We start from the raw sequence: 57,671 nt of genomic DNA, 5'->3' as shown, positions 1-57,671 counted from the left end.
CAAAGTCATTTAAGGGGGACACATAGATGAAAGCTTTAGTACTCGCAGAAGCGCGTGAAGGCGCGTTACGGAACGTATCATTTGAAGCAATCGCCGCAGCGAAGCAACTGACGGACGACGTGACGGCAGTCGTCATAGGGGATGACGTCAAAGCACTCGCGACGGAACTCGGGGAGTACGGCGCGGGTCGCGTCCTCGTCATCGAAGACGAGCGTCTCAAGCACTACACGCCGGACGGTTATGGGCAAGTGCTCCGCCAAGTCATCGACCAAGAGTCACCGGACATGATCGTGCTCGGTCATACAGCACTCGGAAAAGACATCGCCCCGAAACTCGCGGCGCGTCTCGACGCAGGTCTCATCAGTGACGTCGTCTCAATCGAAGGAACAGGCAAAGACGCCGAGTTCGTCCGCCCGATCTATTCAGGGAAGGCGTTCGAGAAAGTGAAATTCAAAGACTCGGTCATGTTCTTCACAATCCGCCCAAACAACATCGACGCACTCTCGCGCACAGCCGGAGCGAGCGCAACGGTCGAGACACCGAGCGTTGAACTGAAAGATCTTGCTATGATCGTCAAAGAAGTGGTCCGTAAGGCGACAGGGAAAGTCGATTTGACGGAAGCGAAAGTCATCGTCGCCGGTGGCCGTGGCGTCAAGAGCGAAGAGGGCTTCAAGCCGCTCGAAGAACTCGCTGAACTGCTCGGCGGTGCCGTCGGTGCTTCACGTGGAGCATGTGACGCCGACTACTGCGACTATGCGCTTCAAATCGGTCAGACCGGGAAAGTCGTCACGCCGGACCTGTATATCGCCTGTGGCATCTCGGGCGCGATTCAACACTTGGCCGGGATGAGCAACGCCAAAGTCATCGTCGCCATCAACAAAGACCCGGAAGCGAACATCTTCAGCGTTGCCGATTACGGCATCGTCGGCGACTTGTTCGACGTCGTCCCACTCTTGACGGAAGAGTTCCGCAAACACCTCGTCAATAGCTGATATGCAGAACGTTTGGGGAAACGTACCCTCCGTGGTATACTCTGAACATGAAATGCATGAGAGTGATTCATTCGGCTCTCACATCTTACTGGGGAGGTATTTACCAAATGGCTATTAAACACGCAACGACTCAAACATTTGAACAAGAAGTAAAAGAGGGCGTCGTCCTCGTCGATTTCTGGGCAGCTTGGTGTGGACCGTGCCGCATGATCGCACCGGTACTCGAAGAGCTTGACCAAGAGATGGGCGACCAAGTCCAAATCGTTAAACTCGACGTTGACGAAAACCCAGAAGTAGCGGGCGCTTTCCAAATCCAAAGTATCCCGACACTTATGATGTTCAAAGACGGACAACCTGTTTCGAAAACAATGGGCTTCCAACCAAAAGAAGCACTCAAAGAGTTTATCGCGACAGCACAATAATCACGTACAGCCGACCGGGCAACTGGTCGGCTGTTTTTTGTTGGGCGTGTTAGGGAAGAAGGAGTTTAGTCGTGTCGCATGGAATAACAACGGTTAAGGTTCGGTACGGATTAAGAGCGAGAATTCGGAAAAATCACCCGCTGAAAACGCATACATATAGAGTGCGATTCTAATTTTTTTTCGTCGCTTTTTGTCGACTCCCTTCATATTTAACAGTTCGGGAATTTTTGAGGAGACCGGAAAACGCGGCAAGGTTTTATCATGGAAACAGACTGAAAATTTACGCTATACTCATGAAGAAGACGTGATGGCGTCAAATGACCTTAATAATTAAGCCATCGTTCGTAAGACTCTGTTCGAAGGAGGAATTTTCTTGTCGGTGTTACATTTAGCTATCTTATTGCCGCTTCTCGCGGCACCGTTCATCCCGTTCTTGTTCCGGGCGCTGAAGCGAATCCACACGGGTTGGTTCGTCTTAATCGTTCCGGTCGTCCTATTCGTGTACTTCTTCCGCTTCATCGGAATCACGAGCGCGGGAGACGTCGTGACGGAAACGGTCGAATGGATGCCATCGCTCGGCATCAACTTCACGGCCTACGTGGACGGGCTCGGACTATTGTTTGCCCTCCTAATTACAGGGATTGGGGCGCTCGTCGTCCTGTATTCGATTTATTACTTGAATAAAGACAAAGAGTCGCTCGGTCACTTTTATGTGTATCTGCTCTTGTTCATGGGCGCGATGCTCGGTGTCGTCCTCTCGGACAACATGGTCGTCATGTACATGTTCTGGGAACTCACGTCGATTTCGTCGTTCCTGTTGATCGGGTACTGGTACGAGAAAGAGCGCTCGCGTTACGGCGCGCGTAAATCGATGCTGATCACCGTGTTCGGTGGGCTGTCGATGCTCGGGGGGATTGTGATTCTCGAGTCGATCGTCGGTTCGTTCAGCATCCGCGAGATGGTCGCCAATCAGGCGGTGATTGCAGACAGCCCGTTCTTTATCGCGGCGATGATTCTCATCTTGCTCGGCGCCTTCACGAAGTCGGCGCAATTCCCGTTCCACATCTGGTTGCCGGACGCGATGGAAGCACCGACCCCGGTCAGTGCGTACCTCCACTCGGCGACGATGGTCAAGGCCGGTCTCTATCTCGTCGCACGGATGAGTCCGGTATTCCAAGAGTCACCGATTTGGCTCTGGACAATCGCCGCGGTCGGGACGTTCACCTTGTTCTGGGGATCGTTCAACGCGGTCAAACAGACCGATTTGAAAGGGATTCTCGCCTTCTCGACGGTCAGTCAGCTCGGTCTGATTATGTCGCTCCTCGGGCTCGGTGCTGCGGCGCTACATTATGACGGGATGGATGACAACATCTATATGGTCGCGACAATCGCGGCAATCTTCCACTTGATTAACCATGCGACGTTCAAAGGTTCGCTGTTCATGATGGTCGGAATCGTCGACCACGAGACGGGGACGCGTGACATTCGCAAACTCGGCGGTCTCATGACCGTCATGCCAATCACGTTCACGATCGCCGTCATCGGTTCATTGTCGATGGCAGGGTTACCGCCGTTCAACGGCTTCCTCAGTAAAGAGATGTTCTTGAAGGCGACGACGAAAGTGTTCTCGATGGACTTCTTCGCGCTCGATACAATCGGCATCTTGATTCCAGTCGTCGCGTTCATCGCAAGTGTGTTCACGTTCATCTACAGCTTGATCATCTTCACACGGACGTTCATGGGCAAAGCCCAGTTCGACAAGTTGCCGAAACAGCCGCACGAGGCACCGATCGGGATGCTCATCCCGCCAATGATTCTCGCCATCCTCGTCGTCGTGCTCGGTTTCGTGCCGAACGTCTTATCGAACTCGCTCATCAAACCGGCCGTCGAATCGATTTATCCGACGCTCGTCGCGAGCGGACAAGAGGTCAAAGTCGACATCTACTTCTGGCACGGATTGACGCCTGAACTGTTCATGACGATCGGTGTCATCTTGCTTGGGACGCTCATGTTCTACACGATTAACAAGTGGATGGGCATCTATAACCGGATCCCACACCGCTTGACGCTCAACGGCATGTATGACGGGACGCTCGTCTGGTCGAACAAGGCGGCGTACCGCTTCAAAGATAACTATATGACGGGCTTCATCCGCTCGTACTTGGTTTACATCTTCTTGTTCTTGTCAGGCATGATGTTGTTCTCGATGTATTGGTTCGATTTATTCAACTTCTCGTTCGGCGAGATGGAACCGGTCGCGCCGTATGAATACGTCCTCGGGGCCGTCATCATCTTGGCGGCGCTCGCGATCACGTTCATGCGCTCGCGTCTCCCGTCAATCATCTTGCTCGGTGTCGTCGGGTATTCGGTCGCGTTGTTCTTCGTCTTTTTCAATGCACCGGACCTCGCGTTGACGCAGCTCGTCATCGAGACGGTATCGGTCGCGTTGTTCTTGCTCGTCTTCTACCATATGCCGGAAATCAGCAAGAAAGAAGTGCGCGTCAAATTCAAAATCGAGAATGCAATCGTCTCGATAGTCGTCGGGGTGACGGTCATGCTCCTCAGCTTCATGGCGCTATCGAACCGTTCCCTGTCGTCGATCTCCGAGTATTATAAAGAAAACGTCTATGATTTGGCAGCCGGGAAAAACATGGTCAACGTCGTCCTTGTTGACTTCCGTGGCTTTGATACGTTGTTCGAGATCGTCGTCCTTGCCATCGCGGCCATCGGGATTTACACGATGATCAAATTCAGAACGACAGAACGTACGAAAGGAGCACGTGAACATGAACCGAAAAAATGATCAAGTCAATGACGTCATCTTACAGACGGCCGCGGTGATCATCTTCTTCATCATCATCGTGTTCTCGGTTAACCTCTTCTTCGCCGGGCACTACTCGCCGGGCGGAGGGTTCATCGGTGGTTTGATGACGGCCGCGGCGCTCGTGTTGCTGTTGCTCGCCTTCGATTCGAAGACGCTCGCCAACGTGCTCCCGTTCGATTATCGCAAGATGACGGCGCTCGGTCTCGCCATCGCGTTACTGACGTCGCTGCACAGCATCTTCTGGGACCGTCCGTTCCTGACGCATGCGTACGATAAGTTCGACTTGCCGCTTCTAGGCGAACAGACGCTTCACACGGCGATCGCCTTCGACCTCGGCGTCTATCTTGTGGTCATCGGTGTGACGATGACGATCATTCAAACGATTGGAGAGAGTGAATAATGGAAATTTTCGTTAGCATCATCATCGGTGTCTTGACGATGAGCGCTGTCTATATGATTCTCTCAAAGAGTTTGTTGCGCATCATCATCGGCACCGGCCTGCTCAGTCACGCCGCCCACTTGCTCGTCTTGACGATGGGTGGGTTGAAGACCGGAGCGCCACCAGTCCTCGTCGACGGGGTGACGGAATATACCGATCCGCTCCCGCAAGCGCTCGTCTTGACGGCTATCGTCATCAGCTTCGGGGTGACCGCGTTCTTCCTAGTGCTCGCGTATCGGGCCTATCAAGAACTGAATACGGATAATATTGAGGAAATGAAAGGAACGGAATCGAATGATTAACTTACCGATCTTTCCGATTGTCATCCCGGCGCTTGCGGCCATCATTCTCCTCTTCGCGCCGAAGCAGATTCGTCTGCAACGCGGAGTGGCACTCGGGGCTTTACTTGTAACGTTTGCAGTGACGGTGCTGCTGATCTTCACCGTGTCACAGGACGGCATCTTGACCGTCAACTTAGGAAACTGGCCAGCACCGTTCGGGATCACGCTCGTCTCGGACATGCTGTCGGCATTGCTCGTCGCCACGTCGACGTTGATCGTCTTCTTCATCGTCTGGTTCGCGACCCATTACTTCTCGGACGCGTATGAGTCGAACTACGTCTACGTCGCGATGCTGTTCCTCCTCGTCGGGGTGAACGGTGCCTTCACGACAGGCGATATCTTCAACTTGTTCGTCTTCTTCGAAGTGTTCCTCATCTCGTCATACGTGTTGATCGTCCTCGGCGGGAAAGGGGTCCAACTTCGCGAGTCAATTAAGTACTTGCTCGTGAACGTCATCGCCTCGGCGTTGTTCGTCATGGCGGTCGCGCTACTTTACGGAACGGTCGGCACGCTCAGCTTGGCTGACCTCGCGCAAAAGATTCCGCTCGTCGAGAATCAATCCGTTCTCGTCGTGATCGGGGTATTGTTCATGATTGTCTTCGGTTTAAAGGGTGCACTCGTACCGTTACACTACTGGCTCCCGGGCTCGTATGTCGTGGCACCGACGCCAATCCTCGCTATGTTCGGGGCACTTCTGACGAAAGTCGGGGTATACTCGATTTTGCGGACATACACGCTCCTGTTTGATGTCGGGTCGTTCACGCAGAACTTCTTGATTATTCTCGCCGTGTTGACGATTGTCATCGGGATGATCGGCGCCATCGCCTATAATGACGTCAAATTGATCATCATCTACAACATCATGATCGCGGTCGGCGTGATTCTCTATGGGATTGCGCTCAACACGCAGACTTCGCTCGAAGGGGCGCTTTACTACTTGATTCATGACATGTTGATCAAGGCAGCCCTGTTCATGCTCGTCGGCATGATGATCGGCATCACCAAGTCTGGTCAGTTACGCGACATGGGTGGCTTGATTACCCGGTTCCCGCTGTTCGGCTGGACGTTCTTCATTGCCGCCTTGTCGCTCGCCGGGATTCCGCCGCTTAGCGGATTCTTCGGGAAACTGTTAATCGTTCAAGGTGGGGTCGCCGAGGGCAGCCTGTTCGGACCGCTCCTCATCTTGCTGTCGAGTTTGTTCGTCCTCTTCTCCGTCATCAAAATCTTCTTGTACGGATTCTGGGGAGAAGAGAAGCGTGCCTACGACGGTCCGCTCGTTCCGCACATGAAGAAACTCATCGTGCCGACGTTCTTGCTCGTCGCCGTCGCCGTGGCTTACGGCTTTGGCGCCGAGGCGATGCATCCGTTCATTACCCAGGCAATTGAACCGCTCGTGCAACCCGAAATCTATATCGATGCCGTGATTAAGGAGTGATTTAGAGATGGCTTACCAACTACTCATCAACTTTTTCCTGGCGTTCATTTGGATGTTCTTCACGGGTACGTTCACGACGAGCGGATTCATCATCGGCTGTTTGCTCGGATTACTCGTCATCTTCATGATGCGCCGCTTCTTCAAGAATACGGATTTCTATTTCATCCGCGTCTTGAAACTGCTTAAACTGTTCTTGATTTTCTGTCGGGAGCTCATCCTCGCCAACGTCGAGGTGCTCCGGCTCGTCCTCAGCCCGAAACTGAAAATTAAACCAGGCATCTTCCGGTACCATACCGAGCTCGATGCCGGGTGGAAGGTCAGTTGCCTGTCGATGCTCATCACGCTGACACCAGGTACGCTCGTCGTTCAAGTGTCGGACGACAATAAGACGCTCTATATCCACGCGCTCCATATGCCGGATAAAGAGTCACTCAGACGCGATATTTACGACAACTTTGAGACGAAGATTAAGGAGGCGACCAGCTAATGTTAGATATCATCATTTACGTGGCGCTCGCCATCCTCGTGCTCGCCATGCTCGGAATGTTGTATCGGGTCATCAAAGGACCGACGACGGCTGACCGTGTCATCGCGCTCGATTCGATCGGAATCGGCTTGATCTCCGTCGTCTCGCTGTTGTCGATTCTGCTCGACACGACGATGTTCTTCGAAGTCATCCTCTTGCTCGGGATTTTAGCCTTTATCGGAACGGTGGCGTTCTCGAAATTCCTCGAGAAAGGAGAGATTATCCAACATGACCGCAACAATGATTTATGACATTTTAACCGGTGTCTTCGCGATCATCGGAGTATTCTTCACCGTCGTCGCGGCCATCGGTCTCATCCGGCTGCCGGACATCTACTCGCGGGCCCATGCGGCCTCGAAGAGCGCGACGCTCGGCGTCATGTTCGTCTTGTTCGCGGCGCTCCTGCACGTCTGGGTCGACCAGCGCATCTTTGACGCACGACTCCTGCTCGGTTTGTTCTTCGTCTTGTTGACGGCTCCGGTCGGTGGACACTTGATCGCTCGGGCGGCTCACGCTCAAGGGGTAAAGCTCTGGGACAAATCGCTCCAGGACGCCTTGCAAGAAGATAAGGATAAAGGAATCGAATGACGAAAGGCTCTTCCATCGCACGATGGAAGAGCCTTTTTAGATGATGTACGAGATATCGGACGCGGACGTCGGATACGCGAACTCCAAGTGTTTGACGTGTTGATGGGTCATATTGTTTTGTATAATGAATGAGAACAGGTTGATCAGTTCCGGCGCGTGTTGCCCAATCAAGTGGGCGCCGAGCACATGACCGTCCTTGCTTAACAAGATGCGGGAGAACGCCGTCGTGTCGTTGATCCGCTCATACGTGAGGAAATGGGACAAGTCGTTGTCTTTACATTCATAGTCGATGCCTTGCGCCTTGGCCTCATCGACCGTCAGCCCGACCTTGGCAATCGGTGGTGTCGTGAAGACGACCGTCGGGGCGGGACGCTCGGGGAGCGGACGCGTGTTGTTGCGGAGCAGGTTGAGCGCGGCGATGCGACCTTCCTGTCCGGCGAACGGGGTGAGGGCCGGGTTGCGGCTCTTGGCGACGTCTCCGGCCGCATAGACGTTCGGATTCGTCGTCTGGAGAAACTCGTTAACCAAGACGCCGCCGTGGTCGGACTCGATGCCGGCCGCATCCAAGCGAAGTCGCTCGATGCTCGGAATCCGCCCGGTGGCGTTAAGCACTAGCCCTTCAAGGGTAGAGTCATCTGATAGCGTCACGACGTCGCCATTGATGTCGACCGGCTCGATTCCGTAACGGACATCGATCCCGATTTGCATCGTCTCATCGACGAGCCGTTTGACGACTTTACGGTCGAACGACTTCAACGCCCGCGACCGGACGAGGAGCGTCACGTCAAATCCGAACCGGCGCAGAATATGGGCGAATTCGAAGGCGATATAACCGGCTCCGGCGATGATGACGTGATGCGGTAATACCTCAAGGTCGAAGACGTCGTTGCTCGTGATGGCAGTGTCTCCGCCGGAGATGTCGAGTGGACGCGGGATTTGCCCCGATGCAATCAAGAATTGATGCGCCGAGATTTCATGTCCTTCGATGACGATTGAGTCTTCGTCGATGAAATGTGGTTCACCTTCGAACAAATCGATGCCGTGTTCTTGCCAATGATGCATCTTCGTCGTCGGGACGGCAAAGCGGTATTCGTCGACACGATGTTTGAAGGCGTGCCAGTCGAGCTTCAGTTCGCCGGTCACACCGAGCGGTTTCATCCGTTCGGCCCGGGCAATCAGCTCGGCTCCTTCCGCGAGCATTTTTTTCGGGTCACACCCGCGCTGCGGGCACGTCCCGCCGAACGTCCAATTCTCGACAATCGCAATTTGTTTACCGGCGTCACGTAACACGCTGGCGGCTTGGCTCGCTGCCGAGCCGCTGCCGATGATGATGACATCGTACCGTTTCATTCCAAAACCCTCCCTCTGAGACTTCATCAATTTTTTCCCGTCTGGAAGGAACCTAAACTGAGGTGATTGAATTTGAGTCATTCTGACCACATTAAACATAAATTGGCGCTCCTCCCGGACGAGCCCGGCTGTTACTTGCATAAGAACGAGTACGGGGAAATCATTTACGTTGGGAAAGCGAAAAATCTGAAGAACCGGGTCCGGTCGTATTTCACCGGGGCGCACGACATCAAGACGATGCGCCTTGTGGCCGAGATTCGCGATTTCGAATATATCGTCACGGCGAGCGAGCTCGAGGCGCTCCTGCTCGAGATGACGCTCATCAAAAAGCACGACCCGAAATACAACATCCGTCTCAAAGACGACAAGTCGTACCCGTACATCAAAATCACGAACGAGCCGTACCCGCGGTTGCTCACGACGCGGAAGCTGAAGCGGGACGGCGGCTTCTATTTCGGCCCGTATCCGAACGCCTATGCCGCCAACGAGACGAAGCGGTTGCTCGACAAGTTGTATCCGCTCCGGAAATGCCAACCGATGCCGCGCAAGCTCTGTCTGTATTACCACATCGGCCAGTGCCTCGGACCGTGTGAGCTTGCCATCGACACGGACGAGCAAAAAGAGATCGTCCAAGAGATTCGACGCTTCTTGAACGGGGAGACGAGCGAGACGCTCGCCAAACTTCAAGTCGACATGGGACAGGCTGCCGAAGACATGCAGTTCGAACGCGCGGCCGAGCTCCGTGACCAAATCCGGGCCGTCGAATCGATTATGAACAAACAGAACATGATCACGGCCGACCCGACAGCACGCGACGTCTTTGGCTACACACTCGACCGCGGCTGGATGTGCGTCCAAGTGTTCTATATGCGAGGCGGCAAGATGATCGAGCGCGACGTGTCCCTGTTCCCGCTCCATGGGGAACCGTCCGAGGAGCTCGAGAGTTTCATCGTCCAGTTCTACGAGCAGAACGTATTGCCGAAGGAAGTGCTCGTTCCCGAGATCGTCCGCATCGAGCTGTTGAACGAGGCGATCGGCACGAAAGTGATGCAGCCGAAACGGGGGGCGAAGCGACAGTTGCTCGACCTGGCGACGAAAAATGCAGGCATCGCCTTGAACGAGAAGTTCGAGTTGCTCGCCCGCGACGAAGAGCGGACGCTCCTCGCGATGCGTGAACTCGGTGAGGCGATTGGTATCCCGAACTTGTCGCGCGTCGACATCATCGACAACGCCAACATCCAAGGGGCGGACGCCGTCTCGGCGCTCGTCGTCTTCGAGGATGGCAAGCCGCTCAAGAAGGAATATCGCAAGTACAAGATTCGTACCGTCCAAGGACCGGACGACTATGAGACGATGCGAGAGGTCGTGCGCCGTCGGTTCCGCCGTCTGTTGACGGAAGAGAAACGTCTGCCGGACCTGCTGTTGATTGACGGGGGCATCGGGCAATTGAACGCCGCCCTCGACGTGCTACAAAACGAGTTCGGGCTCGACTTGCCCGTCGGCTCGTTGAAGAAAGATGACCGTCACCGGACGAGCCAGCTCTTGTTCGGGGAAGGCGGCGGGGTCGTCGAATTGAACTCACGTTCGAGCGCGTTCTACTTGCTCCAACGTATGCAAGACGAGGTCCACCGCTTCGCCATCACGTTCCACCGCAGCCTGCGGACGAAGAAGATGACGAAGTCGGTGCTCGACGATATACCGGGCGTCGGACCGAAGCGGCGTCAGCAGTTGATCCGTCATTTCGGGTCGATGAAGCAGATCCGTCTCGCCTCGCTCGAACAGTTGAAAGAAGCGGGTCTGCCGGAGAAGTTGGCCGAGACCGTAATCCAATACGTCCATGAGGAGACCGATGAATGAACCGAGACGCGTTAGCCGATTTTCCAGACGAGACATCCCCTTTTATTGAACAGTTCGTGCGTGACCTTGCGGACGTGACCGACGCGATTCAACATGCGTACGTGCACGGATCTGTGACGATGGGAGGCTTTCATCCGAGACAGAGTGACGTCGATTTACTGTTCGTGAGCGACCGAGACCTGTCGGACGAGGAGCGGATCGGTTTGATGCGACTGTGCCTGGCGACATCGGCGCAGCCTTATCCGCTCGAGTTGACCGTGATGACGGAACGAGCGTTACAAGAATGGGTCCATCCGAGTCCGTTCGAGTTTCATTATAGTGAGCAGTGGCGCTCGCGGTTGGAGGAAGCGACAATCGACGAGTTGCTCCGTGAGCAACAAGGTATGACGGATCCGGATGTGGCCGCCCATCTTAAAATCATCATGGAGCGGGGCTGTGTCTTGTTCGGGACTCCGATGCATGAGTTGTTGGTCGGGTTTGAGGATGGACATTACCGAGAAGCAATCAAGGACGACGCATTGGATTGCCTGAGCTCGCTTGATAACCATCCCGTGTACAGCGTATTGAACCTCGTGCGGGTGATGGCCTACGAGACGGATAGACGTGTGCTCGCCAAACGAGAAGTGCTCGAGTGGGCGAAGCGACAATCGATTCCGACTGATCTCCTGCATGTCATTCAAAAAGCGGCAGCGGCGTATGCGGGTGAAGACAGTACGTTCTCAAGGTCGGAACTCATCGACTTTTATATCTTCGCCAATGAGCGCCTCTTCCCGTATGAAGGTATGAATGAGTCGGAATACTAAAGCAAACAAAAAGAGCCGATGCGATCAAAATTCGCATCAGCTCTTTTTCATTCGTACGTATCTTTTCGGTCTAGTTGGACGGTGATGTGGACGGCCTTGCGCGTCACGTCGGCGTAGCCTTCGGCGACACATTGGAAACGACCCGCAATCTGTTCGGCTAAAAAACCAGCCTCGAGCTGGAAGTAGCCAGTTGCCTTTTCTTGGGTCGCGGGTGGGGGCGTGAGCTCGAACAAGAATTTATTTCCTTTTTCTTTCAACAGCGTCAAATCTCCCCAGCCGGCCTCACTAAAGAAGGCGCTCAGTTCCTCATTGGGCATGACCGGGAACTTGCGTGCGACCCGTTTACCCGACCAATAGATGACTTGGGCGTAATCGTCCCCAAGCAAATCCGTCAACACATAATCGCGCAACAGTTCGATCGCGAAAGTGGGTTGGCTCATCGTTTCCATCTTCTTCCATCACTCCAATCTCTCTATACCATTATAACGACGAATCGGCTTTTGGTCACCGGGTATTTTGCAAAAGAATGTGTCACAAATCGGTCAGGTTGTCTTGTCATACAAAATTCACAAGAGTAGAATAGGAGACAGAAAGCTATATTTACATTTGAAAACGCTTTTATTTACAAAACGAGCCAAGGGCTCGTACAAAGGGGGAACTAGAATGGCTTCGCAGCGTGACTATTTCAGTCGTAAAGTCCATTCGCTACTTGGGGTCATCCCAATCGGCCTGTTTTTGATCGTCCACTTGTCGGTCAACTACTATATCGTCGATGGGGTGGAGTCGTTTAACAAGGCAGCAAAATTCATGGAGAGCTTACCGTACTTGTACTTCCTTGAAGTCACCATCATCGCTTTGCCGATGATTTTCCACGGCGTGTATGGCGTGTATTATGCGTTTCTCGGTTCGATTAACACGAACCGTTACTCATACGCCCGTAACTGGATGTACATGCTCCAACGCTTCACGGGCGTCTTCCTCGTCATCTTCATCGCTTGGCACGTTTGGGAAACGCGCTTGGCGAAGTTACGTGGCGTTGAAGTGAATGCGGAGATGATGCAAAACATCGTCGACAATCCGCTCATGCTTATCTTCTACATAGTCGGGATCCTCTCGGCTACGTTCCACTTCGCGAACGGTCTCTGGTCGTTTGCCATCACGTGGGGGATCACACAGTCGCCTCGTTCACAGCGCTTCATGAGCTACGTCTCAGGCGCGGTCTTCTTGGCACTATCTTTTGTCGGCATCCGTTCAATCTTGACGTTCGCTGGCATCTTGTAATAGGGGGAAAAGTTCATGGCAAATCAAAGTTTGATCGTCATCGGTGGCGGTCTAGCTGGACTCATGGCGACAATCAAGTCGGCTGAGATGGGTGTTCCGGTAAAACTATTCTCGCTTGTACCGGTCAAGCGTTCACATTCAGTTTGTGCACAAGGCGGCATCAACGGTGCCGTCAACACGAAAGGGGAAGGGGATTCTCCTTGGCAACACTTTGATGATACGGTCTATGGGGGCGACTTCCTCGCCAACCAACCGCCAGTCCAAAAGATGGCGGAAGCGGCACCGAAAATCATCCACATGTTCGACCGGATGGGCGTCATGTTCAACCGGACGCCAGAAGGTCTTCTCGACTTCCGACGTTTCGGCGGCACGCTCCATCACCGCACGGCTTACGCCGGTGCGACGACAGGGCAACAGCTACTTTACGCGCTAGACGAGCAGGTCCGTCGCTATGAGGCGCAAGGGCTCGTCGAGAAGTATGAAGGCTGGGAGTTCCTCCGGGCCATCATCGACGAATCAGGCGTCTGCCGTGGTGCGGTCTGTCAGGATTTACGCTCGATGGAAATTAAAGCGTTCCCATCGGATGCGGTCATTCTTGCGACAGGCGGCCCAGGCGTCATCTTCGGTAAATCGACGAACTCGGTCATCAACACCGGACAAGCGGCTGGAGCGGTTTACCGTCAAGGCGCGGTCTACGCGAACGGCGAGTTCATCCAAATCCACCCGACGGCGATCCCAGGGGACGATAAGCTTCGTCTCATGAGTGAGTCAGCACGTGGTGAAGGCGGACGTGTATGGACGTATAAAGACGGCAAGCCATGGTACTTCCTTGAAGAAAAGTATCCGGCCTACGGAAACCTCGTGCCGCGTGATATCGCGACGCGTGAGATCTTCGACGTCTGTGTCAACCAGAAGCTCGGCGTCAACGGCGAGAACATGGTGTACCTCGACTTGTCGCATAAAGACTCGAAAGAGCTCGACATCAAACTCGGCGGTATCCTCGAGATTTACGAGAAGTTCGTCGGCGACGACCCGCGGAAAGTCCCGATGAAGATTTTCCCGGCCGTTCACTATTCGATGGGCGGACTTTGGGTTGATTACGACCAGATGACGAACATCCCAGGGCTATTCGCTGCCGGTGAGTGCGATTACTCGATGCACGGTGCCAACCGTCTCGGTGCCAACTCGCTCCTCTCGGCCGTATACGGCGGGATGGAAGCCGGTCCTGCGGCCGTTCATTACATGCGCGGTCTCGACCAAGCGACAGAGAGCGTGCCAGAAGCACTCTTCAACTTCAACGAACGTGAAGAAATCGAGCGGTTCAACGACATCCTCGCGATGGACGGTACGGAAAACGCGTATCAAATCCACCGTGAGCTCGGCGAACTCATGACCGACAACGTCACGGTCGTTCGTTACAACGATAAACTCGAAGCGACGGACCTCAAACTCCGTGAACTTCGTGAACGCTATAACAACATCTCCGCGACCGATACGGCCCGCTGGAGCAACCAAGGGGCATCGTTCATCCGACAGCTCGACCACATGCTTGACCTCGCACGCGTCATCACACTTGGCGCCTTGAAACGCGACGAGAGCCGTGGAGCTCATTACAAACCGGACTTCCCGGAACGTGATGACGAGCGCTTCATGAAGACGACGATGGCACGTTACGACAATGGGGAAGTCGATATCTCGTTTGAAGAGATCGACGTTTCGTTAATCCCGCCACGTAAACGGGATTACTCGAAGAAAGGGGCGAAGACGAAATGACGACGCCGATGCAAGCAGATCAAAAAGACATTCGTTTTATCATTGAACGCCAGGACGGGCCGGATCAACCGACCTATACGGAAGAGTTTACCGTCCCGTACCGTCCGAATATGAACGTCATCTCGGCACTGATGGAAATCCGCCGAAACCCGGTCAACGCGAATGGGGATAAGACGACACCAATCAACTGGGACATGAACTGTCTCGAGGAAGTGTGTGGCGCCTGTTCGATGATCATCAACGGCAAGCCGCGCCAATCGTGTACGGCACTCGTCGATAAACTCGAGCAGCCAATCCATCTGTCACCGATGAAGACGTTCCCGGTCGTCCGTGACCTTCAAGTCGACCGTCAACGCATGTTCGACGCGTTGAAAAAAGTGAAGGCGTGGGTCCCAATCGATGGAACGTACGACCTCGGACCAGGACCACGGATGCCAGAGAACAAGCGTCAATGGGCGTATGAACTATCGAAATGTATGACGTGCGGTGTCTGCCTTGAGGCATGCCCGAACGTCAACGACAAATCGAACTTCATCGGACCGGCTGCCATCTCGCAAGTCCGTCTCTTCAACTCGCATCCAACTGGCGCCTTCCACGCGGAAGACCGTTTGGAAGCGCTTATGGAAGACGGTGGCCTCGCACAGTGCGGAAACGCACAAAACTGTGTCGAAGTTTGTCCGAAAGGCATTCCGCTCACGACGTCAATCGCTGCGATGAACCGTCAGACGACGCTTCACTCGTTCAAATCGTTCTTCGGTAGCGACAAAGGCCGCACCGGTTCTGCGGTCGAGGCGTAAGGGTTACGGATGACGAAGTACTTCCGGGAAGCCGATTGGGAAACACGTGTCAGAGCAGGGGTCGCGCTAGACGTCAAAGTCCGATTTTCGGAGTGCGACCCGTACGGCCACATGAATAACACGATTCCGTTCATCTATTTCGAGGATGCGCGAATTGAGTTGCTTGAAGCGACAGGGTTCTCGTTGAAAGATGGGTTCGTCGTCGTCGCGGATGCCCAGTGCGACTATGTCCGCCAGGTGATGCCGCGCCAATCGATCAAGGTGTATGCCAATGTCTTGACGGTCGGAAACACTTCATGTGATATTCATTACGGGGCATATGACGGAGAACAGCTCATGTTCGCGGGGCGCACGAGCCTCGTGCACTTGTCGAAATCGGGTCGTCCGACCGAATGGACTCCAGAATATAAAAACCGCTTGCAGAATTTTTGCGAATCCGCTATCATTTGATAATGAGTTCACAAACAATTATTTTGCAGGTCCGCCTGTAGAATTGAAATTTGAAGGGAGACTATCACGTCATGGAAAAAACGTTCACAGTCGTTGCAGATTCAGGAATTCACGCTCGTCCAGCTACACAGTTGGTTAACACAGCTTCTAAGTTCCAATCAGATATCAACCTTGAGTACAACGGTAAAACAGTAAACCTCAAGTCGATCATGGGTGTTCTTTCACTCGGAATCGCAAAAGATTCTACAATCAAAATCACTGCAGCTGGTGACGATGCAGAAGAAGCGGTTAACACGCTTTCTGACATGCTCACAAGCGAAGGTCTTGCTCAGTAATTGAGCGACGGACGAGGCGGCCAATCGGCTACCTCGTCTTTTTTGTTTGTCACGAGACCGTTTCTTTTTCAGAATCGGCTTTTTTGGTAAGATAGATGGGAATGGAAGTGATGATCATGAAACGAGCGATTGGAGTACTCGATTCAGGAGTTGGCGGCTTGACGGTGGTCAAAGAACTGATGCGCCAACTACCGAAAGAAGAAATTATCTATATCGGCGACACGGAACGGTGCCCGTATGGCCCGCGCCCGCACGATGAGATTGAAGCCTATACGTGGGAACTGATCGAGTTCCTATTAAGCAAGAACGTGAAGATGATCGTCATCGCCTGTAACACGGCGACAGCGGTCGTCTTGAAAGAAGCGCGCAAACGCCTCAACATCCCGGTCATCGGTGTCATCGACCCGGGAGCCCGCGCGGCCGTCAAAGGGACGCGCAATAAACATATCGGCGTCATCGGTACGAAGATGACGATTGAGAGCAACTCCTACGAGACGGCACTCCGGCACGTGGCCGGCGAGATTGATGTGTATTCGCTCGCCTGTCCGCCGTTCGTCCCGCTCGTCGAAGCCGGCGAACTCGACGGGGAACGCGTCCGTACGATCGTCGCCGAGACGATTCGGCCGCTCCAATCTTCCGAGATGGATACGCTCATCCTCGGCTGCACGCACTATCCGTTGCTCGCTCCGGTCATTCAAGACGTCGTCGGACCGGACGTCCATTTGATTTCGTCAGGTGACGAGACGGCGCTCGAAGTGGCGGCCATCCTTGATTTCAAAGAGCTCGAGAACGACCTCGACACGGTCCCGGCGCACCAGTTTTATGCGACGGGGGACGTCGTCATCTTTGACCGGCTCGCGACAGAGTGGCTCGGTCAGCCCGTGAGAGCGGAGAAAGTAGAGGTGTCCGGTGTCGATGCGTAACGAACGAAACCAGGACGAGCTCCGGCCCGTCGAAATCGTTCCTCATGTGAACAAGCATGCGGAAGGATCGGTCCTCATCTCGATCGGGGACACGAAAGTTATCTGTACGGCGACGGTCGAAGAACGCGTCCCGAACTTTTTGCGCGGCAAGAAGCAAGGCTGGATCAACGCCGAGTATTCCATGCTTCCGCGCGCGACCGGCAACCGCACCGTACGTGAATCGGTCCGCGGCAAACAGTCGGGCCGGACGATGGAGATTCAGCGTCTCATTTCCCGCTCGCTCCGTTCGGTCGTCGATTTGGAACGGCTCGGCGAACGGACGATTTGGATTGACTGTGACGTCATCCAAGCGGACGGGGGCACGCGCACGGCCTCGATCACTGGCGGTTTCTGTGCCCTCGTCCTCGCGGTCGACGCGCTCATCCGTCAAGGCAAGCTCGATGACACGCCGATTAAAGAAGGCGTCGCGGCTATCTCGGTCGGACGGACCGACGAATTGCTCCTTGACTTGAACTACGAAGAAGACGCCGCGGCCGAGGTCGACATGAACGTCGTCATGACGGCGAGCGGACGCTTCGTCGAAGTACAAGGGACGGGGGAAGAAGCAACGTTCACGTTGCTCGAGATGAACGAGATGCTCCAGATGGCCCAAAGCGGAATCGAGACCCTGTTCAAAGCGGCCGAAGACGCACTCGGCGCCTCATGGTGGTATGTCGGGGAACAATTGGAGGAGACAACATGAAGTTGATTATTGCGACACATAACGCAGGAAAAGTGAAAGAGTTGGAGGCGATGTTGACGCCGCTCGGCTTCGAGGTCGAATCATTGCTCGATTATCCGGACGCACCGGAGACGGACGAGACGGGCACGACGTTCGAAGCGAACGCCGAACTGAAGGCGACGGAGGCGGCGCGCTACTTCGGCCATGCCGTCCTCGCCGACGATTCGGGGCTTGAAGTCGACGCGCTCGACGGGGCACCGGGTGTCCATTCGGCCCGCTTCGCCGGACCGAAAAAATCGGACGAGGCGAACAACGCGCTCTTGCTCGAAAAGTTGAACGGCGCGACGGACCGGACGGCACGCTTTATCTGTGCCCTCTGCCTGGCCAAACCAACGGGAGAGACGTTGACGGTACGCGGTACGATCGAAGGGACGATCGGCTACGCACCGCACGGGGAGAACGGTTTCGGTTATGACCCGCTCTTCATCGTCCCGTCGCTCCATAAAACGGCAGCCGAACTCGAACGCGACGAAAAGGCGGCGGTCAGTCACCGCGGTCAAGCACTACGAAAGTTAGAGGCAGAAATCATTCCGTTCATGAAAGGGTGACCCGTATGCGTTTTCTCGTAGTCAGTGACAGTCACGGATTGACCGAAGAACTATCGATCATCTTCAATCGGCACGAACAAGAAATCGACGATGCGTATCATTGTGGCGACTCGCAACTCGCGCTCGTCGACGAGCATCTGCTCCCGTATCACACGGTGCGCGGCAATTGCGATTTCGGTGGCGACTTGCCGCTCGAGCGAATCGAGGAGACGGCCGAAGGCACGATTCTCATCGTCCATGGCCATCATCACGACGTGAAGTACGACTTGAACCGGTTGCGTTACCGGGCCGAAGAGGTCGGGGCGAACGTCGTCTTGTTCGGCCACTCGCACGTCGCCGGGGCGTTGATTGAGGACGGGGTGCTCTATGTGAACCCGGGTTCGATTCGGATGCCGCGCGGGCGGAGTGACAAGACGTATGTACTGATGGATCTCGAGAACGGACAGGCTAACGTCCGCTTTTATCGGTCTGAGGATGGTTCAGCCGTCGAGGATCTCGATGTGAGCGGAAAGCTGTGACGGAATGAAAAGAAGGAATTGACAGCAAACCATTTTTCTATTATAGTTTTCTTGTCAATGTCCCAATAGCTCAGCTGGATAGAGCAACGCCCTTCAAGACAAATAGGAGCCTTTATAGGGAAACAGAAACCTATAGAGTGGACGACACTATATCGGTGAAGCCTTAACAGATTATGCTGATGGTAATACCGAGGAAACTTATTTCCTTTCGGGGACAAGATGGTTCGAAGGACTAAAGGTCATTCTTTAGAGGTAGAGCCATTGAAGGAGCAGTTTGCTCGTGAGGTTCCGTAGAGACTACACGTGTCGCACCTGAAATGGTGAAGATATAGTCCAGACTACAAACAACACACGTTGGTGGCGAAAGCCATGGTGGTAAGCTAAGGCGTCGGTCGGGGGTTCGAATCCCTCTTGGGACACTTCCATTTAAAATAGAGATAGCCTCCACGGAGGTTGTCTCTTTTTTCGTTTTTCGGGGTATTGATTGACAACGAATCGATTCCTAACGGAAGATGGAGATGAATGGAAAGGGTGTGGAGAGATGGCAAAAGAGAAAGCGTACCCGTTTCCTGGGAACTGGTCGCGGCTTCAGAAGATGATTCAAGAGGCGGACACGGCCGGAGAACGGCAACGGGTCGAACCGATTCTGTGGGATTGGTATGAGGCAGTGCCCGGTGATCCCTTTGTTTTCATGGAACTATTCCAATGTCTGATGGAACGACCGGAAGAACCGGAGACGCTTGAGAAACTCGAAGAACTCGTCACGACTCAGATGACGGTCGCAGAAGAACCTGCAGCCGGCGGGCTTCAAATCGCCCAGTATTACATCATGCGTGACCAACCGTTCGAGGCGGCCCATTGGATCAATCGCTATCTCGAATGGCAAGAGAAGACCGATCACGTCAACACGCAAGCGCATCAAGTGTTGCAAGTGTTGAAGTTGACCGAGTTCCCGGCGGCAATCGCCAAAGTGAAGCGGATCCTGAATCGTGGCGGAATCGGTGAACAAATCGAGACGCTCGAACACGTCCATTTCAACATCGACGACGTCCTCGACAACGTCTTGAAAGAACTTCTCGTCGCCGACCGCCCAAAATTGATGAAGTTGATCGTGCTTCAAAAAGCGTTCGACGAGTTGCCGGTCATCGAATGGACCGATCTCGGGACACGGCACCGATTGACGCAAGACGAGGCGACCGTGCATACGCAAGCGTGGGAAGCGATGACCAATCAATTGCAGCGGGTCGTGTACGGTGACGAGATTGCGACACAACTGCTTATGAATTACATGTACACGCACTACCCGTTCACACCGCGAGAAGCGTCTGACGTGGAGGCGGCGCTCGGACAGGCGAAAACGGCCATCTTGCAACACGAGGAAACTGATGGCCTAGCAGCGGAAATCCTCGAGGCGGACATGCGTTTCACCGAGGCGTTTCTAGACTAAATCCTTGTGTGCAGTCGCCGGATTTATGCTATAATACGGATTGTTGTACATTCTTGTACGTATAAACGAATTGTTGGAGGGACTTAGCATGACAGCAAAATGGGAAAAAACATCAGGTAGCCAAGGCGTACTCACGTACGAAGCACCTGCAGAAGCTTTTGATAAAGCAGTCGACGCCGCATTCAAAGATGTCGTCAAAACTTTGAACGTGCCTGGCTTCCGTAAAGGGAAATTGCCACGCCCAATGTTCAACAAAATGTACGGAGAAGAAGCACTCTATCAAGATGCGCTCGATATCCTCTACCGTGACACAGTTCAAGGTGCGGTCGAAGAAGCTGGTTTCGAACCAATCGCTCTCGAAAACATCGATGTAGACGGCACGCTCGAAAAAGGCAAACCTGTAACTTTCAAAGTAACGTTCGTCGTTGAGCCAGAAGCTGAGCTTGGCGAATACAAAGGTCTCGAGTACGAAGCTGTGGAAACAACAGTCACTGACGAAGAAGTTGCAGCTGAACTTGACGCGCTTCAACAGCAAGGCGCAGAGCTTGCTGTTAAAGAAGGCGCAATCGAAAACGGCGATACAGCTGTCTTTGATTTCGCAGGTTTCGCTGACGGAGAGCAATTCGAAGGCGGCACGGCTGAAAACTACACGCTCGAAATCGGTTCAGGCCAATTCATCCCTGGATTCGAAGAGCAAATGGTCGGCTTGACGGCTGGCGAAGAAAAAGACGTTGAAGTAACATTCCCTGAAGAGTACCACGCTGACAACTTGGCGGGTAAACCAGCGACATTCAAAGTCAAACTTCACGAAGTCAAAGCGAAGCAAGTTCCTGAGCTCGACGACGAGTTCGCAAAAGACATCGACGAGTCAGTTTCATCACTCGACGAGTTGAAAGCGAAAATCCGTGAGCGTTTAGAAACTGCGAAGAAACAAGAAGCGGAAGGCACAATGCGCGACCAACTGGTCGAGCAAGCAACAGCTAACGCAACAATCGACGTACCTGCAGTACTCGTTGACCAAGAAGTAGATCGCATGGTTCAAGAGTTCGGCACACGTGTTTCTTCACAAGGAATCGACCTCGACATGTACTTCCAGCTTACTGGAACGACTGAAGAAGCGATGCGCGAAGAGATGAAAGAGCAAGCTGAAGAGCGCGTTAAAGCTCGTCTCGTCTTGAAAGCAATCGCTGAGAAAGAAGCGATCGAAGTGTCTGACGAAGATGCTGAGAAAGAACTCGAAGAAATGTCTAAACTTTACAACATCGCACCGGATCAACTCCGCACGATGCTCGCTCCACAAGGCGGAATCGAGACACTTAAAGGTGATCTCAAATTCCGCAAAGCGATCGACGTTCTCGTTGAAAACGGGAAAGCGAAGTAATCGGATGACAGAAGGACGGCTGCCTAGCAGTCGTCCTTTTTTTCGTCACGACACTTTGCATGTGTTTATCTTTGATGAAGTGATTTGTTCATGCTACAATTATTGCAACGCAGAGATGTAAATGTCTTTTCACGGTGCATGCGCACCTGGGAATACAAATAGGCGATTTATCGCACTTACATCCATTTTCATTTAGAAGGGGTGTACCGAATGTTCAAATTTAACGAGGAAAAGGGGCAACTCAAGTGCTCGTTTTGCGGAAAATCGCAAGAACAAGTCCGTAAATTAGTCGCCGGTCCTGGCGTATACATTTGTGATGAATGTATCGAACTTTGCAATGAAATCGTTGAGGAAGAGCTCGGTGTGGAGGAAGAAGTCGAATTTAAAGACATTCCAAAACCACAAGAGATTCGTAACATCCTAGACGATTATGTCATTGGTCAAGACCGCGCCAAACGTGCGCTTTCAGTAGCTGTCTATAACCACTATAAACGTATCAACGCCGGTGGCCGTTCTGATGATGTCGAACTTTCGAAGTCGAACATCGTCATGATTGGACCAACTGGTAGCGGTAAGACGCTTCTCGCTCAGACGATGGCTCGCGTCTTGAACGTCCCATTCGCAATCGCGGACGCGACGAGCTTGACGGAAGCCGGTTACGTCGGGGAAGACGTCGAGAACATCTTGCTCAAGTTGATTCAATCGGCTGACTATGATGTCGAGAAGGCTGAGAAAGGGATTATCTACATCGATGAAATCGATAAGATTGCCCGTAAGTCGGAAAACCCATCAATCACGCGTGACGTATCGGGTGAAGGCGTTCAGCAGGCACTTCTTAAAATCTTGGAAGGAACGGTCGCAAGCGTGCCGCCGCAAGGTGGACGTAAGCATCCGCATCAAGAGTTCATCCAAATCGATACGACGAACATCTTGTTCATCGTCGGCGGCGCGTTCGCTGGCATCGAAGCGGTCGTCAAACGCCGCATCGGGAAGAAAGTCATCGGATTTGGGAACGACCAAGAAAACCGCGAGTTGACGCAAGAAGACTTGCTCGCCCGCGCGCTTCCGGAAGACCTTCAGAAGTTCGGATTGATTCCGGAATTCATCGGTCGTTTACCGGTCATGGCGACGCTCACGACGCTTGACGAAGAAGCACTCGTCGAGATCTTGACGAAGCCGAAGAACGCCCTCGTTCGTCAGTACGAGAAAATGCTCGAACTCGACGATGTCGAACTCTCGTTCACAGACGAGGCGTTGGTTGAAATCGCCAAACTTGCGATCAAACGTAAGACAGGCGCACGCGGTCTCCGCTCGATTATCGAAGAAATGATGCTCGATGTGATGTTCACTGTTCCATCGCGCGACGATATCGAGAAAGTCATCATCACGGATGAAACGATTACGGGTCTTGCCGGTCCGAAATACGTCCTTCGCGATGGTACTGTCGAACAGACAGGCGACAATAAAGAGACAGCATAATTTTGAACGAAAAAGGCTCAAACACTCGGCACATCCGAGTTTTGGGCCTTTTTGCACAGGAGGCGTTGTAATGGAACAATTACCAATCCTTCCTTTGCGTGGAGTCGTGGTGTATCCGCTCATCGGAGTGACAATTGACGTGGGGCGTCCGCTCTCCCTACGAGCACTCCTTGCCGCAAAGGAACACGAGACAGATTTGATTGTTGTGACACAAAAAGAGACGGGGAAAGAATCACCCGAACCGGAAGACTTGTACGCGATTGGGACGCGAGTCCATATCGCCAAGATGAGCGAGCTGTCGAACGAGACGGTCCGGGTCCGCTTGGTCGGGAAAGAACGCGTCAAAATCAACTCGATCGAAGAAACGAAGGAAGGCTGGTTCGCAGACGTCGAGCCACTTGAACTCGTCGAAGGGGAAGAAGTCGAGCGGACGGCACTCGTGCGCTTATTGAAAGAACAGTTCGGCAAACTCGTCGGGTCCATCAAAGGATTGTCACCGGACGAGCGTCGTCGTTTCGAGATGTATGAACGGCTCGAGTCGTTGACCGACTATATCGCGTCGAAGCTCGACGTCGACGTCGATATCCGCCAAGCGATGCTCGAAGAACCGGACGCCGTCAAACGCGGCTTAGAGCTGCTCGAGATTATGACGCACGAGGTCGAGATCATCGAGCTCGAGCAAGAGTTGCGCGAACGGACGAAGAAGACGATTGAACAGGCACAGAAAGAGTATTATTTGCGCGAACAGATGAAGACGATTCAGCAAGAGCTCGGCGACCAGTCGCAAGAGTCTGAACCGAACCGTCTCCGAGAGAAACTCGAGGCGCTCGATTTGCCTGAGACGACACGGAAGAACGTTATGCGCGAAGCCGAGCGGTTGAACGTCGTCCCGGCGACGTCACCCGAGTATGCCGTCATCCGTAACTATCTCGACTGGATTGCCTCGCTGCCGTGGGGCATCGAGACGGAAGATAAACTCGACGTCAAACATGCGGCCGATGTGTTGGATGACGACCACTACGGGCTCGAGTCGGTGAAAGACCGAATCCTCGAGTACTTGGCCGTCCGTCAATTGACGAATTCGCTTCGTGGGCCGATTCTTTGTCTAGCCGGACCTCCAGGGGTCGGGAAGACGTCACTCGCCCGCTCGATCGCGTCGGCGCTCGAACGTCACTTCGTCCGTGTCTCGCTCGGTGGGGTACGTGACGAGGCTGAGATTCGGGGGCACCGTCGTACGTATATCGGGGCGATGCCAGGCCGCATCATCCGTGGCTTGAAGCAGGCCGAGAGCAAAAACCCGGTGTTCTTGCTCGACGAGATCGATAAGATGGCGTCCGATTTCCGGGGCGACCCAGCGTCGGCGATGCTCGAAGTGCTCGACCCGGAACAGAACGTCTCGTTCTCGGATCACTATATCGAGGAACCGTTCGACTTATCAAACGTGCTCTTCATCGCGACGGCGAACGACGTCTCGCAAATTCCGGCACCGCTCCTTGACCGGATGGAACTCATCCAAATCGGTGGCTACACGGAACTCGAGAAAGTCGAGATCGCTAAGCGTCACTTGGTACCGAAACAGTATAAAGAGCACGGCTTGAAGAAGAGCCAGCTCACGATTAAAGAGGACGCACTTTACGAAGTCGTTCGCCGTTACACGCGTGAGGCCGGTGTCCGGAACTTGGAACGGGTCATCGGTTCGCTTTGCCGGAAAGCGGCGAAGCAAATCGCCATCGGCGAGAAGAAACGCGTCACCGTCTCATTGAAGAGCCTCGGCGACTACCTCGGGAAACCGAAGTACCGCTACGGCAAAGGGGAGACGGAAGACTCGATCGGTGCTGTCACCGGACTCGCCTACACTGCGTTCGGGGGCGACACGCTCACGATTGAAGTCGCGCTCGCACCTGGTAAAGGCAAGCTCCAGTTGACGGGGAAACTCGGTGACGTCATGCAAGAGTCGGCGCAGACGGCGTATAGCTACGTCCGTTCAAACGCGGAACGGTTCGGGATTGACCCGACGTTCTACGAGCGCCAAGACGTGCATATCCACGTGCCGGAAGGTGCCGTCCCGAAAGACGGTCCGTCGGCGGGGATTACGATTGCGACGGCGCTCATCTCGGCGTTGACCGGGAAGAAAGTCCGCCGTGACATCGGTATGACCGGGGAAATTACGCTCCGCGGCCGCGTTCTGCCGATCGGTGGATTGAAAGAGAAAGCGCTCGCCGCACACCGAGCCGGCTTGACGACCATCGTCATTCCGAAAGACAATGAGCGTGACATCGATGACATTCAAGACACCGTCCGTGAGAAACTGACGTTCGTCCCGGTCACGACGCTTGATCAAGTATTAGAAGTAGCATTTGGAGGAAATTAAATAATGAAAATCACTAAAGCAGAATTTGTCACGAGTGCCGTCGCACCTGACCATTACCCGATTCACGAGTTGCCGGAAGTCGCACTCGCCGGACGTTCGAACGTCGGGAAGTCATCGTTCATCAACAAGATTTGTCAGCGCAAAGCACTCGCGCGGACGTCTTCGAAGCCAGGGAAGACGCAGACGCTGAACTTCTTCAACATCAACGATGAAATCATGTTCGTCGACGTCCCGGGCTACGGCTACGCGAAAGTTTCGAAGACGGAGCGGGAGAAGTGGGGCATCATGATGGAGCAATATTTGACGTCACAGAGCGCGCTTCGCGGCGTCGTCTTGTTGGTCGATATCCGTCATGAGCCGTCAAGCGACGATGTGACGATGTACAACTTCTTGAAGCATTACGAGATTCCGGTCATCGTCGTGGCCACGAAACTCGATAAAATCAAGAAGGCGCAGCGTCAAAAACATGAAGCGGCCGTCAAACGAAAGCTTCAGTTTGACCCGTCGGACCGATTCGTTGCGTTCTCGGCGGAGACGGCAGAAGGAAAAGACGAGGCATGGAAAGCGATTTACGATTTACTCACACGCGAAGAAGATTGACCGAAGACGAGGGCAACCCCTCGTCTTTTTTGTTTTCAGGGTTACGAGACCGGGTAAGTATCGTATAATTGTTCTAATTACATATGGACAAGAGAATAGTTAATGAGGTGGAAAGATGCAAATCATGTTTCAGAACAAATGGTACCGCTTTTTATTTTGGACGCTGACAATTTTCTTGGTCATCTGGGTCGGGACGGAAATTTCTTTCGTATTCCAACCAGTCCAAGTCATTTTGGCGCTCGTCACGGTACCGCTCATCATTGCCGGACTTTTTTATTATTTCTTAGTCGGGATTGTCGATTTCTTAGAGAAACGGATGGGTGGCAAGCGGCCGCTCGCTGTCGGCATCACGCTTGGAGGACTCGTCCTCGTGTTCACGCTCGTCTTCAGCATTCTCGGCCCGGTGCTCGCGGAGCAGATGACTTCACTCGTTAACGCGATGCCGAGCATTGCGAAGGAATTACAGGTACAGGCGTTCGCCGTCCGTGACTCGCTCATGCAAAATGAGTTTTTGTCACGCTTCATCGCCGAGAATGACGATATGTTCACCGACTTCACGAACAACGTGACGTCGTATCTCGGAGACGTCTTCGGGAATGTCGCGTCATCGGTCGGTCGTCTTGTCGGCTTCATCACGTCGGCCGTCATCACAATCGTCGTCATTCCGTTCATGCTTTTGTATATGTTACTTGACGGGAAACGTCTTCCGGACTCGATTGTGAAGTTGTTGCCGTCGAGCTATGAGCGTGAGACACGCAACATCTTACATGATATGCATACGACGGTTAAAAACTACGTCCATGCCCAGTTGATTGTGGCGTTCTTCGTCGGGATCACGTCGCTCATCGGATTATGGATTATCGGACTCGACTATGCCATCCTACTCGCGCTCTTCATGATGGTGACGAACATCATCCCGTACGTCGGCCCGTTCCTCGGTGCGGCACCGGCTGTCGTCGTCGCCTTCATCCAAGACCCGATTAAAGTACTATGGGTCATCGTCGTCATCATCATCGTCCAACAGATCGAATCGAACGTCATCTCGCCGCTCATCCAAGGCAAGTCGCTCAAGGTGCACCCGCTGACGATTATCATCGTCTTGCTCGTCGCCGGGAACTTGGCCGGGATTATCGGGATGCTCATCGCGGTCCCATTCTATGCGGTGGCGAAAGTCGTCGTTCAAAATATCGTCCGCATTTACAAGCTGAGAGAACGGAAACATTACCTCGAAGCGGAGGAAGAAGAAAAGACCCAAGAGAGTACAATCATCACCGATCCATCCTCTCTAAAATGAGGAATCAAGTAGAAATGGTCTCTATGTCCGTTTCTACTTTTTTTGTCACAAAAAGTTCTTAAATTATTTCACAAAAATCGAACAGAAGATTATAGTTACCAGATAAGAACTGTTATAATGTACGGTAGAGATTGAAAAAGAAAAGACAACCGTCGGTGGATTTTGGATGAGGGGAAGAGGTACATGCATATTGTCGTCGTTGGACTAAATAACAAGACAGCCCCTGTCGCGATTCGGGAGCAGTTCTCGTTTGGGGAGCAAGAAATCGTGGATGCGATGATTGCACTTCGCGAAGAGAAAAGCATATTTGAATCGGTTATTTTGTCGACTTGTAACCGAACAGAGCTATATGTCGTCACAGACCAGCTCCATACGGGTCGTTATTATACAAAACGGTTTTTAGCGAACTGGTTTGATTTAGAGATGGACCAATTCACCCCTTATTTATCGATTCGTGAAGGAGAAGAGGCGATTCGCCACTTGTTCCGCGTCACGTCTGGACTCGATTCGATGATCATTGGGGAAACACAGATTTTAGGACAAGTGAAATCGAGCTTCTTCCGCGCCCAAGAGAACGGGACGACGGGAACGGTATTCAACAAACTGTTCAAAGAAGCCGTGACGCTCGCCAAACGTGCCCATACTGACACGCAAATTGGGGAAATGTCGGTATCGGTCAGCGCGGCAGCAGTCACGCTCGCCCAAGAAATGTATTCGTCGCTCGATGACAAACAAGTCGTCGTCGTCGGCGCGGGTGAGACAGGCGAGTTGACGACGCTCAACTTGTTCGAAGCCGGTGCGAAACAGATTGCCGTCTTTAACCGGACCGAGAGCAAAGCGAAAGCGGTCGCCGACAAGTTCAAAGGCCGGGCCCACTCAATCCGTGAGATTGCTTGCGGCTTGCTTGACGCCGATATTTTAATCAGCTCGACCGGTGCGAAAGAAGCGGTCATCGCCTATGATGACGTCGCCGCAGCTCAATTGCTCCGCCGGGAACGTCCACTGTTATTAATCGACATTGCCGTGCCGCGAGATATCGATCCAGCGGTCCGGGCGCTTCCGGGCGTCCACTTGTTCGATGTGGATGACTTGAACGGCATCGTCAATAAAAACTTGGCGGCCCGTCTCATCGAAGCCGAAAAGATTGAAATCAAAATCGATGAGGCGATTCAAGAGTTCCAAACGTGGCTCATCACGCTCGGTGTCGTGCCGATCATGAATGAATTGCGCGCCCGTGCGCTCAACATTCAAGAAGAGACGATGGAAAGCCTCGAGCGTAAGCTCGATCATCTGTCGGACCGCGATAAAAAAGTCATCGGTAAGCATATGAAGTCAATCATCAACCAGATGCTTCGTGAACCGATTGATTACATCAAAGACGCCGCCGCGCAACCGGATGCGAACACACGCATCAATCAGTTCGTGGAGACGTTCGGTCTGGATGTCGACGTCCCTGACGCCGAACCGGAAACGGAAGAAGCCGAAGCGATGTCAGCGAAAGCACCACTTCGCGCCTTGATGCGCTAATACAAAACAAAAAAAGGCGGCGGATCTCGTCGCCTTTTTCTATGAAGGGGATAACCGATCATGCGTAAAATTATCGTCGGCTCACGCCGCTCACAACTTGCGATGACACAGACGAAATGGGTCATCGACCAATTGAAGAAAGCCGGAGCTCAAAACGAGTTCGAAATCAAAGAGATCGTGACGAAAGGGGATCAAATCGTCGACGTGCAACTATCGAAAGTCGGCGGCAAAGGATTGTTCGTCAAAGAGATTCAGCAACAGATGCTCGCTGGTGACATCGATTTCGCCGTCCACAGCATGAAAGACGTGCCGGCCGAGTTGCCGGAAGAACTCTATATCAGCTGCATGCCGAAACGCGTCGACGCCCGTGACGTGCTCATCTGCGAGAACGGCTATACGCTCGAGACGCTCCCAGAAGGTGCCGTCATCGGGACGAGCTCACTGCGCCGTGGTGCTCAAATGCTCGCCGCCCGCCCGGATTTCGACATTCAATGGATTCGCGGCAACATCGACACGCGCCTCAAAAAACTCGAGACAGAAAACTTCAACGCCATCTTGCTCGCCAAAGCCGGGCTCGAGCGCATGGGTTGGACGGACCGCGTCGACTTCGAAGCGCTTGACGCCGATATGATGGTCCCAGCCGTCGGACAAGGTGTGCTTGCCATCGAAAGCCGGAAGGACGACACTGAAGTGACGGCAATTCTACAATTGCTCCATGACGACGTGACGGCGAAAGCCGCAACGGCCGAGCGGACGTTCCTCAAGGCAATCGAAGGCAGCTGCCACGTACCGGTCGGCGGTTATGCGACGGTCGATGGCGACGACGTGACGCTCACAGGCCTCATCGCCTCGGTCGACGGCAAAGAAGTGCTCCGCGTGACGAAGACGTCGTCAGACGCGGTCGCACTCGGGAAAGACGTAGCAGACGATTTGCTCGGACGCGGCGGGCGCGAAATTCTCGCCTCGGTCAATGCGTGACGTCTGGTACACAGGGACAAAACGACTGACCGCTTCGCAGCGAGCCCGGCTCACCGCGAGCGGTCTTTCCGTTCATCACGTCCCGCTCATCGAGACGAGATTGACGCACAATCAGATGCCGATCAGTCAATTCGATTGGCTCGTCGTGACGAGCCAGACAGCGGTGCCGGCACTCAGTGACGTCCCGCGTGACGTCAAAGTCGCGGCCGTCGGCGAGAAAACGAAACAAGCACTCGAGACCGTAGGATTCACGGTCGCGCTCATGCCGGAGACGTTTACAGGCGAGGCGTTGTTCCGTGACCTTGCGACTGTCGTAAAAGCAGACGAGGTCGTCTTGTTCGCCCGGGGCGACTTGGCGAACACGGCGCATATGGCAAAGCTCGAAAACGTCCACGACTGGGTCGTCTATGAGACAATCGGCCGTGAACTGACAGAGACGGAAGTCGAGGCGCTCGAAGGAATCGAGGCGCTCCTCGTCCTCAGCCCGTCCGCCGTCCGTGCCCTCACGCCATACCTCGACCATTTCCACGGGACGTGGTACGCCATCGGTGAAGTGACCGAGCGCGCCGTCCGGGAAGTGTCGACGTTACCGGTCCGAGTGCCTGAGTGTTATACTATGGATGCATTAATACAGTGTATAGGGGAGGATTTTTCATGAACCAGTTTGACCGTCATCGTCGTCTTCGTTCATCGAAGTCAATGCGTGCACTCGTACGTGAAAACCATGTTCGGAAAGAAGATTTGATTTACCCGCTCTTCATCATCGAAGGGACAGACATTAAACGCGAAGTCAGCTCGATGCCGGGCGTCTTCAACTTCTCGCTCGACCGTCTCGAAGACGAGATCAACGAGATCGTCGACCTCGGTATTCAATCGGTGCTCTTGTTCGGCGTACCTGAACATAAAGACCCGGAAGGCACGGAAGCGTACCATGACCACGGCATCGTCCAAGAAGCGATCCGTAAAGTGAAAGAGTGGGCGCCACAGCTCACGGTCATCGCCGACACGTGCCTGTGCGAATATACATCGACAGGCCACTGCGGCATCGTGAAGAACGGTGACGTCGATAACGACGCGTCGCTACCGCTTCACGTCCAGACGGCCATCACGCAAGCGCAAGCAGGCGCTGACATCATCGCACCGAGCTCCATGATGGACGGCTTCGTCGCCGCCATCCGCGAAGGGCTCGACCAAAACGGATTCAACCATATCCCGATCATGAGTTACGGCGTCAAGTACGCATCGGCGTATTACGGACCGTTCCGTGACGCAGCGCAATCGGCACCTGGTGAAGGCGACCGCAAAGGCTATCAGATGGACCCGGCCAACCGCCGTGAAGCGTTCCGGGAATCACAATCGGACGTCGAGCAAGGCGCCGACTTCATGATTGTCAAACCGGCGCTCGCGTTCATGGACATCATCCGTGACATGCGCGACTCGCTCGATATGCCGATCGTGGCGTATAACGTGAGCGGAGAGTACGCCATGGTCAAAGCGGCTGCTTTGAACGACTGGGTCGATGAAGAGCGCATCGTCATGGAGACGATGGTCGGCTTCAAACGGGCCGGTGCGGATCTCATCGTCACGTATTTCGCAAAAGACGTCTGTCGCTATTTGGAAGGAGACTACGCGTCAACAACCCACCACTTAACGAACTGACGGTCCGTTTGAAGCGGGGGCTTGCGTCCGTCGAGGACTCGACGGCGCCTCTACCCTCGTAGAGTGCGGTTACGCTCGTTCCTGCCCGGTAGTGCGGACGGCGCTCGGCCTCCTACCTTCGCGTGGCGGAACATCGGGACGGCCGACCTCGCCCCTGCCACGGGAGTCATGCTCCCGTGGCACCTGCACCGATGTGTTCGATGCCTTTCTGATGCAGGTTCATCGCGCCGACCCGGTCGTCGTTCGACCGGTACCGGCAGTTCTTGCATTGGAAGAGGTGCAGCTTCTTGTCCCGGTTCGCCTTCTCGGTGTGCCCGCATGTCGGGCAGGTCTGGGAGGTGTGTCTCGGGTCGACGACGATCACCCTTTGCCCGTTCAAAGCGGCCTTGTACGCGAGCATCTGACGGAACTGGTAGAACGCCCACGACACGGAGACGTAGCGGTTTCTTGCGCGCACCTTCTCTGTGGCGGCACGGATGCCGGTCAAATCTTCTAGCACGAACAGCGTGCCCCTCGGGTGTCGGTCGACGAGTGCCTTCGTGACCTGATGGTTCACATCGGTCACATAACGGTTTTCTCTCGAGCCGAGCTGTCTCAGCCGCTTGCGGGCCGATGGGGTCTGCCGTCGTTGCAGCTGTTTGCGGGTGGCTTTGAACGTGCCTCGCTTGTGCTTCACCGTTCTTCCATCGTAGAAGGCGGTCTCGCCCTGGCTGTCGTACGTGACCGCCAGGAAGTTGATGCCGAGGTCCACGCCGACGACGTTGGTGACACGGGCGTCGTCGAATTCGGGGAGCGCCTTCGTCACGGGGATGTGCAGGAACCATTTCTCGTGTTTGTGCACGAGTTTGGCCGTTCCGAACCGCCACGTCCCGTTGAAGTACCGTCTCATGCCCTTGCGCGCATAGTCCACCTTGATCCGGCCGTCCAGCGTGTTCACGCTGAACCGGTCCCGGGTGAGCGAGTAGTCGCGGTTCCAGACGAGGTCGTACTCGAGACGCTTGAACTCGACCAGGGACCACGCGTGCCCGTTCGACTTCGCCGACTTGTACCTAGCGATCACCGTCTTCATGACCGACTGGGCCATCTGGCTCTTCAGGCCGAAACGTTGCCGGAGCTCGGCATAGTGCGAGTCGTTGAGACTCGCCTGGTTCAGGTCCCTCGTCTCGAAGACGTGTCCCGACAGCCAGTCACAGGCCGACCGGTACGCGTCCATCGTCGCCCTCAGAGTAGCGGCTTGAGAGTCTTGGATGTAGATTTGTATTTTTGCAGTGATTGTAGACATGGTGCTCACCACCTTTCGCTATATAAACGATACCCGTTTTTTTAGCGGAGAATGAATTGACTTAACCAATAGAAGGGAGGAGGCAAGGTAGGAGTTCAGGAACGGTTATCATGCACATGTTTAGCATTATTGTGTCCCATACCGAAAATGATGGAAATTCCTCCCCCCACTAATCGTCGGGCTGTGCCCGGGACACGATTGGAGTAGGGGTATCCTTGCCGATTAAAGATGACCTACAAACAAACACGCTCAGAAGCGGCGTTCGAACAAGCACGTCCGCTCATGCCGGGCGGGGTGAACAGCCCGGTCCGTGCCTATAAATCAGTCGGCATGACGCCAATCTTCGCTGAACGCGGTGAAGGTTCACACGTCTACGATATCGATGGCAACGAATATATCGATTACGTCCTCTCATGGGGACCACTCATCCTCGGCCACCGCGACCCTGTCGTCACGAAGGCGATTCAAGAGCAAGCTGAGAAAGGCTGGACGTTCGGGACACCGACCGAGCTCGAAACGAAAATGGCCGAGCTCGTCATCGAGCGCGTCCCATCGATCGAGATGGTGCGCATGGTCAACTCGGGTACGGAAGCGACGATGGCGGCACTCCGCCTCGCACGCGGTTACACGGGCAAGACGAAAATCTTGAAGTTCGAAGGCTGCTACCACGGTCACGGCGACTCGCTTCTCATCAAAGCCGGATCAGGCGTCGCGACGCTCGGTCTCCCGGACTCGCCGGGCGTGCCGAAAGACTTGGCGAGCCAGACACTCACGGTGCCATATAACGATTTGGATGCTCTCCGCATCGCCTTCGAGAAGTTTGGCGACGATATCGCTGGTGTCATCGTCGAACCGGCGGCTGGTAACATGGGCTTCGTGCCACCGCAACCTGGCTTCCTCGAAGGACTCCGCGAAATCACGGAACAGTACGGCTCGCTCCTCATCTTTGACGAGGTCATGACAGGATTCCGGGTCGGCTATAACTGTGCCCAAGGCTACTTCGGCGTGACGCCGGACTTGACGTGCCTCGGGAAAGTCATCGGCGGCGGCCTTCCGGTCGGTGCCTACGGTGGGAAACGCGAGATTATGGAACAAATCGCGCCGCAAGGACCGATTTATCAGGCTGGGACGCTCTCGGGTAACCCGCTCGCGATGATTGCCGGTTATACGACGTTGTCGCAACTCAAGCCTGAGCATTATGCCGAGTTCGAACGCAAAGCGGACCGTCTCGCCGAAGGCTATACGAAAGCGGCCGAGAAGTATAACATCCCGCACGACACGAACCGGGCCGGATCGATGTTCGGATTCTTCTTCACGAACGAGAAAGTGACGAACTTCGAGAAGGCGAAGACGGCGAACCTCGACTTGTTCCGCGCTTACTATCAGAAGATGGCGGCGCGCGGCGTGTTCTTGCCACCGTCACAGTTCGAAGGCTTGTTCCTCTCGACCGTGCATACGGACGAAGATATCGACTTGACGCTCGCAGCGGTCGAGGCGACATTCAAAGAGCTGCAACAAGAGTTTTCATTGTATTCTTGACGGAACCATCTTCTGTCGCTACAATTGTTTAACAGATACGATTAAAAGCTACGATGAGGAATAGTACGCATTCAACATCCTTTTTCAGAGACGCGGCCGCTTGGTGCGAGGCCGCGAAGGATGGTGCGGAAGTCGCCTCGGAGCTGACCTTTTGAACGAAGTAGGAAGGTCCGGTCCATCGACCGTTATTCGATTTTGAGGGCGCCACAAGTGGCGAACTAAGGTGGTACCGCGGAAGATACGGCTTCTTTCGTCCTTAGCGTTAAGGACGAGAGTAGCCGTTTTTTTGTCCACATTATTAGAGGAGGTTGGGCATATGGCCAACGAGACAAACGAAATCACCATGCCGACGAAGTACGATCCAAGTGCGACGGAAGCGAAATGGTATGACTACTGGTTAGAGAACGACGTATTCAAAGCAGACGAGGACGATTCAAAACAGCCGTACACGATCGTCATCCCGCCACCGAACGTAACGGGGAAACTTCACCTCGGACACGCATGGGACACGACGCTCCAAGATTTGCTGACGCGCCTCAAGCGCATGCAAGGCTATGACGTCCTCTGGCTCCCAGGGATGGACCACGCCGGGATCGCGACGCAAGCGAAAGTCGAACAGAAGCTCCGTGAGGACGGCATCATGCGCTATGACCTCGGACGCGAGAAGTTCCTCGAGAAGACGTGGGAATGGAAAGACGAGTACGCCGATACGATCCGTGCCCAATGGTCAAAACTTGGCCTCGGTCTCGACTACTCACGTGAGCGCTTCACGCTCGACGAAGGACTCTCGAAAGCGGTCCAGGAAGTGTTCGTCCGCCTCTATGAGAAAGGCTTGATTTACCGCGGCGAATATATCGTCAACTGGGACCCGGCGCAAAAGACGGCCGTTTCGGATATCGAGGTCATCTATCAAGAAGTCGAAGGCGCATTCTACCACATGAAGTATCCGCTTGCGGACGGCTCAGGCCACATCGAGATCGCGACGACGCGTCCGGAGACGATGCTCGGCGATACGGCCGTTGCCGTCAACCCGAAAGATGAGCGTTACGCGCACCTCGTCGGCATGACGATCATGCTTCCGGTTATGAACCGCGAGATTCCGATCGTCGCTGACGACTACGTCGACATGGAGTTCGGTACAGGTTGCGTCAAGATCACACCGGCGCACGACCCGAACGACTTTGAGATCGGGAACCGCCACGAACTCCCGCGCATCCTCGTCATGGACGAAGGCGGCAAGATGAACGAGAACGCCGGCAAGTACGAAGGGCTCGACCGCTTTGAATGCCGCAAACAACTCGTCAAAGATTTGGAAGCAGACGGCACGCTCGTCAAAATCGAGCCGCACACGCATTCGGTCGGCCACTCGGAACGTTCAGGCGCGGTCATCGAGCCGTATCTTTCGAAACAGTGGTTCGTCGACATGGAGCCGCTCGCGAAAGCTGCGCTCGAAGCACAAGGACATGATGATACGAAAGTCAACTTCATCCCAGAGCGGTTCGAAGGCACATACCTTCGCTGGATGGAGAACATCCGTGATTGGTGTATCAGCCGTCAACTCTGGTGGGGCCACCGCATCCCGGCGTGGTACCATAACGAGACAGGTGAGATTTATGTAGGCAAAGAAGCACCGGCGGACAGTGAGAACTGGCACCAAGACGAAGACGTGCTCGACACATGGTTCTCGTCAGCGCTCTGGCCGTTCTCGACGATGGGCTGGCCGGATACGGACTCAGCAGACTTCAAACGTTACTTCCCGACGAGCGCGCTCGTCACGGGTTACGACATCATCTTCTTCTGGGTATCGCGCATGATTTTCCAATCGCTCGAGTTCACTGGGAAGCAGCCGTTCAACGACGTGCTCATCCACGGTCTCATCCGCGACTCGGAAGGCCGCAAGATGTCGAAGTCGCTCGGTAACGGCGTCGACCCGATGGAAGTCATCGACCAATACGGTGCGGACTCACTCCGCTGGTTCCTCCTCACGGGATCGACACCAGGGAACGACCTTCGTTTCTACTGGGAGAAAATCGAATCGACATGGAACTTCGCGAACAAAATTTGGAACGCGAGCCGTTTCGCCCTTATGAACATGGACGGCATGAAGTATGAGGACATCGATTTGTCAGGTGAGAAGACGCTCGCTGACAAGTGGATTCTCACTCGCTTGAACGACACAATCGACCAAGTGACACGTCTCGTCGACAAGTATGAGTTTGGCGAAGCCGGCCGTTACTTGTACAACTTCATTTGGGAAGAGTTCTGTAACTGGTACATCGAGATGGCGAAACTCACGCTCTATGGTGAGGACGAGGCGGCGAAAGCGACGACACGTTCAGTGCTCGCGTACACGCTCGACTCGATCATGCGTCTCATGCACCCGTTCATGCCGTTCCTCACAGAGGAAATCTGGCAGCACTTGCCGCACGAAGGTGACTCAATCGTCCGTGCGAGCTACCCGACACGTCGCGACGAGCTCCACTTCGCGGACTCGGTACCAGCGTTTGAAGCGGTCATGAACGTCATCCGTTCGGTCCGTAACATCCGTTCGGAAGTGAACGCCCCGATGTCGAAACCGATTCAGCTCTTCATCTCGACGTCGGATGAGGCGACTCAAGATTACTTGAGCGCGAACGAAGCAACAATTGGCAAGTTCACGAACGCGACTGAGCTCGAAATCGGACGTGGCTTGACGGCTCCTGATAAGTCGATGTCGGCCATCATGACGGGTGCGGAACTGTTCATCCCGCTCGCCGACCTCATCAACTTTGAAGAAGAAATCGCCCGTCTTGAGAAAGAAGTGGCGAAGTACGAGAAGGAAGTCGAGCGCGTTCAGAAGAAACTCGGCAACCCAGGCTTCACTGGCAAGGCCCCGGCTCACGTCATCGACGAAGAGAAGGCGAAAGAAAAAGACTACCTCGATAAACGTGACGCGGTTCGCGCCCGTTTGGAAGAGTTGCGTAAGTAAGACATCAACCTTCTTTGGAGACCTGTTCTCCGAAGAAGGTTTTTTTGTCGTTTGGTGGAATTTAGGAGAGGAGACGATGCAAAGGTGGAGTGACATGAGACGAATCGGCATGATTTTAGGTTTGGCTGTGATGGGATTGGGTGGGTGTGTGGCGGAACGAGCTGAACCGATCGAACCGACGGAATTAGGAGTGACAATTAATGAAAGTGCAGAAGAGACGTCTTCCAAGGATATTCCTGTAATGACGGACAAAGAAGTGTTCGGCTCGATGATTGAGGACGTGCCGAAAGGGACCGTTCGACTAGTCGATGCGGTCACGTCCCAATACACGCTTCAATATACAGATGGCACGTCCGAGCGACCATCGAAAGACGGTGTGATTTATGAAACCGTCATTGATGACCTCGGACTCATCGCCATTAAGTTACCAAACCGCGACGATTCGTTCGGCGTATTCAACTATTCACGGGACGAGGAGTGGGGGTTGCACGGGATTCAAAACTTTACGACTCCCGAGGCGGCCGAAAAAGTCCGCCACGGGCTGGACTTGCCTGAAGAAGAGCTGTTTGTCGACAACTTCGAGATGAGTCAGCTCGAGCGGCCGGTGGAGATGTGGACTTTGTATGATGAGACGCAATGCATCACGATTTTAGTGACCGATGCGTTTAGTGTGGCCGATGGAGAATTGATTGAACAGCGCGAAGTTTCGAACGAGCGGTATCGCTTGAATCAGCCGGAAGGGAACGGTTTGTAGTATGTGGACCAAGGCAAGCTCATTGTCGTGACCGGGAATGTGTCGGAAGACGTGTTGCTCGACCTTTCGGACTCGCTACCGGAGGCGTGGTCGGCTGATTTTCCGATGAAGTAAGCAATCATTCAGGAGGAGGGAATATTATGTCGTACACTCACGAATTCGGTGTATTGGATTCAACAAATCGTCAATCATCATATGATACGTATACACCTGAACGTTTTGACTGTGTCTCGGTGGATGGAGAGTGGGTGGATGGGTTTATCGAGGAGCTGAACGAGATGCGCACGTATTTCCACTCCTATGACCGTCCTGGATTCGGATTAGACGAATGCGGGATCACGCTCATTCCACATGAGTCACTGGCACTGTTCTATCAAGTTGTCAAACAGGTAATGTACACGCATGAATCAGACGAACTGCATCGACTCATCTCGAAAATCGCTCAAGCCCAAGTCGAACAGAAGGACATGATTCATTTCGGACTATAAGTCTATATGAAAGAACAACCCCGAGCATCGTTATCGATGTTCGGGGTTGTGTTTGCGTCCGATATAAATGATGCCAAATACAGTGGTGGCAATCAAAACATGCAAGAAGAGCGGTTGAGGATGGCCAATGGGGAATAGATGAGTGGCATAGACGACATAAAGGATGCTTCCGAATCCTAGTAAGATGGAATAAAGAACCTTTATACGTCCTCTGCCTCTGGTTCTATCCAAAACGGGAGGCGACCGGTTGTCACGAAATAAGATGACGTGAGCAAGGCGCCGATTGCGAGTCCGTTTACTTGCGGCTGAATCGGCTGACCCGTCAACGATAAATAAAAACTGTAGACGAGATAGGACGTGGACACGACGATAATCGTCATGAGCAAGACAGTCATCTTCATTTCGATTCGTCCCAATCAAAATTATTCAAATATCTCATGAAAGTCGAAAACGAAACAGCTAAGAAAAAGGCGGGCATGAGCCATGCCCAGCCGTCTATGAAAGGTCCTTGCAATAGTTCGATTGACATCAAACAGGCAAAACCTAACGTGATGAGCGAAGTGAGTAGAAGCATGTTGGACCTCCTAAAAGTGATGTTATCCACTTTACGTTCGAACATAAAAAAGGTTCCAAAAAAACCATCCTGCCGAAGCAGAATGGTTCATGTGCCACAAAACGTCTGATAAGGATAGCTGCGAGGCGGTCCGGGAGAGACATATCGTCCATAGTCTGCTTCGTAGTCGTACGGCTTTCGCAATACGTCGAGCAGTGCATGGGTCGGACCGAAGTCACCGCGTTCGGCTGCCATGAGGGCGGCCTCGACATGATGATTACGCGGGATGACGGCCGGGTTATGCTGACGCATGAGCCGAATGACGTCTTCATCCGGGAGACCTTGCTCCCCGAGGCGTTTTTGCCAAGCGGACAGCCACGCCTTGCCGTCGTCCTGTTTAGCAAAAAAGAGCGCGTCCGTGTCGTCGAGTGTGAGCGCTCGGAACGTGTTCGTGAAGTCAGCCTCAGACTCCATCATGAGTCGGAGCAGTTCGTCCGTCAGTGCATCGTCCCCGTCTTTTCGGACATAGAGCCCGATTTTATGGGCGAGCCCAGTAAAGTACGCCTCTTTATACGTTTCCGTGTAGTCGTTCAACAGCTTGTTGGCGATATCGACGGCGGCTTCTTGCTTGTCAGCGAGGAGCGGCAACAGCGTCTCGGCGAGGCGGGCCAAGTTCCACGACCCGATATATGGTTGGTTCGCATAGGCGTAGCGTCCCTCGCGGTCGATGGAGCTGAAGACCGTGTTCGGGTGATACGTATCCATGAATGCACACGGGCCATAGTCGATCCCTTCACCGCTGATGAACGTGTTGTCCGTGTTCATGACACCGTGGATGAATCCGACGAGTTGCCAATCCGCGATGAGCTTCGCTTGGCGGGTGATGACGCGGCCGAGGAACTGTTCATAGCGATTCGGCTGTCCTTCAAGGTCAGGGTCATGACGACGAATCGCATAGTCGGCGAGAGCGATGACATCATCAATCGATCCGGCCGCAGCGGCATATTGGAACGTGCCGACGCGTAAGTGGCTCGACGCGACGCGCGTCAAGATGGCACCGTGCTTCGGCCCTTGGCGCATGATCGGCTCCCCGGTCGCGACGACGGCGAGTGCCCGGTTCGTCGGGATACCGAGGGCGTGCATCGCCTCACTGATGAGGAATTCGCGCACCATCGGCCCGATGGCGGCTCGTCCATCGCCGCCGCGTGAATACTCGGTCGGACCTGAGCCTTTCAATTGAACATCGAAACGCTTGCCGTTCGGGGTGACATGTTCCCCGAGCACGAGTGCTCGTCCGTCACCGAGCATTGTGAAATGGCCGAACTGGTGGCCGGCATACGCTTGCGAGAACGACGTGTCGGTCTGGCGATTCCCAGCGAAGAGCGAGATGTCTTGGCGTACCTCGGCGTCGAGGCCGAGTGTCTCGGCGAGTGGTTCGTTCCAAAGCACGATCTCGGGCTTGTCGACCGGATGGACCGGTCCCCGGTCGTAAAAGATGTCACGGAGATCGAGGTAGGTCGCCTCGAAGTTCCAGTTGGTTGTCATGGTGATTCCTCCTTCTTCGCCTCGAGTATAGCACAGCCGATTCCGTGCGTAGTGCTTCGCGAATTTTGGTAAGATGAGAGGGAAGTGTGAAAACGGGAGTGATGGAAGATGGAGACGAGACAAGATGTATTTGATTGGCTACATGGCCAGCTGCGGTTCGGGATTAAACCGGGCTTGAAACGAATCGAGTGGATGTTGAACGCGCTACAGGTCAAAGAGTTGCCTTCGATTCATGTGGCGGGGACGAACGGGAAAGGGTCGACGGTCGCTTTCTTGCGGGCGATGGCGATGAAACAGGGGTTGAACGTCGGGACGTTCATCTCACCGTACATTATCCAGTTCGAAGAGCGGATTATGTTGAACGGGGAACCGATTCGTGAGGACGACCTCGTCAATATTGCCAACCGAGTTCGTGACTGTGCGTCAACATCACCAGAGACGTTGACGGAGTTCGAGCTACTGACGGTCATGGCCTGGCTCTATTTCCACGAACAACAGCCCGACCTCGTCATTTGGGAAGTCGGGCTCGGCGGCCGGCTTGACTCGACGAACGTGTTACAGAAGCCGCTCGCGACCATCGTGACGTCGATTGGACATGATCATCAAGGGATTCTCGGCGACACGCTCGAAGAGATTGCCCTCGAGAAATTCGGCATCATGAAACATGGCGTGCCGATGTTCCATAGCTTGATGGAGGAGCGGTTGATCGCCTTGTTCGTGCAACAAGGGGAGACGATGGATGCGCCGATTCACAACGTCACGCCGCTCGTCACGTCAATCGAGGACGGGTCCGAGACGACTGTGACCTATGACGGTTTGCCTCCGGTGACGCTCGGATTGACCGGACATCATCAAGCATACAACGGGGCATGTGCCGTCGCGGTCGCCCGTCATCTTGGATGGAAGACAGAAGCGATTCAAGCGGGGCTGGCGTCGGCGCAACATCCGGGACGCTATGAGCTCATCTCGAGACAGCCGCGCATCGTGCTCGACGGGGCGCATAACGCGGAAGGTGTTGCCGCACTCGTCGAACAACTGAAACTCGAGCGTGACGTGACCGTCCTCGCAGCCATTCTCGCTGACAAGGACCGCGAGGCGATGGTCGCGTCGCTCCAGATAGTCGCGGACGTCTATGAGACGACGTTCGATTTCCCGCGTACCCGAACGAAAGACAGTCTGATTGCGGACGGTGCTCGTTACGTGGACTGGCAGGATTGGTTGTCCGCATGGCTCGAAGCACCGAAATCCGAGACGCTCGTCGTAACGGGGTCGCTCTACTTTATCAGTGAAGTCAGAAATCATTTAGCTAAAGATATTCAAAAAATGTAAGAAAAAGATTATAGATATGGGATAATAGTCTTAGATTGGGATAAACTGAATGGGAATCCACTTTGAGGAGTAGTGAGGTGCAGTATGGAGAGTGAGAAAGGTTTCACATTAGTAGAAGTATTAGTTTCTATTGTTCTCCTCGGTATTATTTTTACAAGCTTTTATGGACTTCTCGTTCAAAGTGCCCAAACTAATACGGTTTCTCGGACGATGATGGATTTATCTTACGTTGCTCAAAATGAATTCGAGTTGATGAAAGCAAAAGGGCAGGAGACTAGTGGCAAGACGAGAATTCAAATAGTTGAAGAACTCGGCTATACCTATCGACAAACGTCCTCAATAAATGGGACGGCATGGCTGGAATTCTCAAAAACGATTCCGCTGGATAATCGGCGCATCGTTTTAAGGGTGGAGAATAGTCCCTCAGCTTTAAATCGAGTCATTATTGAAGTGTTTGAAGAGGCAACGATTGACTCTAATACAAAACTGGAGGGCGTCTTGAGGTGGGGATGAAGCAATTTGTTATCAAAATCCGTAATGAATCAAAAGGCGTTACTTTAGTCGAATTGCTGGTGACAGTAGTCATTAGCTCAATTGTAATAATCGTATTGGCAAATATTTTGACTGGTCTTGTTCAATTCAATCAATCCGAAAAATTACGAGATCATCAAACGGCAGAGATGCGATTAGTCATTAAGATGATTACTACTGATGTTCGCAGAAGCAACACGTTTGAAATGAATTCCTCGACCTTGACTGTGAATAGCCGTACATACAAAGAGAGTAATGGAGTCATTTATCGAAACAATGAAGTGATTGCGCGAGGCATCGAATCGTTGACGTTTAATTTCAAGGATCAAATGTTAACAATCGATTTAAAACTTGAGGGTGTCAATCAGCCTTCAAAAGTCGTAACGACAAAACTGTTTATCGGGGAAGGTGTGGCAGTTGAAAACTTGGAATAATTGGCGCCTCGCCAAAGAAGAAAAAGGGAATACTCTCATCTTAGTCTTGATAGTGATTTTACTATTTTCTTCAATTGGTTTAAGCATGATTCAGTCTAGCTTGAATTCCGTGTCTCTTTCGGACGGAGAAGTCAAAGAACAATCTGCCTATTACATCGCTGAAAGTGGTATTACATATACACTTGATCAGATTCAACAAGCACTCGACGAGGTGGAAAATTTAAACAAAATGACGGATGAACAGTACTATAACTATGTAAATGCCAACATTTTAACTGGTACTCAACCTCGAGTGTTTTCTTCTTTTGAGAAACAGAAAGGTATTCAACCATTGGCTACGGTAACTGTAAAGATGAGTAACGTTTCATCAGATCGAACGGTTAGAGACTACATCATCACATCGACTGGACAGGTCGGTGTGCGAAAAAAAACGTTGCAAACAAGTTACTCGTTGGATCTCGAGCGGAAGCCGGGACCAACCCTTCCTTCCAACTTAGGAATATACTCCAAAGGAAAAATGAAGCTCGCCAACGGGGTCGTGACAGGTAATATCCTCCTAGAATCGAACGCTCAAAATATGTTAGAGGTTACCGGCAACCCGACAATCAACGGAGCTGTCTACACGTTACCCTCGTCTCATTCCAAAACTATTTTGGCGCCGAATTGGTGGCTGGATCAAAAGCGACCTATAATTTACAAAGAAGACTTTAACTTAAGCTTAACACTTCCTGACTTTCCATCAGCAAATGATTTCAATTATAAGATGATTCCCGATACTACTTTTAAAGCGGGCAGCAGTCAGTACCAAGTGATTTCAAAAGGTAATATCAATATTTCGAACTGGATTGTCAGTGATTATGAGCTCATTTTGGATCAAGATTATAAAGTGAACGACATTAACTTGAGTAGTAACTATCGTTTGACGATTAACGTGAAAGATAAGGATGTGTCCTTATACGTTAATTCGATTCAAGGAATCGGACATTTAGATGTGAAGAGTCAACCGGGCGGGAGTTTGACGATTTACCTAGCTGACAACATTTCATTAAACGGTCATGTGAACGAAAGCGACGGGAATGATTTGTTCATATATATCGGACCTTCTAATGGTCAAACGAAACTAGTAAAGAGTTCTGGATATGGAAAATTTAATGCCTCGATTTATGCGAAAGATGCCAACTTAGAGTTCGTTGGTTCGGCCTCCTTGAATGGAAGTATTTTGTCAGGTGGGCAAAATGTGAAAGTAACCGGCGCGACTCAAATCAATGCACCGAAAAAATTGATTTTTGCGCCGAACGCTCATGTTGAAATCATCGAGGGTGGTACGGTGAATGGGGGCATTGTTTCCGACACTTTCACAATCAGTGGTGGGGCGAAAGTCAATGCAGCATCCATTGAATTAGATGACTTACCTTTCTTTGGAGAGGCAAGTTCAGAAACAAACTTGATTGTAAAGAAAGGGACTGTTAGAGAGATTACTAACCCATGAGAACTTTTACAAAGTGGAGGAATTTAAAATGAAACAGTTTGGAATGCATGTCTCCATCCTCATTGGACTTGTCTTACTCGTATCGCTGCCGACGATTGGACTTGTCAATTATCTCGAGGCATCGGCGAAGACAAGTGCTACATACAAAGAGACAACGGTTGCCGGCATTGATGTATCGGGGATGACGAGAGAAGAAGCGATCATTCGGCTCGATAATGCAATTAAAGATTTTAATAATACCCCCTTTATCGTAACCCTCGTCGATGGAACGGCGCTCGAAATCGGCAAAGATGTCGTATCGTTCAACGTCGATGCGACGCTCGATGGAATTGAAACTTCTGGAGAATATTCTCTTGTCACGACAGTTGATGAGGAATTACTTACTCCCTACTTAAATAATCAACCAGTGACGCTCACAATGGTCACCCCGCCACTTGTTGAGGCAGCTTCAAGCTTCAATTCAGACATTGTCTTGGAAACGACTACGGCAGAGAGTGAAGTCGTTGCGACAATTACTGTCAGTCCAACACCAGAAATGAGAGTAGCGATTGAACGAATGAATGGCTTTGAGATGGAAGCGGGAGACATTTTTAGTCTAAAAACATTTGGCGAAGACTTTGAAGCACTTAGTACGCTTGGGTCATCGATGTATCAATTATTCGCGGCAACACCGTTTCAAATCCTTGAACGTGTTCAACATGAGACTCTTCCAGCTGGCATTGAGCTTGGCTATGACGTTAAAGTTGACGAACGTTCAAACTTCGCCGTCCAGAACACGGAACAGACGCCTTATGCGCTCATCGTGTTAGAAGAAGGCAACACAATGACGATTCAGTTACTTGGTAAGGCGTTCGTTGGAGCATATGAGTCGCGTGTAGAAGACGTGACGAGCGTACCGTATCAAAATATCGTTCGTTTTTCACCTTCACTTACTGCTGGTAGTTCATCTGTCACCCAATCTGGGCAAACCGGGGAATCAGGTAAATTGTATCGTGTCCGCATTACTGAAACGGGTGAGTCGATTGAACTACTCGGCTTTGACTTTTACGAACCAATTCCAGAAATTTTGACAAAGAGTTCTGTACCGATTCCAGAACCAGAACCGGAACCAGAACCGACCGAACCAATTATTATTCCGATTTTGCCAGAAAATCCAGAGGAATGGCTAAATGAATGGCTACCAAATGACGATGTACAAGATGACAACATAAATGACTATAATGAACAGCCAGAACAGCCACCGGTTCACGACACTGACCCGGTACCAAGTGAGGGGGCAGTCGGATGATCGGATATTTAATTTTGATTGCCTTTTGGGTACTCGCCACATTGACGGTATTCGCCTTGTCGATCCCATACATTCGAAAGCGTGAGACGAAAGGTACTATTTCACTATTTGTAGCTTTGCTTTCCCTTGGTGTGTATACCATTTTTGATGAAGGTCTCGAGCGGGCATGGTGGGTATGGGTCCTCCTGTCTCTTGGTTTGATTGGTGGAGCGGCGCTTAGTTCATTCATTGAACAACGGGGCTTCGCACACGAGGTGCCTCGGGAGGAACCTCAGAGGATGGTGAAGTAAGTTGAGACGAACAAAAAAACGGCTCGGCGAGATGCTCGTCGAGGCGGGAATCATCACGCAAGCCCAGCTCGACGAAGCGCTCGCACAAAAGCGGACCGGGGAAAAGCTCGGGGATGCGCTCATGCGATTGAACTATTTGACCGAGACGCAATTGATTCAAGTGTTGCACGAACAGTTGAACGTGCCGGTCATTTCATTATATGCCCAAGACATCAACGTGACCGTGACGAAACTCGTCCCGAAAGTCATCGCCCAAAAACATGACATCATGCCAATCTCGCTACAAGGGAACACGCTGTTCATCGCGACGGCGGACCCGCTCGACTTGATTGCCATCGATGACGTCCGGCTCCAGACGGGAATGAACATCGAGGTCGGCATCGCCACGCGCGAGCAGATTCGCAAGACGATTGGCCGCTATTACGAGATGGACGCGTCACTCATCGAGATTTTAAAAGAAGAAGCACCAGAACTCGAACGCGAAGAGATGGCGTCGCGGGATGACGCACCGGTCATCCGGCTCGTCAATCAGCTGTTCTTGAGCGCGATTGACCAACGCGCCTCGGACATCCACTTCGACCCTCATGAGAAGCAGTTGCACGTCCGCTTCCGGGTCGATGGTGACCTTCGGACCGAAGCGATTTATCCGAAAAAGATTCAAAGCGTCATGCTGACACGGCTCAAGGTCATGAGTAACTTAGACATCACCGAGAGCCGCTTACCGCAGGATGGGCGCATCAAATATACGCTTCGGGGCCGCCCGTACGACTTCCGCGTCTCGACGCTCCCGACGATGTATGGCGAGAAAATCGTCATCCGGGTGCTCGACTCCTCGGAAGGGTTGACCGATTTGACGAAGCTCGACTTCGGCGACGAGAACGAGGCGGTGTACCGCGACATGCTGAAACGGCCGAACGGGATTATCCTCATCACCGGACCGACCGGGTCAGGGAAGTCGTCGACGTTATATGCGTCGCTGCGCGAACTGAACGATGAATCGAAGAACATCATCACGGTCGAGGACCCGGTCGAGTATCAGCTCGACGGGATCAACCAAGTGCAAGTCAATTCGAAAGTCGGCTTGACGTTCGCGTCGGGGCTGCGCTCGATTTTGCGACAAGACCCGAACATCGTCATGGTCGGGGAGATTCGGGACACCGAGACGGCCGAGATTGCCATCCGGGCGTCATTGACCGGCCACTTGGTGTTATCGACACTACATACGAACTCGGCCATCAGCTCGATCACACGCTTGATCGATATGGGGGTCGAACCGTTCCTCGTCGCCGCGTCGACGTCCGGACTGATCGCCCAGCGGCTCGTCCGTCGCGTCTGCCGGGACTGCGGGCACGAACAGCCGGTCTCGAAACGGGAACAGGAACTGTTTGCTGCTGAAGGCATTCCTATCGAACGGATCATGCGCGGCAACGGCTGCGCCTCTTGTAATTTCACGGGATACCGTGGACGGCTCGCCATCCATGAGGTCGTGCCGATCGATGAAGGGTTGCGCCGGTTGATTATGAACCAGGCGACAGAGGCCGAGATGGTCGCCTATGCGAAAGCACAAGGCGTCCGCTTCCTCCTCGCCGATGGACTTGAGAAAGTCGCACTCGGACTGACGAACACCGAAGAAATATTGAGAACAGTGATAACGGAGTGAGCCTATGATCCATCAATCGATTGAAGTGATTTTAACGAAAGCGGTCGAACAACGCGCATCGGACATCCATTTGACCGCCGGCTCGCCGCCGATCATCCGGGTCGACGGCAGCCTCATCACGATGGGTGACGAGAAAGTGTTGCCGCTCCATATCGAGAGTTATTTGAAAGAGATCATGACCGAAGAGATGCGGGGCCGGCTCGAGATGCAACGCGACCTCGACTTCTCGTTCGGGGTCCCGCGCGTATCGCGGTTCCGCGTCAACGCCTATTACCAACGGGGCACGGTCGCCATCGCGTTCCGATCTATTTCCGGGGAAATCCCGACGATGAACGAGCTCGATTTGCCGCAAGTGTTAAAACGGTTGATTGAGAAGCCGTACGGTCTCATCCTTGTCACGGGTCCTACCGGGTCGGGGAAGTCGACGACGCTCGCCGCGATGATTCACGAGATTAACCGCACGCAGCGGAAACGGATCATCACGCTCGAGGATCCAATCGAGTATTTGCACTCGCACGACCAGAGCATCGTTGACCAGCGCGAGATTGGCTCGGACGTCATGAAGTTTGTCGACGGCCTTCGAGCCGCGCTCCGTCAAGACCCGGACGTTATCTTGCTCGGGGAGATGCGTGACCTCGAAACGATTTCGACGGCGATGACGGCTGCCGAGACGGGCCACCTCGTCATGGCGACGCTCCACACATCGAGCGCGATGTCGACCGTCAGTCGGGTCATCGACGCGTTCCCGGCCGAGCAACAGGACCAGATTCGGACCCAGCTCGCCAACGTCCTGCTCGGTGTCGTCAGTCAGCGTCTTTTCCCGCGCGTCGACGTTCCGAAAGGTCGTGTCGCCGCGATGGAGATTATGATTGGCAATCCGGCCGTCGCCAACTTGATTCGGAACGAGAAGGAGTTCCAACTCCCGACCGTCATCCAGACGAACCGGCAGAACGGGATGCAGACGATGGACATGGCGATTGAACAGCTCGTCCGTCAAGGCGTCATCAACCCGAACGCCGTACCAAATGAAGAGAGGTGACTGAATGGCCATCTTCCAATACGAGGGCAAACTGCTGAACGGGAAGCGAAAGAAAGGGCGGGTCACCGCCGTCTCGCTCCGGGAGGCGAAAGAAAAGCTACGCCAAGAATCGATTCTCGTCACCGAGCTCGCTGAACTCGAGTCGACGGGATTGAATAAAGAAGTGAACTTGCTCCCCGAGCGGGTCAAGATTGAACATTTGATTATGTACGTGCGCCAGTTCGCGACGCTCATCCGGGCCGGCGTGCCAATCGTTCGGGCGACGTCCATCTTGCGCGTCCAGACCGAGTCGAAAGTGTTGAAGAAGACGCTCAGCCAAGTCGAGGACGATTTACGTGAAGGGATTGCCTTCTCGGAGGCGATCAAGAAACATCCGCGTGTGTTCTCGAACTTCTTCAGCTCGATGGCACTCGCGGGTGAGGCGAGCGGGAACTTGGAGGAGGCGCTTGACCAAATCGGTCTTCAGCTCCAAAAACAATATGACGTCAAACGGAAAGTCATCTCAGCGTTGACGTATCCGCTCGTCGTCTCAATCGTCGCCATCGGCGTTGTCGCCTTCCTCATGGTGAATGTCGTCCCGACGTTCGCGAGCATCTTCGGACAGCTCGGCGGGGAACTCCCGCTCATCACGCGCATCGTCGTTGCCGTCTCTGATTTCGTCGCGGCCTATTGGTGGCTCATCTTCGGTGGGGCGCTCCTCGCCTTGCTCGTCTTTACGTGGATGTTGAAACGCGATAAGGAACGGTATGTGATTGATGGATTGCTGTTGAAGATGCCGATTTTCGGGCCTATCGTCCTGAAATCGCAAATCGCGTTATTGACGCGAAGTTTGGCCGTCTTGCTCCAAGCGGCGGTCCCGATTTTATCTGCAATCGAGATTACCGAGAAGATCGTCTCGAACCGTGTCATCCGTAAAGGTCTTGCTCAAGCACGCAAGATGATGGCACAAGGGATTCCACTCCATGAACCGCTCGAACGGAACGACAGCTTCCCGCCGCTCATGACGCAAATGATTGCGGTTGGCGAGGAGAGCGGGGATTTGGACTCGATGTTGAACGAGGTCGCGGAGTTTTATGAGACCGAGGTCGAGACGACGACGGACCGCCTAAAATCGATTATCGAACCGCTGTTGATTGTCGTCTTGGCGAGCATCGTCGGGGTCATCGTCATCGCGATTGTCGTCCCGATGTTCCAAATTTATGGCGATATCCAAAATCAGTAGAAACTTTTTATTTAATTGCAGATTTGTATCTTTTCAATCCTATTTTTTGAATGTATAGTAAAATTGTTCTACTTATTATTAGGTCGAAGGTAATGCATGCAGCACACAACACAGCAAAACACACAAAAGGGGAGAATGAATCATGTTAAAGAAAATGAAAATGATTTGGCAAGATGCCAAACAATTGAAAGATGAGCGCGGACTCACACTCGTCGAGTTGCTCGTCGTCGTCGTTATCTTGGGGATTATCGCAGCAATCGCCGTTGTCGCAATTGGTGGAATTATCGAGAACTCACGTAAAGATGCGATGGTTGCCGATGCGAAACAGATGGTAAGTGCAGCTAAAATTCATACCACTTCTAATCCTGGATCTACAACTTTAGAATTTACAGGTACAAATGCTAAAGGTTTAGAATACGTTAATGGCTTAAAAGATCCCTTTGGCAATGGTGCATATTCAACTGCTCAAGTTGTTATTACTGAAGCGAGCGGAAAATACACATATGCTGTAAAATTAGTCGGAAGTAAAAAGGCAATCGGTGAAGGGACTGCTGTCGTAGAAAACCAAGTAACAAGAGACAGTGTAATCGATAAGTCTACTCAAGCTGCGACTGGCAATGGCAACTAATAGTTAATTATGAACTAATCCGGCTGGCGCTGGGCACTCGCTCAGCCTAGCCGGTTTTCTGTTTTTGGCATATACTTACAAGTAAGGGAAGTGACCTTGATTGGTTGAACTTATTGGACTCATTTACAGCCTCGTCCTCGGGGCCGTCATCACGTCATTCACGAACGTCGTCGGGCTCCGCGTGCCACGCAAACAGTCCATCATCACGCCGCGCTCGCACTGTCCGTCATGCGGACACGTTTTATCTGCTTGGGAACTGATTCCGGTCTTCGGTTACGTGTTCCTGCGCGGGAAATGCCGCGGCTGTGGCGGGCGGATCGCGCCGACGTACCCGCTCTTTGAACTGCTTGGAGCGGTCGGATACGCCTATAGCTTCTGGCTGTATGGCTTTAGCCTCACGACGCTTCTCGCCTTCGTCTTCTTATCGACGCTCCTCGCCTTGGCGATGTCGGATTTGTCGACGATGCTCGTCCCGAACGTGATCCTCATGTTCACGGCACCGGTCCTCCTATTGCTCGCCTATAGCGCGGGTGTGGCATGGTGGAGCCCGATTGCCGGGGCGGCACTCGGTTTCTCTGTCCTCGCCACCGTTTTTTTCGTCTCCAAGGGGGGACTTGGGGCCGGCGATGTCAAACTATTTACAGTAATCGGGCTCGTTCTCGGGCCGCGCGACGTCCTCGTCGCACTCTTTTTATCGAGCTTGATTGGCGCGATCGTCGGATTGACGCTCATCGGCTTGAAACGGATGGATCGCAAACAGCCGATTCCGTTCGTGCCGTCGATCGCACTCGGCACGATGCTGACGTTTTGGTTCAGCGAACGCTTCTTTGATTGGTATTTTGATTTGATGTAGGGGGAAACCAGCATGAGCCGGTCTATAGAGAAAGGAACGGTCGCGTATTTCTCGTTCGATGCGCTCAGCATCCACGGGGCCGTGATTAAACAAGGCGTGTTCAAACGCAGCGCGTCCGTCCAATTGGCGAAAGGCGCGTACGTGGGGGGACGGATTGAAGACGAGAGCGCATTCGGTCTCGCATTCGATGAACTGTGCCGTAAATTGAAAGTACGAAAAGGGATGGTCTGTGCCGTCGATATGGCCGAGACCGAAGTATTGTCCCGTAAAGTCGAGATTCCATCGACAATCCCGAAAGATGAGATTCGAGGCTATCTGTTCATGGAAATCGGCAGCTCGATCATCTTACCGTTCGACGACGTCGCCTTCGACTACGAGGTGCTCGGCGAGACGGAGACAAAGACCGAGGTCATGCTCCACGCCGTCTCGGTCGAGTTGACGAAAGCCATCCGCGCTTACATGAAAAAACGAGGATTCCAATTGAAGAAAATCGTCCCACGCCCGGTCGCCATCGCGAACGGGGTGAGCCGACTCGAGACGCTCGACCCGCTCAAATCGACGCTCCTCTGGCACGTGACGCCGTTCGCGCACCAATTGCTCGTCCTTGAGGAAGGACAGGTCCGGTTCATCCGGGCCATCGAAACCGACCTCCCGTATCGCGCCGAGACGACGGACGGCATCATCATGTATACATATAGCGGCTCGAAGGAGACGCTTGCGACGCAGACGGACGAGTGGTTGAACGAACTCGCTCGCTTCCTTGATTTCTATCGCTACTCGCTCCGGACGGATGGACGTCCGATTGACGAGTTGCTCGTCTCGGGGACGGTCCCGAATCTCGACGACCTCGTCCGGACGATTGAAAGCGAGGCGATGGTGCCGGTCAAACGCATCGACGACCCGCTCCCGCTCTCTCATGCGACACCGTTGTCGCACCAGATGTTGCCGCTCCTCGGAATGGCGACGCTCGAAAAAGAGCACGACGCCAACTTCATCAACTCGACCGATGTGACACTCCGGTGGCCGATTATCGCGAGCCTGCTCGCGCTCTTGATTGGCGGCGGGGCGACCGGTTACTTGTTCTATGAAGTGAACGAGTTGAAGCAGAACGAGGCCCAGGTCGAAGAACAGTTGCAGCTCGTCCGCATCTATCAGACCGAGCAAGTGAACTCGAAGGGGCAACAAGTCCTATCACTCGACCAGACGGTGACGGCGCTCACGGCCGAAGAGAAGTTAGCCGTACCAGCACTGCGGGCCTTGACGGAACAACTGCCGCCGACGGGCTACGTGTTGACGTACAACTACGCCGACGGTTCGCTGATGAGCGTGCGCACCCAGTTCGAGACGCTCGCCGATTTGAATGTGTTCCAACGTTCGCTCTTGAACGACGTGCGGTTTGAGAATGTCAAACTGCTCGGCGTGACGACCGAGACAAAAGCGGAGACGGAACAGGAGGAGACAGATACCGACACGGATTCGACGCTGTCGCCGAGTGTGCTCGATTCGACAGACGAACCGCTCCCACGCTACATCGGCGAGTTCACCTTCACGTTCATCGATGCCGAACCGGAGACGCCGGAAGGGGAGACCCCAGATGGTGAGACACCGGACGGCGAGACGGAAGAGACGACCGATGAGGAGGTGGTGAGCGAATGAAACGCTCGACGATTTATTTAATTTTCATAATCTGTTTGTTCGCGGCCATCGCCGTACCGTCTTATTTCGGTTACCAATATTTCATCCACCAAGGCAACGTCAAGTCGCTCGAACGGGAACTGTCACTCGAACAAACGAAGCTAGAACTGTTGCGCCAAGAAGGCGAAGTTGTCGACGTCGCCGATTCGCAGCGCCTGCAGACGCGTGTCCCGACCGAAGCAGCGCTCGACACGGTCGTCGAGACGCTATCCCAGGCGAGCCAACTGTCTGACGTTCGCGTGACGAGCATCGCCTTCGCCGACGGCATCATAGCCGAATCGGAAGTACCAAAAGACATCGATGAGCCAGAACCGAACGATGTGAGCCCAACGGCTGAACCGGTCGAACCGGTCGAAATCACGCCGGTCAACGCCTCATCGGTCCGCTCGACGGTGTCGCTCCAAGCGGACACGTACGAGTCGCTCGTCTTATTCCTTGAGTCGGTCGAGTCGATGAACCGGATTCACATCTTGCGCACGGTCCAATTCACTGGACCTACGGAGACGGGACCGAACACGACCGAGACGGCTGAGCCGCTCGACTTCACGGTCGAACTCGACGCGTTCTATCGCCCGGACCTCGATCAACTCGTCGAAGACCGCTACGTACCGGCGCAGACGTTCACACCGAAAGACATCCCGGTGTACGATTATACGACACCGTGAACGCACGTCCCTTCGAAAAGAAGGGGCGTTTTTTTGAGAGGTCTCTGATTGTATTCACGTGCCCGTTTGCCTACAATCGACAGTGAAGTGTGATACGGAAAAGAAGCCCGTTACGCACATATGGAAGGAGTCGTTACAATGAAACCAACACAGAAACGTGTCATCCTCGCTTCGATGTCGCCGCGACGGACCGAGCTGTTGACCCAGGCTGGCATCACGCATGAAGTCATCCCCACGAACGTCATCGAAGGGACGAACGGTCGGGAACACCCGGACGAGTACGTCGGACGCCTCGCTCGCGAGAAAGCGATGGACGTCGCCCGCGACAACCGCGACGCCGTCGTCATCGGCTCGGATACGGTCGTCGTCTTAGACGGGACGATTTTAGAGAAGCCGAAAGACCGTGTCGACGCGCGGGACATGCTGCAACGGCTTTCGGGCGCGACGCATGAAGTGCTCACCGGCGTCAGCATCATCGGGCCTGAACGCCAAGACTTGTTCGTCACGACGACGCACGTCACGTTCATCGACATTCCGGACGCATGGCTAGACGGCTATCTCGATTCGACGGAGCCGTATGATAAGGCTGGTGCCTATGGGATTCAAGGGTCGGGCGGTCTGTTCGTCGAACGGCTCGAAGGGGACTTTTATAACGTCGTCGGTCTGCCGATTCGTCCGCTCGTCGAGACGCTCGAACGACACGGGGTATCGCCGCGCTTTCTGTGATTGAAGCGAAAGTTGGTGAAGGAATGACCATGGTGCTCGACCGAAGTGTTGAATCCGCGATCGCCCGGCTGCTCCAAATCGGGGGCAGGGGTGGCGACCCGCATGAGACGGCCCGACGGCTGTCCGACGTGTATCCGACGCTCCGGGCGCTATCGCAGGCGACCGTGAGCGACCTCTGTCAGATTGAAGGCATGACGAAGAAGAAAGCCGAGCAATTGCTTGCGGCGTTCACAATCGGTCTCCGTTATGTCGAGGAACCGAAAGTGGAGACGCCGACAATCCGCTCGCCGCAGGACGCCTATGAACTGCTCCGTGATGAGCTCCGGCTATTGAATCAGGAACATTTCATCTGCCTGTATTTGAACACGAAGAATCAGCTCATCGCCCGGAAGACGTTGTTCGTCGGCGGGCTCAATTCGTCCATCGTCCATCCGCGCGATGTGTTCCGCGAAGCGCTCAAACTGTCGGCCGCTTGTTTCATCGCCGTCCATAACCATCCGAGCGGGGACGCGACCCCGAGCCGGGAAGACATCGAGGTGTCGGAGCGGCTCGTCGAGGCCGGTCATATTGTCGGCATCGCTTGTCTCGACCACGTCATCATCGGGGAGGACCATTACGTCAGCATGAAGCAGCGTGGGTATATGAATGGGTAAAGAATGGAGAGCAGGCATAGATATGTCTGCTTTTTGTTTATAGAATGGCTTTAGTTCATTTCTTGCTTTTTCTAGAGACTCATAATTTTTTTCTTGCTTATGCTCCCTTAAGGTTACTTTCATAGACCTCGTCAGTTCATTGCATGGACTCGTAAAACATGCATTATGCTAAAGGTTCAGCAAAGATGCTATGTGCCATTTATAGTCTCTGCGTGGTTGAAACGAAATGTTCTGCATATTCAAAGATGGACAACTTTTGAGTGTAGTGGAAGTGTATCTGATGGCGTAACGACAGACATTTATGATAGAAGTTATGAGCTTGAAGAGTTACTTGAAACATACAAGAATGAAAAGTTTAATCCTCAAACTGTAAGTGCAAGCAAAAAACCACCTTGTAACGGGTGGTTTTTGTTTGCGCTCATTTAGTTATTCAATAGCATAAGCTAATTAGTCCGTTAGGGTGGGATAATTATTTTATAAGTATCTCAAGCCCGATAAAAAGAATCAGAAGGTTGAAATAAATGGTAATTACAATTATTGTGTAAAAGTAATTCACCTTTTATTTGGTAACGAAATAGAGATGTAGGGGGAAAAGGAATGAAGAAGTTAATCGGATTTTTTTGCGCTGTGATGCTGATAATAGGAACCTTAATTCCGTTCCAAAAAGCATCTGCAGAAAATAATTTAGAAGGAACTTTAGAGGAAACAGTTCAAGTTGTTCTATATTCAGACGACACAAAAGTAATTATGTCTGAAGTTCCAAATGCGCATGTGTTAGAGTACCAATCTAAGCTCGAAGATCCAGTATTCAGAAACTCGGAAATTCAAAAAAGTGTCGGACCAGAAGAAAACTTAACTGCTCCTACAAAATTAGCTGCCTCTTTATCGAAGTCTAGTATCTCACCAATGGCTGTGGTTCAACCACCATATGGCGGTACTACTAAAGATTATGTAAGATATATGACTAGAAATGATATCATTAAAATTATTAATAAATTTGATAATTCAAGAGACTGGCCAAGATTACTTTCTAATCCAGGGGCTGATTATGTGATTGCTAATAGTCCCAATGTTCTTGCTGCTATCAAAGTTATAAAAAAAATACCGAACTTTGTAACAGTGGCGACTACAGTTACTCTCTGAACAGCTGGTGACCTAGCTAATCGCCAAACTGCATGGTGGAAAGATTCGGCCATTCTGATTCTTAAAAAATCAATTACTGGAGTTAAATTGACAGTAAAGCCGAATACGACATCTAATTATCCTGCTGCGTACATTACATTAGTGAGATACTAACAATAACTCTTGTTCAAGTATAAAGGGGGGACTTCCATTGTCCAAAAAAATAACGATTAACGTTCTAGGATGGTTGTTTTTAATCTTCTTAACAATTAGCAAAATGTTCTTTGATGATCAACTTTCAGTCCTCACAACGGGTCTTGGAGGATTGATTTGTTTGATTATTTCTCTGACGATGATTGTGTATGGCACAGGGAGAAAACCTAATCACGCCAAAAATTAAATTTAAAAAGAAACTCATCAAACTGAACTGCTCCCCGTCAAGTAGACAGGGCTCAAGCCGCCTAGTCGTTTCTGGAAACGATCATGGTTGTAGAACGATATGTAAGTATCGATGGCCGATTTGAGTTCGCTATCGGCCTGGAACTCACGCAAGTAGTACATCTCCACTTTCATGGTAACGACTAGGGGAATTTACCAGCTAGAGTAAAGGTCTGATATACTCATCCTTGAGGTGTTTTATATGGAAAAAATAATTTGGTTATTGATGCTTATTGTCGCGATTGTCGCGAGTTTCGTCCCGCTCGAGCCACGCGTGTTGTCGTTTCTCGTATTCGCGTTGTTTGTCTTCATCAGTGTGGCTCTGTTTCAGCGGTTCCAACGTGAGGACAATTGGTTTGACCGCGTCTCACCGCTTGTCGGTGTCGGTGTCGGTATTGTCGCGTTCATCCTGTACGCCCTCGTATTCGTCGCCTGGTTCAACTCATCGAACGATGCTCAGGTGTAGCAGGTCATCCCGCAACTCATCTTTATGTATGTCGGGATTTACTTGTTCGTCGTGACGACGGCGAGCTTTATGGCAGGGGCGACTCGCCAAAAACCATCACGGTTCTTTCGACCGGTGTTGATTTTCACTGTATTTTTCTACGGGGCGATGCTTTTGCTCCCGCTCCAACCTGGGCTCTAAATTAGTAGTAGAAAAAGCAGGCGCATCTAGACTGACCTAGCTATATGAGACACTAATAAAAACACCTTATTAGGCTGCCACCACACCATATTTTATCGGTGTGAGGTAGCCTAAT

At 52.9% G+C, this 57,671-nt stretch carries 57 protein-coding genes, 1 pseudogene and 1 other annotated feature (1 of these 59 running past the window's edge); of the genes and pseudogenes, 52 read left to right on the top strand and 6 right to left on the bottom strand.

Going from position 1 to position 57,671, the window contains the following annotated elements; translation table 11 throughout:
* The 10 genes from KNP81_RS10910 to mnhG form a co-directional block, all read left to right on the top strand.
* Window positions 1-13 carry the 3' portion of an electron transfer flavoprotein subunit beta/FixA family protein gene (locus KNP81_RS10910; RefSeq protein ID WP_021066820.1) on the top strand. Its footprint begins 761 nt before the window's first position, so 13 of the gene's 774 nt are visible here — the last part of the coding sequence; its start codon lies beyond the left edge, outside the window; the stop codon is at window positions 11-13.
* Window positions 14-26: 13 nt separating this feature from the next.
* On the top strand, window positions 27-992 hold the full coding sequence (locus tag KNP81_RS10905; protein ID WP_214719965.1) for an electron transfer flavoprotein subunit alpha/FixB family protein: 966 nt from the start codon (window positions 27-29) through the stop codon (window positions 990-992).
* Between the two features lie 107 nt (window positions 993-1,099).
* Window positions 1,100-1,414, top strand: coding sequence for a thioredoxin (gene trxA / locus KNP81_RS10900; RefSeq protein WP_021066822.1), 315 nt, complete (start codon window positions 1,100-1,102; stop codon window positions 1,412-1,414).
* Between the two features lie 373 nt (window positions 1,415-1,787).
* Window positions 1,788-4,217 (top strand): Na+/H+ antiporter subunit A, encoded by a 2,430-nt coding sequence (locus KNP81_RS10895; RefSeq protein WP_214719964.1) that lies wholly within the window; start codon window positions 1,788-1,790, stop codon window positions 4,215-4,217.
* The gene (locus KNP81_RS10890; RefSeq protein WP_214719963.1) at window positions 4,201-4,638 is read left to right on the top strand and encodes a Na(+)/H(+) antiporter subunit B; all 438 of its coding nucleotides are present in this window, start codon (window positions 4,201-4,203) and stop codon (window positions 4,636-4,638) included. The genes KNP81_RS10895 and KNP81_RS10890 overlap by 17 nt, the downstream gene beginning before the upstream one ends.
* Window positions 4,638-4,979: a Na(+)/H(+) antiporter subunit C gene (locus KNP81_RS10885; protein WP_214719962.1), complete on the top strand. Its 342-nt coding sequence runs from the start codon at window positions 4,638-4,640 to the stop codon at window positions 4,977-4,979. Before KNP81_RS10890 ends, KNP81_RS10885 begins: the two co-directional genes overlap by 1 nt.
* Window positions 4,972-6,453, top strand: a complete 1,482-nt coding sequence (locus KNP81_RS10880; protein ID WP_021066826.1) for a Na+/H+ antiporter subunit D — start codon at window positions 4,972-4,974, stop codon at window positions 6,451-6,453. Before KNP81_RS10885 ends, KNP81_RS10880 begins: the two co-directional genes overlap by 8 nt.
* Before the next feature lie 7 nt (window positions 6,454-6,460).
* The gene (locus KNP81_RS10875; RefSeq protein ID WP_214719961.1) at window positions 6,461-6,940 is read left to right on the top strand and encodes a Na+/H+ antiporter subunit E; all 480 of its coding nucleotides are present in this window, start codon (window positions 6,461-6,463) and stop codon (window positions 6,938-6,940) included.
* Window positions 6,940-7,230 carry a Na(+)/H(+) antiporter subunit F1 gene (locus KNP81_RS10870; RefSeq protein WP_214719960.1) on the top strand — a complete coding sequence of 97 codons (291 nt, stop codon included), beginning with the start codon at window positions 6,940-6,942 and terminating at the stop codon, window positions 7,228-7,230. Before KNP81_RS10875 ends, KNP81_RS10870 begins: the two co-directional genes overlap by 1 nt.
* Window positions 7,208-7,567 (top strand): monovalent cation/H(+) antiporter subunit G, encoded by a 360-nt coding sequence (gene mnhG, locus KNP81_RS10865; RefSeq protein ID WP_214719959.1) that lies wholly within the window; start codon window positions 7,208-7,210, stop codon window positions 7,565-7,567. Before KNP81_RS10870 ends, mnhG begins: the two co-directional genes overlap by 23 nt.
* Before the next feature lie 36 nt (window positions 7,568-7,603).
* Here mnhG and KNP81_RS10860 read toward each other — a convergent pair whose 3' ends face one another.
* Window positions 7,604-8,917 (bottom strand): dihydrolipoyl dehydrogenase family protein, encoded by a 1,314-nt coding sequence (locus tag KNP81_RS10860; RefSeq protein ID WP_214719958.1) that lies wholly within the window; start codon window positions 8,915-8,917, stop codon window positions 7,604-7,606.
* 72 nt (window positions 8,918-8,989) lie between these two features.
* On the opposite strand from KNP81_RS10860, the gene uvrC reads away from it, so the two are divergent.
* Window positions 8,990-10,774: an excinuclease ABC subunit UvrC gene (gene uvrC, locus KNP81_RS10855; protein WP_214719957.1), complete on the top strand. Its 1,785-nt coding sequence runs from the start codon at window positions 8,990-8,992 to the stop codon at window positions 10,772-10,774.
* Window positions 10,771-11,577 (top strand): aminoglycoside adenylyltransferase domain-containing protein, encoded by an 807-nt coding sequence (locus KNP81_RS10850; protein WP_214719956.1) that lies wholly within the window; start codon window positions 10,771-10,773, stop codon window positions 11,575-11,577. Before uvrC ends, KNP81_RS10850 begins: the two co-directional genes overlap by 4 nt.
* A gap of 47 nt (window positions 11,578-11,624) precedes the next feature.
* On the opposite strand, the gene KNP81_RS10845 is transcribed toward KNP81_RS10850, so the two are convergent.
* Window positions 11,625-12,017, bottom strand: coding sequence for a YslB family protein (locus KNP81_RS10845; RefSeq protein WP_235045180.1), 393 nt, complete (start codon window positions 12,015-12,017; stop codon window positions 11,625-11,627).
* A 223-nt stretch (window positions 12,018-12,240) separates the two neighbouring features.
* On the opposite strand from KNP81_RS10845, the gene KNP81_RS10840 reads away from it, so the two are divergent.
* The 19 genes from KNP81_RS10840 to hemB all read left to right on the top strand — a co-directional run bounded on the left by KNP81_RS10840 (window position 12,241) and on the right by hemB (window position 31,719).
* Window positions 12,241-12,858 carry a succinate dehydrogenase cytochrome b558 subunit gene (locus tag KNP81_RS10840; RefSeq protein ID WP_021066834.1) on the top strand — a complete coding sequence of 206 codons (618 nt, stop codon included), beginning with the start codon at window positions 12,241-12,243 and terminating at the stop codon, window positions 12,856-12,858.
* A 15-nt stretch (window positions 12,859-12,873) separates the two neighbouring features.
* A complete protein-coding gene (sdhA, locus tag KNP81_RS10835; RefSeq protein WP_214719955.1) occupies window positions 12,874-14,631 on the top strand; it encodes a succinate dehydrogenase flavoprotein subunit in 1,758 nt (585 codons plus the stop codon).
* Window positions 14,628-15,428, top strand: coding sequence for a succinate dehydrogenase iron-sulfur subunit (gene sdhB, locus KNP81_RS10830; protein WP_214719954.1), 801 nt, complete (start codon window positions 14,628-14,630; stop codon window positions 15,426-15,428). The genes sdhA and sdhB overlap by 4 nt, the downstream gene beginning before the upstream one ends.
* Window positions 15,429-15,437: 9 nt before the next feature.
* Window positions 15,438-15,878: an acyl-CoA thioesterase gene (locus KNP81_RS10825; RefSeq protein WP_029595860.1), complete on the top strand. Its 441-nt coding sequence runs from the start codon at window positions 15,438-15,440 to the stop codon at window positions 15,876-15,878.
* Between the two features lie 71 nt (window positions 15,879-15,949).
* Entirely contained in the window at window positions 15,950-16,213 is a 264-nt protein-coding gene (locus KNP81_RS10820) for a phosphocarrier protein HPr (RefSeq protein ID WP_021066838.1), read from the top strand.
* A 116-nt stretch (window positions 16,214-16,329) separates the two neighbouring features.
* Window positions 16,330-17,136 carry a glutamate racemase gene (gene racE, locus KNP81_RS10815; RefSeq protein ID WP_285222555.1) on the top strand — a complete coding sequence of 269 codons (807 nt, stop codon included), beginning with the start codon at window positions 16,330-16,332 and terminating at the stop codon, window positions 17,134-17,136.
* On the top strand, window positions 17,129-17,878 hold the full coding sequence (rph, locus tag KNP81_RS10810) for a ribonuclease PH (RefSeq protein ID WP_214719953.1): 750 nt from the start codon (window positions 17,129-17,131) through the stop codon (window positions 17,876-17,878). The genes racE and rph overlap by 8 nt, the downstream gene beginning before the upstream one ends.
* Window positions 17,875-18,465: an XTP/dITP diphosphatase gene (locus KNP81_RS10805; RefSeq protein ID WP_214719952.1), complete on the top strand. Its 591-nt coding sequence runs from the start codon at window positions 17,875-17,877 to the stop codon at window positions 18,463-18,465. The genes rph and KNP81_RS10805 overlap by 4 nt, the downstream gene beginning before the upstream one ends.
* Window positions 18,466-18,470: 5 nt before the next feature.
* Window positions 18,471-18,983, top strand: coding sequence for a metallophosphoesterase family protein (locus tag KNP81_RS10800; protein ID WP_214719951.1), 513 nt, complete (start codon window positions 18,471-18,473; stop codon window positions 18,981-18,983).
* A 541-nt stretch (window positions 18,984-19,524) separates the two neighbouring features.
* Window positions 19,525-20,430 (top strand): hypothetical protein, encoded by a 906-nt coding sequence (locus tag KNP81_RS10795; protein WP_214719950.1) that lies wholly within the window; start codon window positions 19,525-19,527, stop codon window positions 20,428-20,430.
* A gap of 88 nt (window positions 20,431-20,518) precedes the next feature.
* The gene (gene tig, locus KNP81_RS10790; protein WP_021066844.1) at window positions 20,519-21,811 is read left to right on the top strand and encodes a trigger factor; all 1,293 of its coding nucleotides are present in this window, start codon (window positions 20,519-20,521) and stop codon (window positions 21,809-21,811) included.
* Between the two features lie 210 nt (window positions 21,812-22,021).
* Window positions 22,022-23,290, top strand: coding sequence for an ATP-dependent protease ATP-binding subunit ClpX (clpX, locus tag KNP81_RS10785; RefSeq protein ID WP_021066845.1), 1,269 nt, complete (start codon window positions 22,022-22,024; stop codon window positions 23,288-23,290).
* 70 nt (window positions 23,291-23,360) lie between these two features.
* Window positions 23,361-25,661: an endopeptidase La gene (lon, locus tag KNP81_RS10780; RefSeq protein WP_021066846.1), complete on the top strand. Its 2,301-nt coding sequence runs from the start codon at window positions 23,361-23,363 to the stop codon at window positions 25,659-25,661.
* 3 nt (window positions 25,662-25,664) lie between these two features.
* Complete coding sequence (gene yihA / locus KNP81_RS10775) at window positions 25,665-26,261, top strand: ribosome biogenesis GTP-binding protein YihA/YsxC (RefSeq protein WP_214719949.1); 597 nt, start codon at window positions 25,665-25,667, stop codon at window positions 26,259-26,261.
* Window positions 26,262-26,376: 115 nt separating this feature from the next.
* Entirely contained in the window at window positions 26,377-27,555 is a 1,179-nt protein-coding gene (locus tag KNP81_RS10770) for an AI-2E family transporter (protein ID WP_214719948.1), read from the top strand.
* A gap of 183 nt (window positions 27,556-27,738) precedes the next feature.
* Complete coding sequence (gene hemA / locus KNP81_RS10765) at window positions 27,739-29,082, top strand: glutamyl-tRNA reductase (RefSeq protein ID WP_021066849.1); 1,344 nt, start codon at window positions 27,739-27,741, stop codon at window positions 29,080-29,082.
* Between the two features lie 60 nt (window positions 29,083-29,142).
* A complete protein-coding gene (gene hemC, locus KNP81_RS10760; protein WP_214719947.1) occupies window positions 29,143-30,060 on the top strand; it encodes a hydroxymethylbilane synthase in 918 nt (305 codons plus the stop codon).
* Window positions 30,053-30,718, top strand: coding sequence for a uroporphyrinogen-III synthase (locus KNP81_RS10755; protein WP_214719946.1), 666 nt, complete (start codon window positions 30,053-30,055; stop codon window positions 30,716-30,718). Before hemC ends, KNP81_RS10755 begins: the two co-directional genes overlap by 8 nt.
* Entirely contained in the window at window positions 30,715-31,719 is a 1,005-nt protein-coding gene (hemB, locus tag KNP81_RS10750; RefSeq protein WP_214713953.1) for a porphobilinogen synthase, read from the top strand. The genes KNP81_RS10755 and hemB overlap by 4 nt, the downstream gene beginning before the upstream one ends.
* A gap of 166 nt (window positions 31,720-31,885) precedes the next feature.
* Here the strand turns inward: hemB and KNP81_RS10745 are convergent, their stop codons facing one another.
* On the bottom strand, window positions 31,886-33,001 hold the full coding sequence (locus KNP81_RS10745; RefSeq protein ID WP_214719945.1) for an RNA-guided endonuclease InsQ/TnpB family protein: 1,116 nt from the start codon (window positions 32,999-33,001) through the stop codon (window positions 31,886-31,888).
* A 228-nt stretch (window positions 33,002-33,229) separates the two neighbouring features.
* Between KNP81_RS10745 and hemL the strand changes: the two genes are divergently transcribed.
* The 4 genes from hemL to KNP81_RS10725 all read left to right on the top strand — a co-directional run bounded on the left by hemL (window position 33,230) and on the right by KNP81_RS10725 (window position 38,750).
* Complete coding sequence (gene hemL, locus KNP81_RS10740; RefSeq protein ID WP_214719944.1) at window positions 33,230-34,540, top strand: glutamate-1-semialdehyde 2,1-aminomutase; 1,311 nt, start codon at window positions 33,230-33,232, stop codon at window positions 34,538-34,540.
* Between the two features lie 41 nt (window positions 34,541-34,581).
* Window positions 34,582-34,801, top strand: a binding site (T-box leader).
* A gap of 55 nt (window positions 34,802-34,856) precedes the next feature.
* Window positions 34,857-37,508 (top strand): valine--tRNA ligase, encoded by a 2,652-nt coding sequence (locus KNP81_RS10735; RefSeq protein ID WP_214719943.1) that lies wholly within the window; start codon window positions 34,857-34,859, stop codon window positions 37,506-37,508.
* Window positions 37,509-37,584: 76 nt separating this feature from the next.
* Window positions 37,585-38,262: a hypothetical protein gene (locus KNP81_RS10730; protein ID WP_214719942.1), complete on the top strand. Its 678-nt coding sequence runs from the start codon at window positions 37,585-37,587 to the stop codon at window positions 38,260-38,262.
* Between the two features lie 140 nt (window positions 38,263-38,402).
* Window positions 38,403-38,750 carry a short-chain dehydrogenase gene (locus tag KNP81_RS10725; RefSeq protein ID WP_214719941.1) on the top strand — a complete coding sequence of 116 codons (348 nt, stop codon included), beginning with the start codon at window positions 38,403-38,405 and terminating at the stop codon, window positions 38,748-38,750.
* Window positions 38,751-38,950: 200 nt separating this feature from the next.
* On the opposite strand, the gene KNP81_RS10720 is transcribed toward KNP81_RS10725, so the two are convergent.
* Window positions 38,951-39,151, bottom strand: a complete 201-nt coding sequence (locus KNP81_RS10720) for a hypothetical protein (RefSeq protein ID WP_214719940.1) — start codon at window positions 39,149-39,151, stop codon at window positions 38,951-38,953.
* Window positions 39,152-39,411: 260 nt separating this feature from the next.
* Complete coding sequence (locus tag KNP81_RS10715) at window positions 39,412-40,848, bottom strand: protein adenylyltransferase SelO (RefSeq protein ID WP_214719939.1); 1,437 nt, start codon at window positions 40,846-40,848, stop codon at window positions 39,412-39,414.
* A 108-nt stretch (window positions 40,849-40,956) separates the two neighbouring features.
* On the opposite strand from KNP81_RS10715, the gene KNP81_RS10710 reads away from it, so the two are divergent.
* The 16 genes from KNP81_RS10710 (at window position 40,957) to KNP81_RS10635 (ending at window position 56,493) form a co-directional block, all read left to right on the top strand.
* The gene (locus tag KNP81_RS10710) at window positions 40,957-42,177 is read left to right on the top strand and encodes a bifunctional folylpolyglutamate synthase/dihydrofolate synthase (protein WP_214719938.1); all 1,221 of its coding nucleotides are present in this window, start codon (window positions 40,957-40,959) and stop codon (window positions 42,175-42,177) included.
* An 84-nt stretch (window positions 42,178-42,261) separates the two neighbouring features.
* Entirely contained in the window at window positions 42,262-42,690 is a 429-nt protein-coding gene (locus KNP81_RS10705) for a type IV pilus modification PilV family protein (protein ID WP_214719937.1), read from the top strand.
* Complete coding sequence (locus KNP81_RS10700) at window positions 42,687-43,142, top strand: prepilin-type N-terminal cleavage/methylation domain-containing protein (RefSeq protein WP_353048087.1); 456 nt, start codon at window positions 42,687-42,689, stop codon at window positions 43,140-43,142. Before KNP81_RS10705 ends, KNP81_RS10700 begins: the two co-directional genes overlap by 4 nt.
* Complete coding sequence (locus tag KNP81_RS10695; RefSeq protein WP_214719935.1) at window positions 43,126-44,631, top strand: DUF7305 domain-containing protein; 1,506 nt, start codon at window positions 43,126-43,128, stop codon at window positions 44,629-44,631. Before KNP81_RS10700 ends, KNP81_RS10695 begins: the two co-directional genes overlap by 17 nt.
* A 28-nt stretch (window positions 44,632-44,659) precedes the next feature.
* Window positions 44,660-45,919, top strand: a complete 1,260-nt coding sequence (locus KNP81_RS10690; RefSeq protein WP_214719934.1) for a G5 domain-containing protein — start codon at window positions 44,660-44,662, stop codon at window positions 45,917-45,919.
* On the top strand, window positions 45,916-46,209 hold the full coding sequence (locus tag KNP81_RS10685) for a hypothetical protein (RefSeq protein WP_214719933.1): 294 nt from the start codon (window positions 45,916-45,918) through the stop codon (window positions 46,207-46,209). Before KNP81_RS10690 ends, KNP81_RS10685 begins: the two co-directional genes overlap by 4 nt.
* A 1-nt stretch (window position 46,210) precedes the next feature.
* On the top strand, window positions 46,211-47,869 hold the full coding sequence (locus KNP81_RS10680) for a GspE/PulE family protein (protein ID WP_214719932.1): 1,659 nt from the start codon (window positions 46,211-46,213) through the stop codon (window positions 47,867-47,869).
* Between the two features lie 4 nt (window positions 47,870-47,873).
* On the top strand, window positions 47,874-48,908 hold the full coding sequence (locus tag KNP81_RS10675; RefSeq protein WP_021066866.1) for a type IV pilus twitching motility protein PilT: 1,035 nt from the start codon (window positions 47,874-47,876) through the stop codon (window positions 48,906-48,908).
* A gap of 4 nt (window positions 48,909-48,912) precedes the next feature.
* Window positions 48,913-50,130 (top strand): type II secretion system F family protein, encoded by a 1,218-nt coding sequence (locus KNP81_RS10670; RefSeq protein WP_029595836.1) that lies wholly within the window; start codon window positions 48,913-48,915, stop codon window positions 50,128-50,130.
* 142 nt (window positions 50,131-50,272) lie between these two features.
* The gene (locus KNP81_RS10665) at window positions 50,273-50,758 is read left to right on the top strand and encodes a prepilin-type N-terminal cleavage/methylation domain-containing protein (RefSeq protein ID WP_214719931.1); all 486 of its coding nucleotides are present in this window, start codon (window positions 50,273-50,275) and stop codon (window positions 50,756-50,758) included.
* Between the two features lie 100 nt (window positions 50,759-50,858).
* Entirely contained in the window at window positions 50,859-51,611 is a 753-nt protein-coding gene (locus tag KNP81_RS10660) for a prepilin peptidase (protein ID WP_214719930.1), read from the top strand.
* Between the two features lie 12 nt (window positions 51,612-51,623).
* The gene (gene pilM / locus KNP81_RS10655) at window positions 51,624-53,267 is read left to right on the top strand and encodes a pilus assembly protein PilM (RefSeq protein ID WP_214719929.1); all 1,644 of its coding nucleotides are present in this window, start codon (window positions 51,624-51,626) and stop codon (window positions 53,265-53,267) included.
* The gene (locus KNP81_RS10650; RefSeq protein ID WP_214719928.1) at window positions 53,264-53,971 is read left to right on the top strand and encodes a hypothetical protein; all 708 of its coding nucleotides are present in this window, start codon (window positions 53,264-53,266) and stop codon (window positions 53,969-53,971) included. Before pilM ends, KNP81_RS10650 begins: the two co-directional genes overlap by 4 nt.
* Window positions 53,972-54,109: 138 nt before the next feature.
* Window positions 54,110-54,697 carry a Maf family protein gene (locus tag KNP81_RS10645; protein ID WP_251130341.1) on the top strand — a complete coding sequence of 196 codons (588 nt, stop codon included), beginning with the start codon at window positions 54,110-54,112 and terminating at the stop codon, window positions 54,695-54,697.
* Window positions 54,698-54,720: 23 nt separating this feature from the next.
* A complete protein-coding gene (gene radC / locus KNP81_RS10640) occupies window positions 54,721-55,350 on the top strand; it encodes a RadC family protein (RefSeq protein ID WP_214719926.1) in 630 nt (209 codons plus the stop codon).
* 597 nt (window positions 55,351-55,947) lie between these two features.
* On the top strand, window positions 55,948-56,493 hold the full coding sequence (locus KNP81_RS10635) for a hypothetical protein (RefSeq protein ID WP_214719925.1): 546 nt from the start codon (window positions 55,948-55,950) through the stop codon (window positions 56,491-56,493).
* A 396-nt stretch (window positions 56,494-56,889) separates the two neighbouring features.
* Here the strand turns inward: KNP81_RS10635 and KNP81_RS10630 are convergent.
* A pseudogene (locus KNP81_RS10630) lies at window positions 56,890-57,048 on the bottom strand (IS3 family transposase); the annotation flags it as partial.
* 64 nt (window positions 57,049-57,112) lie between these two features.
* Here KNP81_RS10630 and KNP81_RS15285 point away from each other — a divergent pair.
* The gene (locus tag KNP81_RS15285; RefSeq protein WP_251130340.1) at window positions 57,113-57,376 is read left to right on the top strand and encodes a hypothetical protein; all 264 of its coding nucleotides are present in this window, start codon (window positions 57,113-57,115) and stop codon (window positions 57,374-57,376) included.
* Window positions 57,377-57,671 lie beyond the last annotated feature (295 nt).

This window comes from Exiguobacterium sp. s149 (assembly GCF_018618395.1).
In the GTDB taxonomy this organism is placed as follows: Bacteria; Bacillota; Bacilli; order Exiguobacteriales; family Exiguobacteriaceae; genus Exiguobacterium; species Exiguobacterium chiriqhucha.
This window is presented reverse-complemented; position numbering and strand designations above follow the sequence as displayed.

Excerpts from the sequence above, each read along its gene's own strand:
- sdhA (WP_214719955.1), top strand. The coding sequence starts at position 12,874 with ATGGCAAATCAAAGTTTGATCGTCATCGGTGGCGGTCTAGCTGGACTC.
- KNP81_RS10665 (WP_214719931.1), top strand. The coding sequence starts at position 50,273 with ATGTTAAAGAAAATGAAAATGATTTGGCAAGATGCCAAACAATTGAAA.
- KNP81_RS10635 (WP_214719925.1), top strand. The coding sequence starts at position 55,948 with ATGAAGAAGTTAATCGGATTTTTTTGCGCTGTGATGCTGATAATAGGA.
- KNP81_RS10755 (WP_214719946.1), top strand. The coding sequence starts at position 30,053 with ATGCGTGACGTCTGGTACACAGGGACAAAACGACTGACCGCTTCGCAG.
- rph (WP_214719953.1), top strand. The coding sequence starts at position 17,129 with ATGCGTAACGAACGAAACCAGGACGAGCTCCGGCCCGTCGAAATCGTT.
- KNP81_RS10670 (WP_029595836.1), top strand. The coding sequence starts at position 48,913 with ATGGCCATCTTCCAATACGAGGGCAAACTGCTGAACGGGAAGCGAAAG.
- KNP81_RS10820 (WP_021066838.1), top strand. The coding sequence starts at position 15,950 with ATGGAAAAAACGTTCACAGTCGTTGCAGATTCAGGAATTCACGCTCGT.
- KNP81_RS10800 (WP_214719951.1), top strand. The coding sequence starts at position 18,471 with ATGCGTTTTCTCGTAGTCAGTGACAGTCACGGATTGACCGAAGAACTA.
- KNP81_RS10905 (WP_214719965.1), top strand. The coding sequence starts at position 27 with ATGAAAGCTTTAGTACTCGCAGAAGCGCGTGAAGGCGCGTTACGGAAC.
- KNP81_RS10705 (WP_214719937.1), top strand. The coding sequence starts at position 42,262 with ATGGAGAGTGAGAAAGGTTTCACATTAGTAGAAGTATTAGTTTCTATT.
- KNP81_RS10880 (WP_021066826.1), top strand. The coding sequence starts at position 4,972 with ATGATTAACTTACCGATCTTTCCGATTGTCATCCCGGCGCTTGCGGCC.
- KNP81_RS10685 (WP_214719933.1), top strand. The coding sequence starts at position 45,916 with ATGATCGGATATTTAATTTTGATTGCCTTTTGGGTACTCGCCACATTG.
- KNP81_RS10795 (WP_214719950.1), top strand. The coding sequence starts at position 19,525 with ATGGCAAAAGAGAAAGCGTACCCGTTTCCTGGGAACTGGTCGCGGCTT.
- sdhB (WP_214719954.1), top strand. The coding sequence starts at position 14,628 with ATGACGACGCCGATGCAAGCAGATCAAAAAGACATTCGTTTTATCATT.
- KNP81_RS10715 (WP_214719939.1), bottom strand. The coding sequence starts at position 40,848 with ATGACAACCAACTGGAACTTCGAGGCGACCTACCTCGATCTCCGTGAC.
- KNP81_RS10875 (WP_214719961.1), top strand. The coding sequence starts at position 6,461 with ATGGCTTACCAACTACTCATCAACTTTTTCCTGGCGTTCATTTGGATG.
- KNP81_RS10890 (WP_214719963.1), top strand. The coding sequence starts at position 4,201 with ATGAACCGAAAAAATGATCAAGTCAATGACGTCATCTTACAGACGGCC.
- yihA (WP_214719949.1), top strand. The coding sequence starts at position 25,665 with ATGAAAATCACTAAAGCAGAATTTGTCACGAGTGCCGTCGCACCTGAC.
- KNP81_RS10770 (WP_214719948.1), top strand. The coding sequence starts at position 26,377 with ATGCAAATCATGTTTCAGAACAAATGGTACCGCTTTTTATTTTGGACG.
- KNP81_RS10650 (WP_214719928.1), top strand. The coding sequence starts at position 53,264 with ATGAAACGCTCGACGATTTATTTAATTTTCATAATCTGTTTGTTCGCG.
- pilM (WP_214719929.1), top strand. The coding sequence starts at position 51,624 with ATGAGCCGGTCTATAGAGAAAGGAACGGTCGCGTATTTCTCGTTCGAT.
- KNP81_RS10720 (WP_214719940.1), bottom strand. The coding sequence starts at position 39,151 with ATGAAGATGACTGTCTTGCTCATGACGATTATCGTCGTGTCCACGTCC.
- hemL (WP_214719944.1), top strand. The coding sequence starts at position 33,230 with ATGACCTACAAACAAACACGCTCAGAAGCGGCGTTCGAACAAGCACGT.
- hemC (WP_214719947.1), top strand. The coding sequence starts at position 29,143 with ATGCGTAAAATTATCGTCGGCTCACGCCGCTCACAACTTGCGATGACA.
- KNP81_RS10840 (WP_021066834.1), top strand. The coding sequence starts at position 12,241 with ATGGCTTCGCAGCGTGACTATTTCAGTCGTAAAGTCCATTCGCTACTT.
- clpX (WP_021066845.1), top strand. The coding sequence starts at position 22,022 with ATGTTCAAATTTAACGAGGAAAAGGGGCAACTCAAGTGCTCGTTTTGC.
- mnhG (WP_214719959.1), top strand. The coding sequence starts at position 7,208 with ATGACCGCAACAATGATTTATGACATTTTAACCGGTGTCTTCGCGATC.
- KNP81_RS10845 (WP_235045180.1), bottom strand. The coding sequence starts at position 12,017 with ATGAGCCAACCCACTTTCGCGATCGAACTGTTGCGCGATTATGTGTTG.
- KNP81_RS10675 (WP_021066866.1), top strand. The coding sequence starts at position 47,874 with ATGATCCATCAATCGATTGAAGTGATTTTAACGAAAGCGGTCGAACAA.
- KNP81_RS10805 (WP_214719952.1), top strand. The coding sequence starts at position 17,875 with ATGAAGTTGATTATTGCGACACATAACGCAGGAAAAGTGAAAGAGTTG.
- KNP81_RS10735 (WP_214719943.1), top strand. The coding sequence starts at position 34,857 with ATGGCCAACGAGACAAACGAAATCACCATGCCGACGAAGTACGATCCA.
- hemA (WP_021066849.1), top strand. The coding sequence starts at position 27,739 with ATGCATATTGTCGTCGTTGGACTAAATAACAAGACAGCCCCTGTCGCG.
- hemB (WP_214713953.1), top strand. The coding sequence starts at position 30,715 with ATGAACCAGTTTGACCGTCATCGTCGTCTTCGTTCATCGAAGTCAATG.
- KNP81_RS10645 (WP_251130341.1), top strand. The coding sequence starts at position 54,110 with ATGAAACCAACACAGAAACGTGTCATCCTCGCTTCGATGTCGCCGCGA.
- trxA (WP_021066822.1), top strand. The coding sequence starts at position 1,100 with ATGGCTATTAAACACGCAACGACTCAAACATTTGAACAAGAAGTAAAA.
- KNP81_RS10745 (WP_214719945.1), bottom strand. The coding sequence starts at position 33,001 with ATGTCTACAATCACTGCAAAAATACAAATCTACATCCAAGACTCTCAA.
- tig (WP_021066844.1), top strand. The coding sequence starts at position 20,519 with ATGACAGCAAAATGGGAAAAAACATCAGGTAGCCAAGGCGTACTCACG.
- lon (WP_021066846.1), top strand. The coding sequence starts at position 23,361 with ATGGAACAATTACCAATCCTTCCTTTGCGTGGAGTCGTGGTGTATCCG.
- KNP81_RS10850 (WP_214719956.1), top strand. The coding sequence starts at position 10,771 with ATGAACCGAGACGCGTTAGCCGATTTTCCAGACGAGACATCCCCTTTT.
- KNP81_RS10710 (WP_214719938.1), top strand. The coding sequence starts at position 40,957 with ATGGAGACGAGACAAGATGTATTTGATTGGCTACATGGCCAGCTGCGG.
- KNP81_RS10730 (WP_214719942.1), top strand. The coding sequence starts at position 37,585 with ATGCAAAGGTGGAGTGACATGAGACGAATCGGCATGATTTTAGGTTTG.
- racE (WP_285222555.1), top strand. The coding sequence starts at position 16,330 with ATGAAACGAGCGATTGGAGTACTCGATTCAGGAGTTGGCGGCTTGACG.
- KNP81_RS10725 (WP_214719941.1), top strand. The coding sequence starts at position 38,403 with ATGTCGTACACTCACGAATTCGGTGTATTGGATTCAACAAATCGTCAA.
- KNP81_RS10690 (WP_214719934.1), top strand. The coding sequence starts at position 44,660 with ATGAAACAGTTTGGAATGCATGTCTCCATCCTCATTGGACTTGTCTTA.
- KNP81_RS15285 (WP_251130340.1), top strand. The coding sequence starts at position 57,113 with ATGGAAAAAATAATTTGGTTATTGATGCTTATTGTCGCGATTGTCGCG.
- KNP81_RS10870 (WP_214719960.1), top strand. The coding sequence starts at position 6,940 with ATGTTAGATATCATCATTTACGTGGCGCTCGCCATCCTCGTGCTCGCC.
- KNP81_RS10860 (WP_214719958.1), bottom strand. The coding sequence starts at position 8,917 with ATGAAACGGTACGATGTCATCATCATCGGCAGCGGCTCGGCAGCGAGC.
- KNP81_RS10885 (WP_214719962.1), top strand. The coding sequence starts at position 4,638 with ATGGAAATTTTCGTTAGCATCATCATCGGTGTCTTGACGATGAGCGCT.
- KNP81_RS10700 (WP_353048087.1), top strand. The coding sequence starts at position 42,687 with ATGAAGCAATTTGTTATCAAAATCCGTAATGAATCAAAAGGCGTTACT.
- radC (WP_214719926.1), top strand. The coding sequence starts at position 54,721 with ATGACCATGGTGCTCGACCGAAGTGTTGAATCCGCGATCGCCCGGCTG.
- KNP81_RS10825 (WP_029595860.1), top strand. The coding sequence starts at position 15,438 with ATGACGAAGTACTTCCGGGAAGCCGATTGGGAAACACGTGTCAGAGCA.